Source organism: Curtobacterium sp. MCLR17_036, from assembly GCF_003234445.2.
Lineage (GTDB): Bacteria > Actinomycetota > Actinomycetes > Actinomycetales > Microbacteriaceae > Curtobacterium.
Genome location: NZ_CP126269.1, coordinates 110,751 through 166,462, shown reverse-complemented (window position 1 = coordinate 166,462; position 55,712 = coordinate 110,751). Strand labels below are relative to the sequence as shown.

55 protein-coding genes and 1 tRNA gene (2 of these 56 cut by a window edge) are annotated in these 55,712 nt (G+C 70.2%); 18 read left to right on the top strand and 38 right to left on the bottom strand.

Annotation, left to right across the window (positions count from 1 at the left end; all coding sequences use genetic code 11):
• Positions 1–337: the 5' portion of a VOC family protein gene (locus DEI99_RS00850; RefSeq protein WP_111041691.1), read on the bottom strand. Its footprint begins 20 nt before the window's first position; only the first 337 of its 357 coding nucleotides appear in the window; the start codon lies at positions 335–337; its stop codon lies beyond the left edge, outside the window.
• Between the two features lie 177 nt (positions 338–514).
• Between DEI99_RS00850 and DEI99_RS00845 the strand changes: the two genes are divergently transcribed.
• From DEI99_RS00845 to msrA, 3 genes are all read left to right on the top strand, one after another.
• Positions 515–976 carry a DUF4383 domain-containing protein gene (locus DEI99_RS00845; RefSeq protein WP_111041692.1) on the top strand — a complete coding sequence of 154 codons (462 nt, stop codon included), beginning with the start codon at positions 515–517 and terminating at the stop codon, positions 974–976.
• A 328-nt stretch (positions 977–1,304) separates the two neighbouring features.
• Complete coding sequence (locus tag DEI99_RS00840) at positions 1,305–2,126, top strand: aldo/keto reductase (RefSeq protein WP_111041693.1); 822 nt, start codon at positions 1,305–1,307, stop codon at positions 2,124–2,126.
• Between the two features lie 84 nt (positions 2,127–2,210).
• Complete coding sequence (msrA, locus tag DEI99_RS00835; protein WP_111041694.1) at positions 2,211–2,732, top strand: peptide-methionine (S)-S-oxide reductase MsrA; 522 nt, start codon at positions 2,211–2,213, stop codon at positions 2,730–2,732.
• A 69-nt stretch (positions 2,733–2,801) separates the two neighbouring features.
• Here msrA and DEI99_RS00830 read toward each other — a convergent pair whose 3' ends face one another.
• Positions 2,802–5,222, bottom strand: coding sequence for a fibronectin type III domain-containing protein (locus tag DEI99_RS00830; protein ID WP_111041695.1), 2,421 nt, complete (start codon positions 5,220–5,222; stop codon positions 2,802–2,804).
• Between the two features lie 220 nt (positions 5,223–5,442).
• On the opposite strand from DEI99_RS00830, the gene DEI99_RS00825 reads away from it, so the two are divergent.
• Both DEI99_RS00825 and DEI99_RS00820 read left to right on the top strand, forming a co-directional pair.
• Entirely contained in the window at positions 5,443–5,976 is a 534-nt protein-coding gene (locus tag DEI99_RS00825) for a hypothetical protein (protein ID WP_111041696.1), read from the top strand.
• Entirely contained in the window at positions 5,976–6,497 is a 522-nt protein-coding gene (locus DEI99_RS00820) for a DUF6611 family protein (protein WP_111041697.1), read from the top strand. The genes DEI99_RS00825 and DEI99_RS00820 overlap by 1 nt, the downstream gene beginning before the upstream one ends.
• 20 nt (positions 6,498–6,517) lie before the next feature.
• On the opposite strand, the gene DEI99_RS00815 is transcribed toward DEI99_RS00820, so the two are convergent.
• Positions 6,518–7,438: a phosphatase PAP2 family protein gene (locus tag DEI99_RS00815; RefSeq protein ID WP_111041698.1), complete on the bottom strand. Its 921-nt coding sequence runs from the start codon at positions 7,436–7,438 to the stop codon at positions 6,518–6,520.
• 157 nt (positions 7,439–7,595) lie between these two features.
• Between DEI99_RS00815 and DEI99_RS00810 the strand changes: the two genes are divergently transcribed.
• Positions 7,596–7,763, top strand: coding sequence for a hypothetical protein (locus DEI99_RS00810; protein ID WP_181434430.1), 168 nt, complete (start codon positions 7,596–7,598; stop codon positions 7,761–7,763).
• Positions 7,760–8,017: a hypothetical protein gene (locus DEI99_RS00805; protein WP_111041699.1), complete on the top strand. Its 258-nt coding sequence runs from the start codon at positions 7,760–7,762 to the stop codon at positions 8,015–8,017. Before DEI99_RS00810 ends, DEI99_RS00805 begins: the two co-directional genes overlap by 4 nt.
• Before the next feature lie 120 nt (positions 8,018–8,137).
• Here DEI99_RS00805 and DEI99_RS00800 read toward each other — a convergent pair whose 3' ends face one another.
• The 16 genes from DEI99_RS00800 to DEI99_RS00730 form a co-directional block, all read right to left on the bottom strand.
• A complete protein-coding gene (locus DEI99_RS00800) occupies positions 8,138–8,536 on the bottom strand; it encodes a hypothetical protein (protein WP_111041700.1) in 399 nt (132 codons plus the stop codon).
• A gap of 412 nt (positions 8,537–8,948) precedes the next feature.
• Positions 8,949–9,149, bottom strand: a complete 201-nt coding sequence (locus DEI99_RS00795) for a hypothetical protein (RefSeq protein ID WP_111041702.1) — start codon at positions 9,147–9,149, stop codon at positions 8,949–8,951.
• A gap of 17 nt (positions 9,150–9,166) precedes the next feature.
• Positions 9,167–9,952, bottom strand: coding sequence for an ABC transporter permease (locus DEI99_RS00790; RefSeq protein WP_111041703.1), 786 nt, complete (start codon positions 9,950–9,952; stop codon positions 9,167–9,169).
• Complete coding sequence (locus tag DEI99_RS00785) at positions 9,949–10,896, bottom strand: ATP-binding cassette domain-containing protein (RefSeq protein WP_111041704.1); 948 nt, start codon at positions 10,894–10,896, stop codon at positions 9,949–9,951. Before DEI99_RS00785 ends, DEI99_RS00790 begins: the two co-directional genes overlap by 4 nt.
• Positions 10,897–10,974: 78 nt before the next feature.
• Positions 10,975–13,095, bottom strand: coding sequence for a peptidase domain-containing ABC transporter (locus DEI99_RS00780; RefSeq protein ID WP_284180907.1), 2,121 nt, complete (start codon positions 13,093–13,095; stop codon positions 10,975–10,977).
• Between the two features lie 23 nt (positions 13,096–13,118).
• Complete coding sequence (locus DEI99_RS00775) at positions 13,119–15,866, bottom strand: DUF4135 domain-containing protein (protein ID WP_111041706.1); 2,748 nt, start codon at positions 15,864–15,866, stop codon at positions 13,119–13,121.
• A 155-nt stretch (positions 15,867–16,021) separates the two neighbouring features.
• A complete protein-coding gene (locus tag DEI99_RS00770) occupies positions 16,022–16,225 on the bottom strand; it encodes a class II lanthipeptide, LchA2/BrtA2 family (RefSeq protein WP_111041707.1) in 204 nt (67 codons plus the stop codon).
• Positions 16,226–16,337: 112 nt separating this feature from the next.
• Complete coding sequence (locus tag DEI99_RS00765; protein WP_146247108.1) at positions 16,338–19,331, bottom strand: type 2 lanthipeptide synthetase LanM family protein; 2,994 nt, start codon at positions 19,329–19,331, stop codon at positions 16,338–16,340.
• 56 nt (positions 19,332–19,387) lie between these two features.
• Positions 19,388–19,564 carry a lichenicidin alpha family lanthipeptide gene (locus DEI99_RS00760; RefSeq protein WP_181434431.1) on the bottom strand — a complete coding sequence of 59 codons (177 nt, stop codon included), beginning with the start codon at positions 19,562–19,564 and terminating at the stop codon, positions 19,388–19,390.
• Between the two features lie 250 nt (positions 19,565–19,814).
• The gene (locus DEI99_RS17225; RefSeq protein ID WP_220037144.1) at positions 19,815–20,177 is read right to left on the bottom strand and encodes a DUF6183 family protein; all 363 of its coding nucleotides are present in this window, start codon (positions 20,175–20,177) and stop codon (positions 19,815–19,817) included.
• A gap of 67 nt (positions 20,178–20,244) precedes the next feature.
• Positions 20,245–21,567, bottom strand: coding sequence for a family 1 glycosylhydrolase (locus tag DEI99_RS00755; protein ID WP_111041710.1), 1,323 nt, complete (start codon positions 21,565–21,567; stop codon positions 20,245–20,247).
• Positions 21,564–22,484, bottom strand: coding sequence for a carbohydrate ABC transporter permease (locus DEI99_RS00750; protein WP_220037145.1), 921 nt, complete (start codon positions 22,482–22,484; stop codon positions 21,564–21,566). Before DEI99_RS00750 ends, DEI99_RS00755 begins: the two co-directional genes overlap by 4 nt.
• Positions 22,474–23,307: a carbohydrate ABC transporter permease gene (locus DEI99_RS00745; RefSeq protein WP_111041711.1), complete on the bottom strand. Its 834-nt coding sequence runs from the start codon at positions 23,305–23,307 to the stop codon at positions 22,474–22,476. Before DEI99_RS00745 ends, DEI99_RS00750 begins: the two co-directional genes overlap by 11 nt.
• Positions 23,308–23,492: 185 nt before the next feature.
• On the bottom strand, positions 23,493–24,755 hold the full coding sequence (locus tag DEI99_RS00740) for a sugar ABC transporter substrate-binding protein (RefSeq protein WP_111041712.1): 1,263 nt from the start codon (positions 24,753–24,755) through the stop codon (positions 23,493–23,495).
• Positions 24,756–24,885: 130 nt separating this feature from the next.
• Positions 24,886–25,935, bottom strand: a complete 1,050-nt coding sequence (locus DEI99_RS00735; protein WP_111041713.1) for a LacI family DNA-binding transcriptional regulator — start codon at positions 25,933–25,935, stop codon at positions 24,886–24,888.
• Between the two features lie 135 nt (positions 25,936–26,070).
• A complete protein-coding gene (locus DEI99_RS00730) occupies positions 26,071–27,957 on the bottom strand; it encodes an arabinofuranosidase catalytic domain-containing protein (RefSeq protein WP_111041714.1) in 1,887 nt (628 codons plus the stop codon).
• 177 nt (positions 27,958–28,134) lie between these two features.
• Between DEI99_RS00730 and DEI99_RS00725 the strand changes: the two genes are divergently transcribed.
• Positions 28,135–28,554, top strand: a complete 420-nt coding sequence (locus DEI99_RS00725) for a BLUF domain-containing protein (protein WP_111041715.1) — start codon at positions 28,135–28,137, stop codon at positions 28,552–28,554.
• Between the two features lie 126 nt (positions 28,555–28,680).
• Here the strand turns inward: DEI99_RS00725 and DEI99_RS00720 are convergent, their stop codons facing one another.
• Both DEI99_RS00720 and DEI99_RS00715 read right to left on the bottom strand, forming a co-directional pair.
• Positions 28,681–29,667: a signal peptidase I gene (locus tag DEI99_RS00720; RefSeq protein ID WP_111041717.1), complete on the bottom strand. Its 987-nt coding sequence runs from the start codon at positions 29,665–29,667 to the stop codon at positions 28,681–28,683.
• A 23-nt stretch (positions 29,668–29,690) separates the two neighbouring features.
• Positions 29,691–30,293: a hypothetical protein gene (locus DEI99_RS00715; RefSeq protein ID WP_111041718.1), complete on the bottom strand. Its 603-nt coding sequence runs from the start codon at positions 30,291–30,293 to the stop codon at positions 29,691–29,693.
• 116 nt (positions 30,294–30,409) lie between these two features.
• Between DEI99_RS00715 and DEI99_RS00710 the strand changes: the two genes are divergently transcribed.
• Complete coding sequence (locus tag DEI99_RS00710; protein WP_111041719.1) at positions 30,410–30,883, top strand: MarR family winged helix-turn-helix transcriptional regulator; 474 nt, start codon at positions 30,410–30,412, stop codon at positions 30,881–30,883.
• Positions 30,884–30,997: 114 nt separating this feature from the next.
• A complete protein-coding gene (locus DEI99_RS00705; protein WP_111041720.1) occupies positions 30,998–31,567 on the top strand; it encodes a GNAT family N-acetyltransferase in 570 nt (189 codons plus the stop codon).
• Here the strand turns inward: DEI99_RS00705 and DEI99_RS00700 are convergent, their stop codons facing one another.
• Positions 31,568–31,969, bottom strand: coding sequence for a hypothetical protein (locus DEI99_RS00700; RefSeq protein WP_111041721.1), 402 nt, complete (start codon positions 31,967–31,969; stop codon positions 31,568–31,570).
• A 733-nt stretch (positions 31,970–32,702) separates the two neighbouring features.
• Here DEI99_RS00700 and DEI99_RS00695 point away from each other — a divergent pair.
• Together DEI99_RS00695 and DEI99_RS00690 are read left to right on the top strand one after the other, a co-directional pair.
• Positions 32,703–32,978 (top strand): hypothetical protein, encoded by a 276-nt coding sequence (locus DEI99_RS00695; protein ID WP_111041722.1) that lies wholly within the window; start codon positions 32,703–32,705, stop codon positions 32,976–32,978.
• A 14-nt stretch (positions 32,979–32,992) separates the two neighbouring features.
• Positions 32,993–33,634 carry a hypothetical protein gene (locus DEI99_RS00690; protein ID WP_146247109.1) on the top strand — a complete coding sequence of 214 codons (642 nt, stop codon included), beginning with the start codon at positions 32,993–32,995 and terminating at the stop codon, positions 33,632–33,634.
• Between the two features lie 753 nt (positions 33,635–34,387).
• Here the strand turns inward: DEI99_RS00690 and DEI99_RS00685 are convergent.
• The 3 genes from DEI99_RS00685 to DEI99_RS00675 all read right to left on the bottom strand — a co-directional run bounded on the left by DEI99_RS00685 (position 34,388) and on the right by DEI99_RS00675 (position 36,961).
• Entirely contained in the window at positions 34,388–35,302 is a 915-nt protein-coding gene (locus tag DEI99_RS00685) for a RelA/SpoT domain-containing protein (protein ID WP_258369386.1), read from the bottom strand.
• Between the two features lie 65 nt (positions 35,303–35,367).
• The gene (locus tag DEI99_RS00680; RefSeq protein ID WP_181434432.1) at positions 35,368–36,405 is read right to left on the bottom strand and encodes a nucleoid-associated protein; all 1,038 of its coding nucleotides are present in this window, start codon (positions 36,403–36,405) and stop codon (positions 35,368–35,370) included.
• 466 nt (positions 36,406–36,871) lie between these two features.
• A tRNA-Ser gene (locus tag DEI99_RS00675) sits at positions 36,872–36,961 on the bottom strand.
• A 142-nt stretch (positions 36,962–37,103) separates the two neighbouring features.
• Between DEI99_RS00675 and DEI99_RS00670 the strand changes: the two genes are divergently transcribed.
• The gene (locus DEI99_RS00670; protein WP_111041727.1) at positions 37,104–38,219 is read left to right on the top strand and encodes an SGNH/GDSL hydrolase family protein; all 1,116 of its coding nucleotides are present in this window, start codon (positions 37,104–37,106) and stop codon (positions 38,217–38,219) included.
• 10 nt (positions 38,220–38,229) lie between these two features.
• Positions 38,230–39,591, top strand: coding sequence for a DNA repair protein RadA (radA, locus tag DEI99_RS00665; RefSeq protein WP_111041728.1), 1,362 nt, complete (start codon positions 38,230–38,232; stop codon positions 39,589–39,591).
• A 119-nt stretch (positions 39,592–39,710) separates the two neighbouring features.
• Here radA and DEI99_RS00660 read toward each other — a convergent pair whose 3' ends face one another.
• Complete coding sequence (locus tag DEI99_RS00660) at positions 39,711–40,094, bottom strand: SseB family protein (protein ID WP_071258111.1); 384 nt, start codon at positions 40,092–40,094, stop codon at positions 39,711–39,713.
• A 292-nt stretch (positions 40,095–40,386) separates the two neighbouring features.
• Between DEI99_RS00660 and cspE the strand changes: the two genes are divergently transcribed.
• Positions 40,387–40,596: a transcription antiterminator/RNA stability regulator CspE gene (cspE, locus tag DEI99_RS00655; RefSeq protein WP_017887662.1), complete on the top strand. Its 210-nt coding sequence runs from the start codon at positions 40,387–40,389 to the stop codon at positions 40,594–40,596.
• 424 nt (positions 40,597–41,020) lie between these two features.
• Here the strand turns inward: cspE and DEI99_RS00650 are convergent, their stop codons facing one another.
• Both DEI99_RS00650 and DEI99_RS00645 read right to left on the bottom strand, forming a co-directional pair.
• A complete protein-coding gene (locus DEI99_RS00650) occupies positions 41,021–41,698 on the bottom strand; it encodes a hypothetical protein (RefSeq protein WP_111041729.1) in 678 nt (225 codons plus the stop codon).
• Positions 41,699–41,749: 51 nt separating this feature from the next.
• On the bottom strand, positions 41,750–42,292 hold the full coding sequence (locus tag DEI99_RS00645; protein WP_071258115.1) for an amino-acid N-acetyltransferase: 543 nt from the start codon (positions 42,290–42,292) through the stop codon (positions 41,750–41,752).
• Positions 42,293–42,390: 98 nt separating this feature from the next.
• On the opposite strand from DEI99_RS00645, the gene DEI99_RS00640 reads away from it, so the two are divergent.
• The gene (locus DEI99_RS00640) at positions 42,391–42,843 is read left to right on the top strand and encodes an SRPBCC family protein (protein ID WP_071258129.1); all 453 of its coding nucleotides are present in this window, start codon (positions 42,391–42,393) and stop codon (positions 42,841–42,843) included.
• 145 nt (positions 42,844–42,988) lie between these two features.
• Positions 42,989–44,002, top strand: coding sequence for a DUF8805 domain-containing protein (locus DEI99_RS00635; RefSeq protein ID WP_111041730.1), 1,014 nt, complete (start codon positions 42,989–42,991; stop codon positions 44,000–44,002).
• Positions 44,003–44,230: 228 nt separating this feature from the next.
• Here DEI99_RS00635 and DEI99_RS00630 read toward each other — a convergent pair whose 3' ends face one another.
• The gene (locus DEI99_RS00630) at positions 44,231–46,750 is read right to left on the bottom strand and encodes an ATP-dependent Clp protease ATP-binding subunit (RefSeq protein ID WP_111041731.1); all 2,520 of its coding nucleotides are present in this window, start codon (positions 46,748–46,750) and stop codon (positions 44,231–44,233) included.
• 160 nt (positions 46,751–46,910) lie between these two features.
• A complete protein-coding gene (locus tag DEI99_RS00625) occupies positions 46,911–47,387 on the bottom strand; it encodes a Clp protease N-terminal domain-containing protein (RefSeq protein WP_111041732.1) in 477 nt (158 codons plus the stop codon).
• A gap of 71 nt (positions 47,388–47,458) precedes the next feature.
• Between DEI99_RS00625 and DEI99_RS00620 the strand changes: the two genes are divergently transcribed.
• Positions 47,459–48,391, top strand: a complete 933-nt coding sequence (locus DEI99_RS00620) for an NAD(+)/NADH kinase (protein WP_071258144.1) — start codon at positions 47,459–47,461, stop codon at positions 48,389–48,391.
• 139 nt (positions 48,392–48,530) lie between these two features.
• Here DEI99_RS00620 and DEI99_RS00615 read toward each other — a convergent pair whose 3' ends face one another.
• The 8 genes from DEI99_RS00615 to DEI99_RS00580 form a co-directional block, all read right to left on the bottom strand.
• The gene (locus tag DEI99_RS00615) at positions 48,531–49,589 is read right to left on the bottom strand and encodes a sigma-70 family RNA polymerase sigma factor (RefSeq protein WP_071258146.1); all 1,059 of its coding nucleotides are present in this window, start codon (positions 49,587–49,589) and stop codon (positions 48,531–48,533) included.
• Positions 49,590–49,945: 356 nt separating this feature from the next.
• Positions 49,946–50,077: a hypothetical protein gene (locus tag DEI99_RS00610; protein ID WP_258369388.1), complete on the bottom strand. Its 132-nt coding sequence runs from the start codon at positions 50,075–50,077 to the stop codon at positions 49,946–49,948.
• A 207-nt stretch (positions 50,078–50,284) separates the two neighbouring features.
• Positions 50,285–50,488, bottom strand: coding sequence for a hypothetical protein (locus DEI99_RS00605; RefSeq protein ID WP_071258149.1), 204 nt, complete (start codon positions 50,486–50,488; stop codon positions 50,285–50,287).
• Between the two features lie 29 nt (positions 50,489–50,517).
• Positions 50,518–52,044: a lysine--tRNA ligase gene (gene lysS, locus DEI99_RS00600; RefSeq protein WP_111041733.1), complete on the bottom strand. Its 1,527-nt coding sequence runs from the start codon at positions 52,042–52,044 to the stop codon at positions 50,518–50,520.
• A gap of 88 nt (positions 52,045–52,132) precedes the next feature.
• The gene (locus tag DEI99_RS00595) at positions 52,133–52,825 is read right to left on the bottom strand and encodes a Rossmann-like and DUF2520 domain-containing protein (RefSeq protein ID WP_071260245.1); all 693 of its coding nucleotides are present in this window, start codon (positions 52,823–52,825) and stop codon (positions 52,133–52,135) included.
• Entirely contained in the window at positions 52,822–54,822 is a 2,001-nt protein-coding gene (locus DEI99_RS00590) for a PH domain-containing protein (RefSeq protein ID WP_111042509.1), read from the bottom strand. The genes DEI99_RS00595 and DEI99_RS00590 overlap by 4 nt, the downstream gene beginning before the upstream one ends.
• Positions 54,823–54,830: 8 nt before the next feature.
• Positions 54,831–55,352, bottom strand: coding sequence for a PH domain-containing protein (locus tag DEI99_RS00585; protein ID WP_111042510.1), 522 nt, complete (start codon positions 55,350–55,352; stop codon positions 54,831–54,833).
• 27 nt (positions 55,353–55,379) lie between these two features.
• Positions 55,380–55,712, bottom strand: the 3' portion of a protein-coding gene (locus tag DEI99_RS00580) for a DUF3180 domain-containing protein (RefSeq protein WP_111042511.1). Its footprint extends 159 nt past the window's final position; only the last 333 of its 492 coding nucleotides appear in the window; the start codon falls outside the window, past its right edge; the stop codon is at positions 55,380–55,382.

Sequence of the window (55,712 nt, the reverse complement as noted above, 5' to 3'; positions counted from 1 at the left end):
AGAGCTGCAGGTCGTTGCCCTCGCTGTCCTTGAAGGGGATGATCTTGCCCCACGGGTGCTCGCTGATCTCGCCCTGGATGTCCGCGCCGCGCTCCTTGAGCGAGGCGACCTCGTCCTCGATGCTGCCGTCCGGCTGGAACGTCACGACCGCTCCCCCGCCGCTCGACGAGGTGGCCGACTCGCGGCCGTTCAGCCCGATCATCAGGCCGTTCGCGTCGATCTCGCTCCAGTCGTCCGACTGGTCCTTCACCGTGAGACCGAGGGTGTCGCGGTAGAACGCGACCGCACGCTCCATGTCGCTGACCGGGACCCAGACTGCTGCCACTCCACTTGCCATGGTGGTTCCTTCCGTTGGTGGTGCCGTCCTGCGGAGCGTAGGCAGCGCGTCGTGCGCACCAGCACAGGATCATCGGCGGACGGGTACGTTCGGACCGGACCTCCAAACCGCCCGGGGGCTTGCTCCGAATGCCATGTGCGCCGCGCTCGGCGACGCGCTCGAAGAAAGAGATCGATCATGACCAGCAGCACAGTTCCCGCTCGCTCCGGCTACGGCTCGACGTGGACCCAGAAGGGTGCACTCGTCTTCGGTGTCGTCTTCCTCATCGTGGGCCTGGCCGGCTTCATCCCCGGCCTGACCATGGACATGGGTTCGATGTCGATGGCCGGCGACGGCTCGATGGCACTGCTCCTGGGCACGTTCCAGGTGTCCGTCCTGCACAACATCGTGCACCTGCTCTTCGGCATCGTCGGGCTCGTCGCAGCTCGCGGCGCTGCGTCCGCCCGCCTGTACCTGCTCGTCGGCGGCATCATCTACCTGGTGCTCTTCGTCTACGGCCTGTTCACCGCGGGCATGTCCACCGGCGCGAACTTCGTGCCGCTGAACGTCGCGGACAACGTGCTGCACGCCTTCCTCGCCGTCGCGATGATCGTGCTCGGCCTGGTCCTGCCGCGGATCGGTGCGCGCACCGCGCGCTGACCCACCAGCGCGACCGACAGACGGACGGGAGGCCCGTGGCTACACCGCCACGGGCCTCCCGTCCGTCGTCTGCGCGCGATCGCGCCCCGGCACGGGCATCGCGCCCGCGTGAGCCGGGGCGCACCGCCCGCACGGGGGCGCGGCGTCTGTCGCCGCTGCCGTGCGTCGGCTGCCCGCGTCCGCGCCCCGGCGCGGGCATCGCGCCCACGTGAGCCGGGGCGCAACGCCCGCACAGGGGTGCGGTGCGCCGACGCACCGCCCGGCCCACCCCGCCGCGCCGGCGGCGCCGCTCCACGCCCCGTCGCAGCCACGGCGTACTGTCCGCTGCATGCCCGCACTCACCGACACGTTCACCATGTCCAACGGTCTGCACATCCCGAAGATCGGTTTCGGCACCTGGCAGATCCCGTCCGGCTCCGAGGCGTACGACGCGACGAAGACCGCGCTCGACCTCGGCTACCGCCACATCGACACCGCCCTGGCGTACGGCAACGAGGCCAGCGTCGGCGAGGCCGTCCGCGACAGCGGCATCCCCCGCGACGAGGTCTTCATCACCACGAAGCTGCCGGCCGAGATCAAGACCGCCGACGGCGCCCGCGAGGCCTTCGAGACCTCGAGCCGCAACCTCGACCTCGGCGGGATCGACCTGTACCTCGTGCACGCGCCGTGGCCGTGGAGCGACATGGGCAGCGACCACCGCGACGGCAACGTCGAGGTGTGGAAGGTCCTGGAAGAGGTCTACGACGCCGGCCGCACGAAGAGCATCGGCGTCTCGAACTTCGCCGTCGCGGACCTCGAGGACCTGCTCGGCCGCACCGACGTCGTCCCGCACGCCAACCAGATCCGCTGGTTCATCGGCAACACCCAGGACGAGACGACCGCGTTCGACCGCGAGCACGACATCCTGACCGAGGGCTACTCCCCGCTCGCCACCGGCGGCCTGCTCGAGAACGGTCAGATCGCCGAGATCGCGGCGAAGTACGACAAGACCGTCGCGCAGGTCGCGATCCGCTACCTGCTCGAGAAGGACGTCCTGCCGCTGCCGAAGTCCACGACCCCGTCGCGCATCGCCGCGAACGCCGACGTCGACTTCGTGCTCGCCGCCGAGGACGTCGCCGCCCTCGACGCGCTCGAGGACACCGCGAACTGACCCGAGTCGGGAACACGACACCCCCGTCGCCGGTTGCAGCAGAGGATGCCGCAGCCAGTGGCACGACGACCTCAGGAGGCCACCATGACCACCACCGAAACCGCCATCCTCGCCGGCGGGTGCTTCTGGGGAGCGCAGCAGCTCCTCCGTCGCCGTCCCGGCGTCATCAGCACCCGCGTCGGCTACTCGGGCGGCGACACCCCGAACGCGACGTACCGCAACCACGGCGACCACGCCGAGTCGGTCGAGATCGTCTTCGACCCGTCGGTGATCTCGTACCGCGACCTGCTCGAGTTCTTCTTCCAGATCCACGACCCGTCGACGAAAGACCGCCAGGGCAACGACGTCGGCCGCAGCTACCGTTCGGCGATCTACTTCACCTCGCCCGAGCAGGAGCAGGTCGCGCGCGACACGATCGCGGACGTCGACGCGTCGGGCATCTGGCCCGGCAAGGTCGTCACCGAGGTCGAGCCCGCCGGCGACTTCTGGCAGGCAGAAGAGGAGCACCAGGACTACCTCGAGAAGTACCCCGCCGGGTACACGTGCCACTTCGTGCGCCCGGGTTGGAAGCTCCCGCACCGCGACGAGGCGACCGCGGCCGTCTGACGCGATCGGTTTCCGGACAGGAGGCACGGTGCCAGCTGGCACCGTGCCTTCCGTCCGTCTTCCCGCGTCTCAGACGCGGCGGCGGCGCACCAGTGCCAGGACGAAGGCGCCGAGCGCCATCGCGAGCACGGCACCGCTCACCGCCAGCGGTGAGATCGAGCCGCCGGTGAAGGCGAGCTCGCCGACGTGGCGGACGGCCTTGCCGACGGTGTCGCCGGTCTCGTGCGTGACCGCGGTGATGACCGTCGCGGGCGTGGGCTTCGCCACCGTCAGGGCGAACGACGCCGTGACGGGTGCAGCGCCCGTGTCGCTGAGCGTCACCGTGAGCTCGTGGTCGCCCGGGGCGGTCGCCGCGGGGATCGTCACCACCGTGTCCAGGACGCCGTCCGCGCCGATGCGCTCGGTGGCGAGCACCACCACCTTCGAGTGCAGCTCGACGGTGACGGACGATCCGGCCGGCAGGTCCGTGGCGTGCAGTCGCACGCGGTCACCGATGCGGACCGTGCGGCCGTCGAGCGCGCCGCCGTCGGTCACGGCCGAGGGGACGAAGACGAAGGGCGTGGCGCCGACGGAAGCGCTCGGCGCCCCGGTGCCGACGGCGTTCACGGCGGCGACGCGGAACGACAGCTCGGTGCCGTTCTCGAGCCCGTCGACGGTGAGCGAGGTGCCCTCGGTGCCGGCGGCGTCCTGCCAGGGGCCGGTCCCCTCACGGGTCTGCACCACGTAGCCGGTGACGGCGCTGCCGCCGTCGATGGTCGGAGCTGTCCACGACACGGCCGCGGAACGGTCGCCGGGGACGACCGCGACGTCCTGCGGCACACCAGGCAGGGCGACCGGGGTGGCACGCACGGGTCCGCTCCAGGCGCCGGTGCCCGCGGCGTTGACGGCCGCGACACGGAAGGCGACCTCGGTGCCGTTCGCCAGACCGGTGACCTCGGTGGCCGTGCCGGCGACGGACGCGTCGTCGGTCCAGGTGGTGCCGTCCGTGCTGTGCTGCACGGCGTAGCCGGTGACGGGCGAGCCGTTGGCGGTCTCCGGTGCGCTCCAGTCCAGGGCGACCGAGGAGTCACCGGGCGTCGCTGCGAGCCCGCGGGGCGACGAGGGCAGCCCGAACGGTGCGCTGCCGCCGCTCGAGGCGGCGGGGCCCGTGCCGGCGGCGTTCGTCGCGGCGACGGTGAAGACGTACGACGTGCCGTTCGTCAGCTCGGGGACGACGACGCGGGTGGCATCGGCGTCGGGGCGGGCGACGACCGTGGCCGGGCCGCCGTCGGCGCTCACGGTGACGACGTAGCCGGTGAGCGGCGACGAGCCGTCTGCGGGAGCGGTCCAGGACAGCGCGGCGGTGGTGTCACCGGGCACGACGCGCAGACGACCGGGGGCGTCCGGGGTCGTGAAGGGCACGACGGCCTCCGACTCGGCCGACGACGGGCTGGTGCCGGACGCGCTCTTCGCCGTGACCGTGAAGGTCGTCGGGGTGCCGGCCGTCAGACCGGTCACGGTCGCCTCGGTGGTGGTGCTCGTCGCGGTCGCGCCGCCCGGGTGCGCGGTGACGGTGTACCCGGCGACCGGGTCGTCGCCGGCGGCGGCCGGGGCGGTCCACCGGACCGACGCCGAGGTCGCACCGGGCGTCGCCTGCACCGCGGTGGGGGCCGACGGCGCCTGCGCGGGACGGACGACGATCGTCGAGGTCACGTCGGCGGTGGTGTCGCCGGACGTCGCGCGGACGGTGAAGGTCGACGTGCCGACCCTGGTCGGGGTGCCCGAGAGCACGCCGGCGGACGACAGGGTCAGACCGGCCGGCAGCGCGCCGGCGACGACGGTCGTGGTCGACGGGACGCCCCCGAGGTCGTAGGTGTACGAGTACGGGTGGTCGACCGCGACGTCGGTGGTCGGGGTCCCCGCGATGGCCGCGTCCGCGACGACGTACTCGCGGAACATGAGGTCGTAGTACCGGGTGTAGTCGCTGGCGACCCCGTCCCGGAAGAGCCGCAGGCCGCCGCCCGCGTACACCGGATCCGTGAACGACAGGTACATGCCCCGGTAGTCGACGGAGAGTGCGTACTGGGTGCCGGCGCGCAGGGGCTTGACCGACGTCATCGGGACCGAGAACCAGCCGGGTCCGCCGACCGTCGTCGAGCCGCTCGCGAAGACGTCGTCGGTGCCGATGCCGTCCGCGCCCATCGCGCGGACCGTGACCTGGATCGTGCCGTCGCCGTCACCGGACATGGAGTCGGCGTCGAGGTCGATCTGAGTGACCGGCCCGGACAGCGACGGGGTGATGCCCTGGTCCCACCGGCAGGAGCACGCGATGGTGGCCTGCGGCCCGTCGTTGACCTGGTCGGGCCGGCTCGCCCCGGCCGCCGTGGCGGCGCCCGCTCCGGCGAAGACCGAGGCGGCGACCACGACGGCCCCGAGCAGGGCGCCGAGGCGGTGGACGAGGCGCCGTCGGCGCGGGTGGGCAGGGGGCGGCGGCAGGAGCACACCAGGCATGGCAGGGTCCACTTCGGGTCAGGACGGAGCACGGGGTACAGGAGTCAGGAAGGACTCAGTTTCGGTCACAGTAGGGCCTGGGAGCCGCCGACCGGTACGGCTGGCGGACCCCCAGTTCGGGCGACGGCGGGGGTGTGCGTTCCGTCAGGAGTCGCGGGCCGGCCGTTCGGGTTCCGTCAGCGCCCTTCTCCGGCGTCGCTCCGCGCGCGAGCGTGTCCGTGTGACCCTGACAGCGATCCTGCCGACGCTCCGCGCGTCCGTCCCCGACCCGGTGGACCCCTTCCTGTGGCCCGCGCACACGGTGCCCACGACCGACGACGTCCTCGTCGCCGCGATCTCGATGGTCCGGCTCGCCGACCTCGCTGGCACCCCGTGCGTGCACACCGCCGAGCAGGCCCCGCCCCGGTACCGCCCGCGCGACTGGGCACCGCGCGACGTCAGCGTCGCGGTCGCGTCGGTCGCCCGCGTCCGGCGGCCCCGCCCCGGCGTGGTCCTGCTCGAGCTCGACGCCGTGCTGCCCCGCTGCGCCGTCCTCGAGCAGGTCCGGCTCATCGGCCGCACGAGCACCGCGCCGCTGTCGACCATGTACGTGGTGACCCGGTGCGACGGTGAGACCGACGGCCCCTTCCACCGCCTGCCGACGCCGCTGCCCGCGGACGTCCGGGCCGGCGACCTGGTGTGCTTCCCGTGCCTCGCCACGGTGCGGCACCGGGACGTCGTCGAGCCGGTCCGCGCCGAGGTCGCGGAGGCCTGATGTCGACGTCGGCGGTCCCCCTGCGCTCCCGGTCGCTGCCCGGCCCGCACCTGTGGGGCTGGTACTCGGTGCGACCGGTCAGCCGTGCGATGTGGAGCTCGCGGACGCTGACGGTGTTCCCGCCGGGGACGACCCCGGCCGAGTGCTGGCGGTTGCGCGCCTGGCACGTCTGGCCGGCCCTCGGCGCGCTGCTCGTCGTGGTGGTGCTCGCCGTGACCGTCGACCGACCGGGTCCGGGGATCATCATCGGGCTCGTGCTCTACGCCCTCGGGTTCGTCGTGCTCGACCGGGCGACCCGGACGCTGCGCCCCCGGGTGCGGACGCTCACCGTGACGACCTTCCACGGGGGCGACCGACCAGAGGTGCACGGCGACGAACGGCTGCTGGCCGGGTCCCTCGACGCGTTGTCGATCCTGGAGCGGGCACTGCGTGCGCACCGGATCGGCCCGGTCGACTTCGAGCTCGTCTGGGCCGACGTCTGGGACGCGCTCCCGGCTCCGGGGTCACCGGTCGGCCGCTGACCCGGGCCGGCAGCGCTCGGTCACTCGTCGACGGAGTCGTCGTCCTGGGTGCTGAGGTACAGGCGGTGGCTGGTGATGATCATCGACAGCCACCCCGCGCCGGTCACCCACCCGACGGCGACGTCGGTGAACCAGTGGGCCCCGAGCAGCACCCGCGACAGCCCCACCGTCGCCGCCGTCCCGGCCGCACCGCCGATGATCGCGACCTGCGGGGCGGTGCGCTCCTGCCGTAGGGCCAACAGGTACGCGAGCGTCCCGATGATCGTCGTCGTGTTGAGCGTGTGCCCGGACGGGAACGACGGCGACGTCTCGAACGGCGGGATCGCGTCGCGGCGCCGCGGGCGGTTGCGCTTGATGAGGTCCTTGCCGAGCAGGGTCATCGCGAGTGAACCGGCACCGGCCGCGAGCAGCACCGTGACCGGGCTCGCCCGACGGTCCCGGATCGCGAAGGCCGCCGCCGACCCGAGCGTCAGGGCCGGCATCGCGACCGGGCCGAACACGTGCGCGATGGTCGCGGCCACCCCGTTGGCCAGCGGGGAACGCAGGCGCTTCGCGCGCTCGAGCGCCGGACGGTCCAGGCTCTGGATCCCGTCCCGTCCGGTGACGCCGTCGTAGATGTACGCGGCACCCGCCGTCGCCGCGACCGCGATGCCGCCGCCGACCGTGAGGGTGGTGACGAGGGCGCGCCGGGCGCCGATCCGCCGGGCGACGGAGCGGTGCCGCTCCTCGAGGCGCTGCCCGGGGCGGCTGCGCCACTCGGTCAGGTCACGGCGGCCGATGCGTCGGTCGTGGGGTGTGGGCGCGGAGGCGGCAGGGGTCGAGGGGTCGGTCACCGGGCCAGTCTGGCCCTCAGTGGTCAGCAGTACCGGAGTGACGGTGGCCTCCGCGACGGTGGCGGTCGCGAGCACGGTGCCGCTCGCAGCGTCGAGCTCGGCGCTCACGACCGCTCGGACCAGTACCACTCCGGCCTGACGGCTTGTTCTGGTCTTGACTCAGTGAGCGGAACGATCACCGGAGCATCCGTGGGAGTAACCGAATCCCCATTTCTTCCTTTGCTGAAATACTTGTGCTAGAACTCTACACACTGACGATGAGGTCTTGGGCCTCACGGCAGTCATCGACAGCCTGGACATCGATCGAGCAGCGTTCGACCAGATCGGTGCCACTGACACCCCCGAGTTCGAGGCTTGGTTCGCATCGTTCGCACCCGCGATCAAGGGCTACTGCCGCACTCCACCCCAGATCACCAACGAGGACCTGCCATGAACACGCTCCTCACTGCTCGCCGGATCGCCGTGACCGGAGCGGTCATGTTCGGCATCGGCGTCGTCCTGATCCTCGTCATCGACCAACCGCTCTACCTGGGAACGCAAGCGATCGACGTGGGCTTGGGATGGGGTGTCAGCGTGGGCTTCATCGTGAAGTACACAGCGTTCGGTCTCGGCCTCGTCCTCATCGGCGTGAGTCCCATCGCCTGGATGATCGAGACACGGTTCCCGGCTGGCCTCCCAGAGGAGTGAGCGTGCCTGCACCCTGCCGGAGCAACAGCGGGACCAGGCTCGACGGTTGCGATGGTCTCCACGGGCACCTGCTCGGGAGACGGTGCCAGCACCCGACCGGGATCGCGCACACGGTCCCGGTCAGGTCGCCGGGCTGACCCACCACCGGATCGCGGTGGTCCTCGATGCCCCCGGCGCCAGCGGGCTCCGGCGTCCGAGCACCTCGAGCTCGGCCAGGTGTGCGTCGGGCCGCAGGTCCTCGAGCGCGGCGATCGGTGCGGCGACGGGGCGCTGCAGCCACACCTCGAACCGCGCACCGCCGTCGGGGTACTCAGCGCCGACGGGGTGTTCAGCGCCGTCGGGGTGTTCAGCGCCGTCGGGGTGTTCAGCGCAGTCGTCCGGTTCCTCGGCCGCGGCGAGCGCGATCACGGTGCCCGAGGCCCGGCGGTACCCGACCGAGCGCCCGGCGCGGTAGCCGCGCTTCGCGACCCCGGTGCCGACGGGCAGCACCACGCCGTCCGGGCCGCCGTGCCCCTGCACCGCGCCCTCCCACGTGCCGAGGTCGAACTCGTCCGCCGGACCCGCGCCGTCGACGACGACCGTGCCGCCGTCCTCGGTGCGGACCTGGCAGACCTCCCACGGCGACCAGTGCGTGGTCCGGTCGCCCTCCTGGCCCCGTCGGCATCCGCGTCACCGCGATCGTGCCTGGCAACGTCCGCCCCGTGACCGTCGCCGTCCGCCAGGACGTCGCCGCGGCCGTGGCCTCCCCCGCGTCCGACCGTGCGCAGTGGGTCACCGGCACGACCCTCGTCGTCGACGGAGGCGTCAGTCCTCTGTCGCGAGCCACTGAAGGACGGGAGGCACGGTGCGGATCCGCACCGCGCCTCCCGTCCGTCTCGGTCGCGCTCACGAGGCGTTGCCCCCTCGAGTGACAGCGCGCCCCTGGCGGCCGTCAGCCGTTGGAGCGGTCACTCCGTTGCGCGGCGGCGCGGCGCATCAGCAGCCACTGCCCGAGCAGGAGGAGACCGATGACGACAGGGATCCAGGTCGTGACGGGCACGTCTGACACGAGCGGTCCCACGACGGCGCCGAGCACGACGCAGACGAGGCCGCAGACGAGGACGATGTTCTGGTTGAGGGTCGAGGGCTTCACGAGACGGTCCTTCCGTTTCAGGCGGTGATCGGACGGCGGAACCGGACGGCTCCTGCCAGCACTGCGATGACGACGTACACGACGAGGACGCCGATCCCCAGCGTCTGGTCGGCAGACGACGCGCCCGTCGCGAGGGAGAGCAGCGTCCCACCGCTGGCACTGTCACTCGCCGAGCCCGGCAGGTACCGCAGGGCGTCCGTGAAGCCGACTGAACCGGCGAGGACACGGAGCATCGGCTCGACGAACTGCGTGAACGCGAGGACGACCACCACGGCGACCAGTTGGTTGCGCACGAGGGCCCCGACCCCGACCCCGATGAGGCCCCAGAGGGTCAGCGTGAGGACAGCACCCGCGAGCCGTGACGTCACCGCATCGGTCGTGGCGGCAGGGTCCGTTCCGGTGGCGGTCAGCGCGAGGGCCACGACCACCGCAGTCACGAGCATCGCGGAGACGGCGAGCGCCGCCGAGAACACGAAGCCGACCACGAGCTTGGCCGCGAAGACCACGAGTCGACGCGGCTCGGCCAGGAAGGTCTGCGAGATCGTCCGGGACTGGTACTCGGACGTGACGACCAGGACACCGAAGATCAGCGGCAGCACGTAGGCGATCGAAGCCGGCAGGTTGTACAGCACCCCGACGCCGTCAGGCCCGTCGAGGTCGAGACGTGCCTGCGGCGCAGCGTGGACGGCGAACACCAGGAACGCCGAGAACGACGGCGCGACCACCAGCAGGATCAGGCCGATCACCCACCACGTCCGACCACTCGCGGCCTTGATGAACTCTGACTGGACCTGCGCTCTCATCGGGCCGACACCTCCGGGGCGACCCGTGCGAGGAACGCCGCTTCGAGTCCGAGCCGTTCGATCGAGAACCCGCCACGCAACCACGGGTCGGCAGCGACGAGGTCGTCGACCACCGGCGAGACCGAGGCGACCGGCGCCGAGACGAGCAACCGTGTCCCCGCGATCGCCTCGACCGGGAAGCGCCTCGACAACTCGGCTTCGAGGAGGCGGTGCGCATCGGGCCCGTACGGCGTCACGACCGTCGTGTCCTCGTCGAGGAGGTCCGAGAGGCAGCCGGTGAAGACGGTCCGACCCCGGTCGATCAGGACGACGTCGTCCGCGATCAACTCCATCTCCGCGAGCATGTGGCTCGACAGGAGCACCGTCCGACCCGAGGCGGCGAAGTCGCGGAGGAACGTCCGGAGCCAGTAGACGCCGCTCGGGTCCAGGCCGTTGGCTGGCTCGTCGAGGACGAGGACGTCCGGGTCGCCGAGGAGCGCGGTGGCGAGCGCCAGTCGCTGCTGCATGCCGAGCGAGTAGTCGCCGACACGACGACGAGCGTGTTCTGCGAGCCCGACGACGTCGAGGAGCTCCTCGACCCGGGTCCGAGCAGCATGCGCGGGCGCGGCGTACGCGAGCAGGTGCGATCTCCCACGTCGCCCGCGCGCAACGGCGCTGCTCTCCAGCGAGGCTCCGACAACGGTGCTCGGACGGGCGAGGTCGCGGTACCGCACGCCGTCGAACGTGGCACGTCCCGCGGTCGGTTCCAGCAGGTCGAGCATCATGCGCAAGGTGGTCGTCTTCCCTGCTCCGTTCGGGCCGAGGAACCCGGTGACCCGTCCGGGACGGACGGAGAACGACACGTCGGACACCACCTCACGGTCACCGAACCTGCGGGAGAGACCGTCGACGTCGACGACCACCCCGTCGTGGTCGGTCCTGCCCAGGACGCTGCGATCAGGCATGTGTTCGGCCCCTTCCCCTGCCGGCGACGAGGTCCCCGACTCGTTCCACCTCACGGTAGCAGACCCCCCGAACGAGGGTCACTCGACGACTTCCATCTGCGCTCGGACCAGGTCGCGGTAGACGCCGTCGACCGCCAGCAACTGGGGATGTGTGCCCCGCTGCACGATCCGGCCGTCCTGCATGACCAGGATCTGGTCGGCGGCCATGATCGTCGACAGCCGATGAGCGATCACGACCTGGGTGCACCGCATCTCGCGGAGCGAGTTGGCGATCGCAGCCTCCGTCACCGCGTCCAGCGCACTGGTGGCCTCGTCGAGGACGAGCACCTTGGGCCGGCGTGCCAGCGCGCGTGCGAGGGCGATCCGCTGCCGCTGCCCCCCGGAGAGGCTCCCGCCCATCTCACGGACCTGGGTGTGGAAGCCGAGGGGCATCCGTTCGACGTCGGCGGTGAGCGATGCCAGACCCGCCGCGGCGTGGACCAGCGGCATGTCGGGCACCCCACCCGTGAAGTCGATGTTCTCCGCGATGGAGCGGTTGCTCAGCACGACGTCCTGCGGCACGTGCCCGACGGCGCGGTACAGCGAGTCGGGAGTCATCTCGTCCAGCCGCCGACCCGAGAACGCGATCGAACCCTCGGAGACCGGGTGCAACCCGAGCAACAACTTGCCGAGCGTGCTCTTCCCCGACCCCGTGCTCCCGACGATCGCGACCCGTTCTCCGGCGCGGACGGTGACGTCGATGTCGCGGAGCACGGGGCGGGTGGCCCCGGGGTAGGTGAAGTGCACGGCCGACACGTCGATGGACCCGTCGAGGTCGACGTCGTCCTCACCGAAGACCGGTTCGTCCTCGGGCTGGTTGACGATGTCTCCCAGCCTGGAGACCTGCGCGTTCGCGAGGACGAACTGGGAGAACGAGGACGACAGGCTGAGGACCGTGCCGAGCGCCGTCGCGGCGAGCGCTTGCGACGCCACTGCCGCTCCGAGGCCGAGGTCACCCGTCCGTACGAGTCCGAGTCCCACCAGCAGCACGACCAGCGGACCGAACATCTGCAGAGCGCTGGTCGCGCTCGAGATCCGTCCCTGCACGACGATCCGTCGAGCGGTGTGCCCGACCGCGCGTGCGTAGACCGTCCGCCATTCCTCGAGGAACCGCCCGGTCATGCCCGAGACCTTCAACGTCTCGATGGACGACAGCGCTTCGAGTTGCATCGACGACGCTCGCGTCGTCTCCGCGATCTCGTCGTCGATCACCGTGCGACTCGGCCGGTACCCGATGACGGCCACGGCCACCATGACGCCGAGGAGTCCGAGGGCAACGGATCCGAGCACGGCGGAGCGGAGGAACAGGTAGGTGAAGACCGCGAACAACGTACCGAGGTCGAGCACGACCATCGTGAGCTGTCCGCTGATCATGTCGCGGACCGACGTCACGCTCGCGAGGCGGTACATGAGCTCACCGGACGAACGGTTCGCGAAGTACTTGAAGGGCAGCTCGAGCAGACGACCGAAGGTGGTCGTCATCATCACCGAGCCGAGTCCGCTGACGATGCGGGCGATCACCCGGTTCCGCAGCGCGGACACCGCGTAGTAGCTGAGCATCGACAGGGCCAGCACGAGCGCGATCAGGAGCGCCGGGCTGTCGCCGACGAAGGAGCCGTACTCGTTCACGGCGTACTCCGTGGCGAGCGGGACCCCGAGCACGGCGAGGTAGAGCACGAGGCTGAGCGCACCCGCGACGCTGATCGGGTTCCGCAGACCCGAGGTCTGGCGGAGGAACGAGGCCCAGACGCTCCGTTCGCGCGGACGGCGTTGCACCCAGTCCTCGGCGGGCACGGCGTGGATCACCACGCCGGAGTAGTGCTCGAGGAACTCCGACATCGGGATCCGTCTGCGTCCCGTGGCCGGGTCGACGATGTCGACGTCGTCCTTCCGGATCCGCTCCACGACGACCAGGTGGCTGTCGTCCCAGTAGGCGATCAACGGACCGTCCAGCTGCCGCGCTGCAGCGATGCTCGCGCGGTAGGGCCGGACCTCCATCCCCTGCCGACGGAGCAGGACGACCACGTCGCGCAGCCCGAGACCGTCCCGACCCGTCTCGTACTCACGCCGGAGAGCCGCCACCGTGCCGTTCGCTCCGTACGCGGAGAGGACCATGGCACTGCAGCACAACCCGCACTCGGACTGGGTGAACTGCTGCACCACGCGCACCCGAACCGCGGCCTTCATCGCGTCCCTCCCAGCAGCGCCGGGAGCGGGAGCCCGTCCCGCACAGCGCGCCACCCTGCTGCACCGAGGAAGAAGGAGTCCAGCCGGGGTGCGCCGAGCAGTCCCGATCGGGGGACCCCGGACCGTGCCGCACGGACGAGGCGGTCAGCGTGGTCCGTGAGGTCGGGGAGGGCGAGGCGCTCCCCCAACCCGGCGAGCACCGCCGCCGTCCCCGCGACACCGTGGCAGAGACTGACGTCGACGTCCTCACCCGCGACGGTCGGAGAGACCGACCGGAGCAGCTCCAGTTCCGGTCCGAGTTCCGCCACGATCGCGTCGCGGTCGCGGTCGAGACTGCGCAGCACCTGTTCGTGGGCGAACGCCGTGCCGGCCACGCCCTTGCACCACGCTCGACGAGTACGACGATCACGCATGGCGGAGCCGTCCAGCACGACCTCGCGCCAGGAGGAGACCAGGGCCTCGACACGGGCCCGAGTCCCGTGCGGCCACCCCGCCAGGACCGCCGCGTCCGCCACGGCGAGGATCCGTCCCGCGATGCCGTGGGCGAGGCCGACGTCGCCCTCGGGGTGCTCGAGCAACGACGACCCCCAAGCCGCGAGCCGATCGGACAGGACACGTCCGAGCGCGTCCCGGTCGAGTCCGTCGACGTGGTCGGCGTGGACACGCAGCGCACGGAGGTACCCGCCCAGGCCGTTGAGGTGGTCGAGGTCCGGTGGGGAGGCCGACCGCAGGGCCTCGGGTGCCAGCGACGCAGGGAGCACGGGCACCGACGGCACCCGTCTGCCCCGCTGCTGGAGTTCGATGAGCGTCACGGTGTCGGCGAGGATCCCCGTGTAGACCGACAGGTGCCAGGGCTCGATGACGTCGGGATCCGGCAGGACGTGGACCACGGCCCCGCCGACGAGTGCATCGATCTCCTCACCCGGCGCCGTCGCTGCTTCGACGAGCAACTCTCCTCCACCCTCGAACAGGCTGAGACCGATCGGCGTCAGACGCAGACCGTCACCCAGGGCCGTCACGGTCAACCTCGTCGCGGTGCGCCCGTCCGACGAGCAGATCGTCGCCGGCGGCACGAGCGACGGCTCACCCCGCGGAGGGGCCGTCGGGACGTCCCAGACGTCGTCGGCCGCCGAGACCAGTGCGAGCTCGATGAGCCGCACGGCGTCGTCCGGGTCGGCGGACAGGAACCCGTCGAACCACTCCTGCACCGTCGACACGAGGTCCGTCCAGGCCGCACCGCTCACCCGTCGACCGGTTCCGCGGACCTGCATGCCCGTGGATCGCGCCTCGATGTCGAAGGCGGGGACGTCGAGGTCGACCAAGGCGTCGACCTCGGCGCGGTGGAGTTCCGGTGCGGCCGTGTCGGTGGCGGACCGGAAGCGGACCGGAAGCCGCTCGAAGAGCGCGCGTCGCTGGTCGGTTCCGCGGAGGTAGTTCGGGTGCGTCGACGCCTCGAGGAACCGCACGTACACGTACGTCGGTCGCAAGACCTGTCGCACCGTCGACGGCACGAGGTCCTCCAACGCCGCGGCGATCGCCGGCGCTGCAGCGACGAGTGCGGCGCGACCGCGGCGGTACCCTCGCTGGATCGCCGCCGTGTGGTCACGAGCGTCGACCTCACGACCCTGGGAGGTGACGCGGTTCGCAGCGAGCGGGACGGAGCTGGTGGTGTCGTCGAAGCGGATGTGGTCCGTGCCGGCGTCGACGACGTCGAAACCGGTCATCGCGGTCCGCGCCGTCGCAGCGCTGCGCAGACCGGAGATGTCCGAGCCCAGACGCGAACCGGCGAACCGCGTCGGCAGGAGCATGGAGTGCAGTACCGACCGGTCGATGTGGTCGCGGAGCGCCTCGTGCGCGGATACGTCGGTTGCTGCCGGGGCGAGCATGCTCGACACGGTCTCGACGTCGACGACCACCGGGCCGTCGGCAGTCGCGATCAGGTTCTCGAAGTGGAGGTCGGTGCTCCCCAGCGCGTGCGCGAGGCTGACGAGCGCTCCGTAGCGGGTGAACCACCGATCGACAGCATCCGGGTCCGGCAGGTCGTCGTGGGACACGAATCGCTGCCAGGTGTGCGGGCGTCCCGTCCGGTGCAGAGTCGCGGGTGCGACGACGGGTCCGAAGACGACACCGTCCGGATCTGCCAGCTCGAGGACACCGCGGAGGAGCCGGTCCTGGTCGGCGACGGCCGGCTTGTGGACGACGCGATTGCCCGAGGTGTCGGTGACGATGCTCACGGACCGGCCTCCGGCATGCTTGTCCGCGCTCCCGAAGCGGATGGACCGCACGGAGCCGACCACACCCAGTCCCCGCAACGCGTCCTGGTCCTGACGAACGGCGTCGACCACCTCGAGCGCGGCGCGGACGTCGCGTTCGACCGTGAGGTCGAGCAGTCGCGCGAGTTCCGGTGCGCGCTCTTCCACCGCTCGGACCGCCGACGTCTGCTTGAGCGAGGCGGCGAAGTCCGAGAAGGTGCCTCCGTGCTCGCGGAACTCCGTGATCAAGGTGCGTACCGCTATCCCGTCGAGGTCGCGAGCGATGTCGGCGAGCAGTCCCTCGAGGACCGATCTGACATCGATGTCGGCGCCTGAAGCGCGCAACCCGACCAGGAGCTGGGCCCCCACGGCACGGAGGCGGCGGCGGTGGAACTCTCCGAACCGGTCTGCTCCGGCGGAGACGACTTCGTCGACCATCCGGTCGACATCCGGGTCGTCGACGTGGGTCACGGGGATCAGGAGGACCGTCATGAGCTGCTCCGGGAAGGGGTCGGTCGGGTGTGGTGTCCGAACCGGGTCGCGGTGGCTTCCCGGTGACGGATTGCAGCGCTCGACCGTCCAGGTGACGCACGGGCGCGGCGGAGCGAGCGCGGCGGGGTGCCGTGGAGCGACACCCCGCCGACTGCTCAGCACTTCGAGGTGCAGGCTCCCGTCGGGCAGAAACCGGGGAGGGCGGCGCTGGCGGCGATGATCGTGCCTGCGACACCGCAGGGCACGGTCGTCGTCCCTGCGACGCCTGCGTCGACGCCGTCGTCGGCGAGCAGGACGAGCTCGTCCTCGGCGACGTAGCCGGTGCTGCGGTCGGCGGAACGGAGGTTCGAGATGGTCATGATCGTTCTCCTGTCGTTGTTGTCAGGGCGGCACCGGACGGTGCTGCCCGGCTCGCGACGGAGATCGTCGCGAGCGTCTGCTACCCCGCGGGCGGGGACGTTCGGAGCCGCCTCAACTGAGGGAGAGCACGCTCGGCAGGTGGCGGTCGGCTGCATGGCGCAGCAGCGTCCAACCGATGCCGGCGGTCCCCACCATGAGGCTGTCGGTGTGGTCGTACTTCGAGTCGCGCCGTCGTCCGACGAGGAGTCCGTCGTCGAGGAGGGTCGCGAACGCGTCGTCGACGGTGCTCGCCAGCACGTCGTCCCCGAGCACCTCTGCCGCCTCGGCGAGGATGTCGAGGGTCCCGGCGTCCCCGTGGCAGAGCGTCGGGTTGTTCCCGAGCGCTCGCTCCACGCTGCTGGTGACGAGGGGGCGGAGGAGTGAGTCCGGCACGTGCTCCGGCAGGGACGCGCGCGCTCCGAGCAGCCCGAGCAGGATCCCCGGAGCCCCGTGACACCACGCCCACGATCGCTCTGCGGGGTCGCCGTCGAACTGACGCGGGTACTCACCGTCGTCGTGCCGGGCGGAGACCAGTTCCGCGAGCAGTCGGCCGCCGAGGTCCCGGGCTCGCTCGTCGTCGCGCGAGTCCGCCCAAGCGAGCAGGGGTCGCAGGATCCCTGCCGTCCCGTGCGCGTAGCCGGTGTAGCGAGGGCGACCGTCCGCCGGGATCCGGAGCACCGAGCAGAGCCGTTCAGCGATGACGTCCGTGGAGGGTGACTGCGAGCCCCCCTCGATGTCGAGCGCGGCCGCGAGTGTCCCGGCGAGTCCGCTCGTGAAGTCGGCGGACGTGTCGGTCTGCACCGACTCGGCCAGGCGCTGCAGCAGGACGCCGTCCGCGCCCGGGTCCTGCCGTTCGGGTCGCAGCCCGGTGCCGGCGAGGAGCCGTCTCGAACGGGACAGCGCCCAGACCGTGCCCCCCATGCCGGTCATGCCGCCGCCGGACACCGCTGTCGGGTCCACCTGACGATCGACGAGCTGCCGTTCGATCGGCGCGAAGACCCGCTCGGCGACTGCCGCGACCCGCTCGTCGCCGTTCACCGCTGCCGAGGCGGCGAGGAAGAGGGCGACACCGGTGCTCCCGCCGTACAGGTCGTACCCGAGGGTGCCGGGCAGCCACTGCGCCTGGTCGGACGTCGTCACCTGCGGACCGATCCAGGTGGCCGGGTGAGCGGGATCGGGACTGGAGACGACCGAGTCGGCGATCCTGCTCGCGGCACGGTGCGCTCTCGCCGACGCCTCGCGCCCTCGTCGACGGTTCGGTCGCGCGGCGTCGTGCCGAGTGCCCGTGGCCAGCACGGTGCGCTCGGCCTCGCGGGGCAGGCGGTTCACGAACGCGAGGTCCAACAGTGTGCTCTGTTCCTCGATCGCGTCCAGCTCGAGTCCTGCGATCCGCTGCCGGACGCGCTCCAGGGGACTCTCCACGAAGAACGACGGGACCGGAGCGCCCTTCGCGTTGTGGAGGTCCCGGCCGTCTGCGTCGCACCAGAAGTAGGGGACGTCGCCGTCCAGGAGCTCCGCGAACTCGAGGTCGGCCAGGCTCGTTGCCGCGGCGCCTTCCCGGAGCGCGACCCGGTACATGACCGCGGCACGAGCGCGCTCGTCCTCGAGGAGGTCAGGGTGGGTGGCCATCCGGAGGAGCTGCGCGTAGAACATCGTGGGGGCGTGCACGTAGCGGACCTCGGTGCCCTCGAACCGTTCGACGAAGGCGCGCTGCACGTCGGCTCGACGGGCGGCCGCGCGCTCGAGGGTACGGCGGAAGGCATCGCGGATCGGCTCTCGCACCGCACGGACGTCACCGTCTCGGTCGAGGACGGGGTTGGCGCTGGCGACTGTGGTCGACGCGTGCGCGAGGGTCGTCCGCATGTCGTCACGTCCGGCATCGACGAGGAGGAGGCTCCGGTACGGGCCCGTCTGGCCGGGCGCGTACCCGACCGCGCCGATGTCGAGCGCTTGTTCGCGTCCGGGGACCTTCACCAGGTTCGGCAGGATGCCGATCCCGAGGACGGAGTCGGTGATGCGCGTCTTCGCGACCTTCGACGCGGCGCCGTCGTCGTACGACTCCGCGACCACCGGTCGCGGAGTGAGGACCGTCTCCGTGTCGACCACGACCGCTCGACCGCCCGACGTGATCACGTTCTCGTGGTGCATGTCCGACCCGTTCGCCAGGTGCAACACAGCGGTGAGGGTCCCGATGTCGTCGAGGTACGCGACGTCCGGTGCCCCTGGCGGGTCGGCCTGTACGAACTCCGTGTAGCCGTACCGGCCACGATCGAGGCACCGCAGGGGACGGAGATCGGCGACTCCGAGGTTGCGGAGGTCCCCCAACAAGCCGTTCCACGCGGTGTCCGTACCGACGCTGCGCGGCTTGTACACGACGCGCTGTCCGTCGACGAACTCGACCACACCGACGGACCGACCCCCTCGATGCGTGTCGCCTCCGCCGATGCCGAGCAGGCGGACGGGCGATTCCGGGTCCAGACCAGGGAACTCCCGAGCCAGCGCTCCGCGGTCGGCTTCGATCCGGCGGAACGCTTCCTCGGCTACCCGCCCCGCGCTGGTGACCGCGCGGTGCGCAGCTGCGAGAGCGCCGTCGTGACGGTTCGCGAAGACGGTCACGCCTGCTTCGGAGGTGATCCAGGCCGAGAACTCGTCGAAGCGGGCTTCCGACGTCGCCGCGGAGAGGAACCCGGCATCGCGGCGGTGGTGCAACTCGTCGAGCAACGACCGGAGCAGCGCACTGAACGCCAGACTTCGCTGTCGAGCGACGAGTTCCGACCGCACCGATTCCGGGAGGACAGGGATTCCCCCGTTCGGCGCCCAGACGTCGACGACGGCCTCGATGAATGTCGAGAAGTAGAGGTCGCGTTCGTCGGCGACAATGTCGAGACGCTTTTCTCGGAATGCGGGCGCGAGCCCTCTCCGAGCCGCATCCCGATCGGTACCGGCATTTCCGTCCCGACTCTCCATCAGCTCAGCCAGGCGCTCACCGACCCGGGCCGCCCTGGTCGACTCGGTGATCTCCGGGATGTACACCGAGATCAGTTCGTCCGTCGCTGCGATCGTCATGATCGTCCCCCTCGTGGTGGTCGGGCGCGTGCCGACGTCGGCACGCGCCCGACTGGTCACTTACAGTTCGACTGGCACTCGACCGTGGCGGTGCAGAAGTTGCCGTCGTTGCCGAGTGCCCAGCTCACGCCGTAGCAGCTCAGCGTGGTGACGGTCGTCCCGATCCCCTGGCCGGCCTGCAGGTCGCTCATGCCCTGCTCGTCGATCTCTTCCAGAACGCTGACGTTGCGCATTCGGTGCTCCTCAATTGTCGATTGACAGCTGAGGATGCTGTTCTCCGCCCCCCAGCCGTCGCTTCTTTGCGAACATCCGAGGCGTGCTGCGACGTACAGAAGATGATTCATCCCCCATTGCCGTTCCCACCCCCGGCACCACCGATAATTGCATTCCGGTACCGGACGCGCAAGACGTTGCCACCGGTTGCCAAATCAATGCATCTGCATGGGGCATGCAATGCACACCCATCACCGCACGCGTGCGTATTTATTCAGCGCCCTGCCAGCCGTCAAGTCGGGCAGCATCGGTCCCAGCGGATTCACCGCTCGCGGTGGGCTGAACGGCGGACCCCCTGTACCCCGTTCGGGGGGCGTTGCCGCGGCTACGGTCTGAGATCACGATCGTGTAACGGCACCGTCCGCGCACAGTCGACGCGGGTCGACAGCTGCCCGGGGCCACGACGACGGCGAGTTCCCGTCCGACGTTGGACAGTGACGCCACTCCGGACTCCCACCCGTCGCCGTGATGCCACACCGTGTCCGCTGCGACCGCCCACCAGCGGCGGCGGAGGACGTGGTCCTCGATGGTCTCGAAGTCGGCACTGCTCGGGGCGCCCGCGAGTGCGCCCATCGCCCGCGCGGCAACGGGCGACGGGCGGCCGCAGGGCGGTGCACGTCGGACTCGACCACGACAGCGCTCAGGACCCCGCGGCCCGCTGCACGTCCTCGTCGCCGGCCGCGCACCGCGAGAACGCCGCCGCGGCACCGGTGCGGACCCGTGCGAGCGTGCCGTCGGCCTGTTCCTCGAGCCGGAGCAGGCCCATCCGCCGCAGGTACGGGGTCTTCCGCACGCTCTCGGCGCGTTCCGCGATGAGTTCGGCGGGGAGCTCGAACTCCTCGACGTTCCTGCCGCCGGCCGCGTACGACCAGTCCACGAAGTCGAACATCGGCCACCACGTGAAGCCCCGGACGTCGACGCCCTGCGCCACGAGTCCCTGCACCGCACCGGCTGCGTCCCGCACCCAGGCGGACCGCACCGCGTCGTCGCCCTCGATGGAGGTCTCGGTGACGAGCATCGGCAGCCCGTACCGCTGGTCGAAGCGCCGGACGGTCTCCTCGAGGCCGTCCGTCCACCGGTCGTGTGCGTGCTGCACGACCCGGCCCGCTTCGTGCACGAGCCGTCGGGGTGACAGGTCCGGGTAGTAGTTGACGCCGAGCAGGTCGATCGACACCGCGCCGTCGACCAGTGCGCGCAGCACCGGTGTCGTGGCGCCGTGGGACCGCAGCCAGCCGTGGGCGGGGTGGTCGGCCGTGACGCGACCGAGGACGAGGTCGGTCGGCACGGTGCCGAGCGTCTCGAGCAGCTCGGCCTCCGCCCGGGTCTCGGCCGTGTCGTCCGCGGCTTCGACGAGGGTGCTGGCCTCGACGTGGACGACGACCGCCGCGGGGTTCGCGGCACGGACGGCCCGGACGGTGCGCTGGATGCCCGCGGCGATGCCGAGCACGACGCACGTCCACCCGTCCCAGCCGGTCAGGCCCGGGGGCCACACCCCGCGCAGCCCGGCGAACGAGGCCGTGGTGATGGGTTCGTTGAGCGGCGTGACGTGGTCGACGACGCCGGCGTACCGCGCGGCGAAGGCGCCGGCGAACTCGGCGATCGCATCGGGGTACCGCGGGTCGGCGAACGAGTCGTCGAGCCAGGTGGGTGTGCCGTAGTGCACCAGGTCGGCGATCACGGTGACCCCGTCGGCCGCGGCGTGCGGGAGCCGTTCGTCGAGCACGGACCAGTCGAACTCCCCCGGTGCCGTGTGCACCCGGGGCCAGTCGACCCCGTAGCGCAGCGCTCCCGCGCCGAGTTCGCGCACGGTGTCCAGGTCCGCCCGCCAGGACGCGTCGTGGTCGGTGAGCGCGTGCTCGTCGAGCGGCGCCATCGCGAACCGGGCGGGTGGGTAGACGCAGGTGTCCTCGATGCCGAGCGCCCACGTGAACGTGCCGGGGGCGAAGGCGGACGGGCCGGTCACTTCAGCCCGGACGTCGCGACGCCGGCGACGAAGTACTTCTGCGCGAAGAAGAACCCGACGGCGATCGGCAGCAGCGAGATCACGGCCCCGGCGAGCAGGACGGCGTGGTCCGTCACGTGGGCTCCGCCGAAGAGCGTCAGCCCGGCCGGCAGGGTGAGCATGTCGTTCGAGGTGCTGATGACGAGCGGCCAGAGCAGGTCGTTCCACAGCGCCATGCCGTTGAGGACCGCCACGGTCGCGATCGCGGGCTTCGCCAGCGGCAGGATGACCTGCCAGTAGATCCGCCAGTGCCCGGCACCGTCGATGCGCGCGGCCTCGTCGAGCTCCGGGGGGATGTCGATGAAGAACTGCCGGAACAGGAAGATGCCGAAGGCCGAGGTGGCCCGCGGGATGATGAGCCCCTGGTAGGTGTTCAGCCAGCCGAGGTGGAACAGCTCCACGAAGACCGGGATGAGCGTCACCTGGAACGGCACCATGAGCGTCGCGATGACGAGCACGAACGCGACGTTCCGGCCGACGAACCGCATCCGCGCGAGCGCGTAGGCGCACATCGAGTCGAAGAGCAGCGTCAGCACGGTGGTCACGACCGTGAAGACGAACGAGTTGAGCAGGAGCCGCAGGAACGGCAGCTGCGACCACACCCCCTGGTACCCGTGCAGCGTGACGCTGGTCGGGAACAGCGAGGCGGGGTGGCCGAACAGGTCCGCCTCGGAGCGGAACGACCCGCTCACCATCCAGACGAACGGCACGAGCGCGAACACGAGTCCGATGCCGAGGTACACCCACTTCAGGACGGAGCCGGTGACGACGAGGCCGCTCTGGCGACCGTGTCGCCGCCGTCGGTGGTCGGTGGTCGGCCGGGAGGCACGGGTCGGCTCCGTCTCGGACGGTCGCCGGGTGAGCGCGTCAGTCGACATCGTCGTACCGGAAGAGTCGGAGCTGCAGGACGGAGATGAGCATGATGATCACGAAGAGGACCCAGGAGATCGCCGACGCGTAGCCGGTCTGGTAGTCGACGAACCCGTCGCGGTAGAGCAGGTTCACGAGGGAGTCGGTGGCGAACACGGGGCCGCCGCCGGTCATGACGTAGACGAGGTCGAACACCTGGAACGACTGGATCGTCAGGATCATCGACGTGAAGAGCAGCGTCGGCCGGATGCTCGGCAGCGTGATCCGCCAGGTGGTCTGCCAGCGGTTCGCGCCGTCGAGCTCGGCGGCCTCGTAGCGTTCCGCCGGCACGCCCTTGAGCCCGGCGATGAACAGGATCATCGCGAAGCCGATGCTCTTCCACACCGAGACCAGGATCACGGTCGGCAGGGCGAGCGAGGTCGACTGCAGCCAGGCGACGCTCGGCAGCCCGAGCAGGGCGGTGATGCCCCCGACGAGCCCGATGTCGGGGTCGAGCAGGAACTTCCAGACCAGGCCGATGGTGACGAGCGACACGATCGTCGGGAAGAAGAACACCGACCGGACGATCCGGTTGAGCAGCGTGTCCCACTGCAGCAGGAGCGCGGCGACGAAGCCGAGCACCACGAGCAGGACGACGGAGACGACCGTGTACTCGAGCGTGACGCGCAGGGCGTTCCAGAACTGCGGGTCGTGGGCGAGCTGCACGTAGTTGCCGAAGCCGACGAACTGCTGCGAGACCGCACCGACCGTCCAGTCGAAGAACGAGTAGTACAGCGAGCGCAGGATCGGGAAGACGACGAACACGCCGAGGATGAGCAGCGACGGGGCCATGAAGAGCCAGGCCGGCTGGAAGCGGCGCGCTCGGCGGCGGGTGGGGCGCGCCTCTCCCCACCGTCTCGGCCGGCCCGCCGCTGGCGCGTCGCGCCGGAACCGGCGGCGTGGGCCCAGACCCCGGTCGGAGGCGGGGGCCCCGGCACGCGCCGTGCGTGCCGGGGCCGACCCAGTGGTCTGGTCGGTCACTTGCTGCAACCGGTCAGGCCGTCGATGGTCTGCGCGGCTTCCTTCGTCGCGTCCGCGACGGAGGTGCCGCGGGTGATCTTGCCGATCATCGGGACGTAGGCGTCGGAGTCGACCTTGGTGGCGTCCGGCACGTGCGGCAGGTACAGGCGGGCGTCCCCGACCTGGCTGGCGAAGACCGACACCGTCGGGTCGGCCTGCAGCTTCGCGTCGTCCGACAGATCGGTGCGGAGCGGCGGGAATCCGGTCTGCAGCGAGAACTTCTGCTGCGCGGTCTTCGACGTCCAGTACGCCAGGAACTGCTGCGCCTGCTCCGGGTACTTCGTCTTCGCCGAGATCGACAGCGGCGCGATCGAGCCGAGCGTCGACGACTTGCCGTCGACGCCGACCGGCACCTTCACGATGCCGAGGTCGATGCCGGCCGACTTGTACCCGGAGGCCGCCCACGGCCCGTTGATCTCCATCGCGGCCTTGCCGGCCGAGAACAGCGAGTCGGCCTCGGCGCCGGTGAGGCCGACCGGGCTGACCTTGTCCTTCGCGACCAGGTCGCCCCAGGTCTCGAGGCCCTGGCGCGAGGCGCTCGTCTGCACCGCGCTGCAGCCCTTGCTCGTGACGACGTCGCCGCCCTCGAGCCACTGCAGGACCGGCCACATCTGGATCGTCTGGTTGTCCGCGAGCGCGATGCCGTACTTGCCATCGGTGGTGAGCTGCTTCGCGTCGGCCGCCAGCTCCTGCACGGTCGTCGGCGGCTTCGCGATGCCGGCGTCCTCGAAGAGCTTCTTGTTGTAGTACAGGCTGAGCGTCGCGAAGTTGGCCGGGACGCCGTAGAGCTTGCCGTCGTAGGTGAACTCCTCGACGGTCCCCGGCGCGAAGTCGGACGTGTTGATCTTGCCGTCGCCGCTGCCCGTCATCGTGATCGGCAGCACCGAGTTCGTCTTCACGTACTGCGCGACGGCGTTCGGGTCGCTCGACACCGCCGCGACGTCGGGGCCCTGCCCGGTGAGCCAGGCCGACGGCAGCTTCTGCTGGATCGTGTCCCACGGCTGGACGGTCATGTCGACCTTGATCTTCGGGTGGGTCTTCTCGAAGTCCTTGACGATCGTGGCGTAGCCGGGGCGGTCGCCACCGGTGAACCCGGTCCAGACCTTGAGGGTGACGGGTCCGTCGGTGTCCGCGGACCCGCCGGCCGAGCAGCCGGACAGGACGAGGGCGATGGCGGCGGCACCGGAGACGACCGCGAGGGTCGTGCGTGCGTGCTTCATGGTCGAACGCTCCTTTGCGTTGCAGGTGGGTGCGCGGGTCGGTGTTCGGTGTCGATCGGCGCTGTGGTGGTGCGGGTCGGGTGGTGTGGGATCGGGTCGTGCTGGTTCGGGTGGTGCTGTCGGGAGCGGCTCAGCCGGTCGGCTGCTCGCGGTCGTCGTCGCACCCGCAGGATCCGCGGAGGACGACCTCGACGGGCAGCTCGGTGTGCTGCCCGGTCGTGCTGGGGGTCCGACGGTCGACGAGGTCGAAGAGGCGCTCGGTGGCGATGCGTCCCATCTCCTCGGCGGGCACGCGGACGGTGGTGATGCCGGGGGTCGTCACGCGGGCGAGGCCGAAGTCGTCGAAGCCGACGACCGAGACGTCCTCGGGGACGCGGACACCCGCGCGACGCAGGACCCGGAGGCCCCCGACGGCCATGTCGTCGTTGGCGAAGACGATGCCGTCGTGGTCGGCCCCGCTCGCGAGGGCCTGTTCGACCGCCGCGGCACCGGAGGCCTCGGACAGGTCGCCCTCGACCACCGTGACGTCGGTCAGACCGTGCTCGTCCGCCGCGCGGAGGAACCCGTCGCGACGGTCGATGCCGGTCTGGTGGTCGAGCGTGCCGGTGACGTGCAGCAGCCGGCGGCGGCCGTGCACGGTGACCAGGTGCTCGACGAGTCGCTCGGTCGCCGCGACGTCGTCGATGCCGACGGAGACCGCCCGGTCGAGGTGCGGGTAGTTGCCGATGAGCACCACGGGCAGCCCGCTCGCGACGAGCGTCTGCACGTGGTCGTCGTCGATCGCGGCGCTCGTGACGATCGCGCCGTCGGCCGTCCGCGACCGCATGACGCGCTCGTAGGCGACGCTGCCCGAGGACGTGTCGGCGTTCGTCGAGACGATCACCTGGGCGTCGTGCGCGTTCGCCGCGGTCGACATGCCGGTCAGGACGTGCATGAAGTACAGGTGGCCGAACACGTGGGTCGACGAGTTCGGCACGATGAGCGCCACGGCGTCGGCGCGCTGGCTGCGGAGCGCCCGACCGGCGGAGCTCGGCACGTACCCGAGCTCGTCGGCCGCCTGCTTGACGGCGGCCCGGGTCCGTTCGCTGATCCGCTCGTGGCCGGACAGCGCCATGCTCGCGGCGGCCGAGGTGACGCCGACCGCAGCGGCCACGTCCTTCAGGGTCACGGACTTCGGCACGAGCGCCTCCTCGGGTTGTTTTATCGATTAACCGGTCTGCACAGCATGCACCTGCTGAATCGATTGAGCAAGCGGTGCGTGTGGATCGGACAGGAGGCGCGTGGCGGGGCCGCCCCGTGCCTCCTGTCCGGTGGATCAGTTGAAGCGGAACACCTGCGGCGCCTGCCCGTTGCAGTCGTACAGCTGCAGGGCGGTGCCGTTCGCGGTGTTGCCCGACGGCACGTCGAGGCACCGGCCGGACTGCGGGTTCAGCACGGACCCGTTCGCCTGCGGCACCCACTGCTGTCCGCCGACGCCGTTGCACGTGTACAGCTCCAGGTGCGTGCCGTTCGCCGTCGCGTTGCCGTCGAGGTCCAGGCACCGGCCGAGCGTGCGGATGGTGTGGTCACCGGCGTCGTACGCCCACTGCTGGTCGGTCGTCTGCTCGTCGGTCAACAGGGTCTGGCAGTCGTACACCTGCACCTGCTGGCCGTTCTGCTGCAGGTCGTTGCCCGCCACGTCGACGCACTTGCCGCCGATGGTGCCGATGGGGACCGCGGCGACGAACCTCTGCGCGGCGTTGCCGTTGCAGTCGTAGAGCTGCAGCGCCGTGCCGTTCGCGGTGTTGCCCGACGGCACGTCGAGGCACCGGCCGGACTGCGGGTTCTTGATCGACCCGTCCGGCTGCACGATCCACTGCTGCCCGCCGACGCCGTTGCAGTCGTAGAGCTCGACGTGGGTGCCGTTCGCGGTCCCGTTGCCGTTCGCGTCGAGGCAGCGCCCCAACGTGCTCAACGTGTGGGTGCCGTAGACGTTGCCGAGCCAGTGCTGGTCCGCCGCCAGGGCCCGGCAGTCGTACAGCTGCACGACCGCGGTGTTGCCACCGGTGTCGTCACCGGCGACGTCGACGCACTTGCCGCCGGGGCCGGTGATGGACGCGCCGGGTCCCCCGCCGGTCGACACGCCCTGGTAGTTCTGCGCGACGATGTTCGCCTGCACCGCGCTGTCCGCGGCGTCGGTCGAGTACCCCGTGGTCATGACGCCCTCGAAGAACGACTGCGTGCCGCGGTTCGAGTTGTCGCCGCCGGCACCGAGCACGATCGAGCCCTCGAGCTTCATCGGCGTGTAGCCCTGGCCGTCGCCGTCCCGGTCCGTGGGCAGCGCGCCCTCGTACCACTTCGACAACGAGCCGCCCTGCGCGTCCCCGCCCTTCAGCGCGAAGTTCGCGACGCCGTCGTTCTTGAGCAGCGCGGTGACGAACTTGCTCGAGTTGCCGGTGTTCGCCGTGTTGATCGCCGTCTTCCCCTCGTAGACGCCGTTCTCCAGGTCGGCCTGCACCCACGGACCGCGGCCCGCACTGCCCTTGCCGTTCAGCATCGACAGGTTCAGGGCGTCCATGTGCCCCTTGCCGGTGTCCTGCGGCAGGGTCTCGACGTTGCCGAAGTCCGAGCAGCAGCCGTGGTTGACGTTGGTGCCGCTGGCGACCTCGTACATCGACTCCGGGCTGGCGCCGCGGGCGGTGCCCTTCGCGACCGTGCTCGAGATGCGGTAGGCGACCTGCTGCGGCATGAAGACGCCGTAGGCCTTGTGCCCGGCGACCGTGATCGGCAGCGCCGCGGCGTCGGCGGCGTGGTTCGCCGGGCCCGCGTCCCCCGCCCCGGCGACCGTCAGGTCGTTGTGGTTGCTCGTCTGGTCGTAGATCTTCGGGATGGTGCAGGTGGTGCCGGAGCAGAACGCTTCCTGCATCGCGGCGTTCGCGTACCCGCCCGCGGCGAGCAGCCCGACGTTCGTGGTCGCGCCGTCCGAGGCGCGCTGCACCTGGTAGAGCGGGCCGTTGTACGCGGCGAAGAGGGCGCGCGTCGAGCTGTAGGCGGCGACGCACGACGTGCCGGCACTGCCGTACGTGTCGCACGGGCCGTTCGTGGCTGCCGAGGCAGCGCCGGCACCGAACGTCGTGGCGAACAGGCCGCCGGTGACGAGGGCGAGGGCGCCGAGCGCGGCGGCGATGGGACGCCGCCTTCGCGTGAGTGGTCTGGTGTGCATGGTGAGCGGTTCCTTCCGAGCGTCGTTGCTTGCGGATGCGGTCGATCGCGAGGATGCTTAATCGATTAACCGCGACCAGGATAGCGCAGGCCGGGTCGGCGCAACAGTCCGATCGGGCACACGGCACCCACGGAGTTGACTGACCGTCCCGGCACGACCCCCGACAAGGAGCCTCCGATGCTGTCCCTCATCTACTCGAGCCTCGCCACCCGACACCTCGAGGACGACGACCTCGCCGCCCTGCTCGCACAGAGCCGACGCGCGAACGCCGAGAACGACATCACCGGCGTCCTGCTGTTCCGCAACGGCTACTTCCTGCAGCTGCTCGAGGGGCCGGACCAGGCCGTCCGCGACAAGATGGCGACCATCAAGCACGACGACCGGCACACCAAGGTCTCCGTCCTGGTCGAGGAACTCGTCGAGGAACGACAGTTCCCGGAGTGGACGATGGGCTTCCCCGCCGAGGACTCCGACGTCGAGCAGGCCCCGGGCTACCGGACCACCTTCGACGACCTCGACGCCGCCGGCGGCGCCCAGGTGAGCTCCCTGCCGGCGCTGCGCGAACTCATCCGGTGGTTCCGGCCGGCGGCGGGCTGACCGAGCGCCTGCCGTCAGCGCGCTCTGCGGCGGCCGACACGTCGCCGGGGCCCGCTGCTCCTCCGTCCCCGGTCCGGATGCTCGGGCGCACACGGGTGCGGCGGGGCACGGCCGCTGGTCGCGTCGTCAGCCGCAGCTGCTGCGGCCGAAGCCGAGGAACTTGACGGTGACGATCCGGACGGTGCTGTCCGAGGTGGCGGTCCAGGCGGGGGTGAGATCGGTCCGGACACTCACCGTCGAGGTACGCCAGGTGAAGAGGTCCCGGGAGCTGAGCGTGGTGGATCGTGTCGCGGGGGCAGCCGTCGCGGTGGCCTGTCCGTCGACGAGCGTGGTGAAGCGTTCGGGAGCGGCTCCGGCGTAGGCCCAGCCGATGGTGACGGACCCGTCCGGGTTCGAGGTGCACGTCAGCGCACTGACGGGTGTCGCCGTCGCTGCGGTGAGGCTGCCCGTGGGTGCGGCGGTGCTCGCGGCGAAGCTCGCTGCGGCCGCCGGAGCGGGCAGCGCCAGCGCTCCGACCGCAGCGGCGATCGCGAACGCCACGGCGACCGTCGTCCGCGGTCGTCGCGGTGCCGCGCGGTGTCGGGCACGTCCGGCCGTGGGCCCGGTGGGCGTCCGCCCGTCGGCGACGGCGGGGGTGACCGCGAGGGCGGCCAGGGCGAGGAGTGCTGCACCGAGGGCGACGAGCGCGCCGGCGTCACCGTCGGCGGCCCAGCGGACCGGCGTCCCGATCAGCGGCACGCGCAGGTACCCCACACCGAGCACGGCGGAGCGAGTGACGGGGGTGGAGTCGGCGGCGGGGTTCGCGTCGCCCTTGGTCGTGAGCGTGCCATCGTCGTTCAGGGTGTCGAAGCGGTGCATCCGCAGGGTGCCGACGTGGTCGGGGTCGGCGAACAGGAGCACCTGGCCCTTGCGGAGCTCGTGCGGGGTGACCGTCTTGCTGACGACGACGTCGCCGACGTGCAGGGAGGGTTCCATCGACCCGGTCATCACCGTCGTGCTGTGCCAACCGAGCAGCATCGGCGCCACCGCCCAGAACAGCAGCCCGAGCAGGGCCGCGATGACGCCGCGCGCGGTGAGCACCGCCGCGAAGCGGATCCAGGACGACGATCGCATGGTCGGTTCCTCCCGACGAGGGATCAGGAGTTCTGTGCTTCCCAGGTGAAGCCGAGGCTCGCGGTCGCGCCCATCAGTGACGCCGGAGCGTCCGGGGAGACCGTGTACGTGATCTGGAAGGTCTTCGACTCCGCCTTGTCACCAGCCGGCTTCCACGTGCCGATCCCGGTCGCGTAGTTGGTCCGGGTGGAAGCGAAGGTGGCGAGCGAGTCGTTGTACAGGGTGCCGTCCGCACCGGACGCCGCGGTGAAGCCGTTGCACGTGCCGTAGCCGCCACCGGAGCCCTGCTTCACCTGCAGGGTCACGTACGACGCGAGCGCCTTCGTCTGCTGCACGTTCGTCGCGTAGAGCTTCACGGCACTCGGCAGGGAGCCGCTCGAGGTGACCGCGATGCAGTTCGTCCCCGTCGAGCCCGGCTTGAGGTTGGCGGCGGAGAACAGCGCGCCGTTCGAGGCGTCGTTGCTGAGTGCGACCGATCCCATCGACCAGTTGTTGGCGTCGTCCGACGACGTCGCCGAGAACGCCGAGTACGACGCCGTGGACACGGCGACACCGCCGGCGATGAGCGCCGCAGGGATGACGGCGAGGGTGGCGAGACGAGCAAGGGTGCGGTTCGGGCGACGCATGGGGTTCCGTTCAGAGCAGGTTCAGATGGCTCGTTTTTCGAGCCATCTGAACCATACGCCTCAATTTTCGATCATGTCAATCTTCGTGCCAAACGATTCTCGTCTAGACTCGCCGCATGCCTGCCGCCCCGTCCGGGACATCCCGCGATGACGACCGCCTGCTCGACGACGCCGTGGCTGCCTTCTACGCAGCCCAGGTGGAGCACGCCCACCTCATCCAGCACCTGGCGGTCGCGCACGGCTTGAACCCGGTCGACCTGCGAGCGCTGAAGTTCCTGGGTGCGCTCGACGAGGACCGCACCCCGAAGGAGCTCGGCACCTACCTCGAGATGGGGACCGGTGCCGTCACCGCCCTGCTGGACCGGCTGACGCGACGAGGCTTCCTCGACCGGGTCCGCAACCCCGACGACCGGCGCAGCGTCCGGATCGAGCTGTCCGCGAACGGCTTCGCGATCGTGGGCGCCCTGCGCTCGGCGTACCGCGAGGCACTGCAGCGCTCACTGCCGCGGGAGAGCACGGAGATGTTCATCGACTTCTCCGGCCGGGTCGCCACCGCGTTCGCCGACATCGCCGTCGAGGACCAGCAGTAACCGACGGCGGCCGGCAGTCGGACCGTGCCCGCGTCCGAGGAGCAGCCGTGACGCACGGTCGCTCCTGCCGACCGTTGCGCGGTCGGCGCGCACGGCTCCTGGCAGGGTGACGGCGTGCGCACCACTCCTTGGCCCGCTCGGAGCGGGGCTCTCGTCCTCCGCGAGCCTCGCCCCGGTGACGCAGCCCAGCTCGTCGCCCTGCGGAACGACCCGGTCGCCAACCGCTTCATGCTCCGCACGCACGTCGACCCGGACGCGTACGCCAGGGAGTGGGCGAGCATCCCCGACAGCGACACCGACTACTCGTGCACCGCCGAGCTGGACGGTCGGCTCGCCGGCCTGGGGTTCCTCGACGTCACCGACGGACTCGGGCAACCAGGGATGCCGCAGCACACGCAGGGCGTCATCGGCTACATGCTGCGACCCGACCTCGTCGGACGAGGACTGGGAACCGCCCTGGCGCGCGGTCTGCTGACCGCAGCGTTCGACGTGCTCCGGCTCCGGCGCGTCACAGCGAGCTGCAACGCAGACAACATCGCCTCAGTCCGGGTCCTCGAGAAGATCGGCATGCGACGCGAGCACCACGGCATCGAGGACTCCTGGCACGCCGACCTCGGCTGGGTCGACGGCTACCAGTACGCCGTCCTCGACCGCGAGTGGGCCGCCGCGCGACCTGTCCGCTGATCAGCCGTCGGGATGCCGCCGGCGAGGTCGCGTCGCTCCGGCAGACCTCCAGAGCGGCCGGGCGGTGAGCAGGAGGAACAGCAGGAACGCCGGCTGCGTGACGAGCCCGGGCCCGGCGAGTGCAGGATGTGCGAACGCCGCCGACCAGTTGACCAGGACGTCCGCGACCATCGTGGTCACTCCACTGAGGACACCGGCTCGGCGCCTGACGAGGAGCAGCACGACGATGACGGGATCGACGACGGTGAGTGCGACCCAGAACCACCGGACCGGCTCAGGTGCGTCGGCGTAGACGCCCATGCCCGCGGTGATCAGCTCGAACAGGTGCGTCGCGGCCCCGATGCCGAAGCCGAGCACCCAGACCGCGGTGACGAGCGCGAGGCGTCGTCTGTATCGTCCCATGTCCGCCGCCCCCACTCGTGCAGCGTACGAACGACTGCTGGTGTTCGACAGCCCGTTTACTGCCGGTCGTGGCTCCGCGTCCCGCGGCACCGCCCTCGCAACGGGGTCCCCTCGGGCCCACCCGAAAACAACTGCGAGCAGCAGGACCGACACGGCCCCGCGGTCGCAACCGCCGGACTTGCGCGCGGGTCGAAGCTCGGGTCGGCGACTGACTTATTCGGTCCAACGCTTGCTGAACGTCCCGTTCACCTGTCGGCCGTCGGCCGTCGGCCATCGGCCATCGACCATCGACCATCGAGACAATCGCTGGATGCATCGGCTCGTGTGCTCGATCGCGATTTTGAACCTTGCAGGGTGGCGGCACGCAAACCAAAAGCAAGTCGGCATCCAGCGAACGCCGGTGACGGCCGAGGCTGGTCAACAGACCGTTAGGTTGAGCCCGTGAGGGGTCCGGCCGGCGGCGGCCTCGGATAGTGGGCGGCGATAGTTCGTCGGTGTTACGCATCTGACGGCTAGTCGCTGTCCGCGGCCCGGTACCGTGAAGCCGAGAACCGAGGAGGGGTCCGTGAGCGCGGTGGGGTACCTGTGGATGGCGGCGTCGCCAGCGCCGAGTTCGGCTCTGACACCGCCCGCCGCTTCGTGCCCGTGCGTTACCTCGACGCCCAACCCCGCGCCTGGCATCGGGGACACCGTCGCGATGGCTGCCCCGTGGCAGTGGACGTTGCCGTTACTCGTGACAGTCCTGCTCGGTGCCGCGACCGCTGCCGGCATCATCTGGACGATCGTGCAGCGGCACCGCTCCGACCGTCGGCAGCAGCTGTGGAACCGGATGCAGTGGGCGCTCGAGGCGGCGACGAGCGAGGTCGAACCGCGCGCTTTCGTCGGGGCACTCGCGATCGAGCACCTGCTTGAAGCTGACGAGCACTCCGCCAAATCGGGCGGTCCACCGATCAAGATGACGACGTACGATGTCGAACTACTGAACCGGACCTTCAAGGGCCTGGACTAGGAGGCGGTGACCCGATGGCGACGAGACTTCAGATCGCACGTGCGCGCGCTCGGGTGGCACTCGCGCGCCGCACTGGTGAATCGGTCAGCGACGAAGTGCTCGAGCTCTCCAGGATAGATCTTGCCGACGCCGAGAAGCCGGCCAAGGACCGGGACCAAGCTGGACTGTCCGAGCCGTCACGGGACCCGAGAATCGACCAGCCTGTCGTGAACCCTGCTTCCGATGGACCGGCACAACGGAAGCACGTGAACGTCTGGACTGGCTCATTGCACGAGCGGCTCGTAGACGGCATAGGAATTGAGAACGACGCGACAATCCGAACCGTCGAGGACATCGTCAGCGGCCCGGCAAATGGCATCGACGAATTCGCCGTGTTGCCTTATCACCTCCGCTCGAGCCGGATTGACCGGCACGAGCACGAGGCCCTTGGAATGAATGCGTCGTGGCTGCGTCAGGGCAACCCGTTCGTCTTCACACCCGGCGAGCTCGGACACGAGCCTCGGATCGGCGCAGGGCTGTTCCGACGGCACCCGTCGGAGACAGTGCGGCATTTGAATCTCGGTCTGAGCATCATCGTCGTCCACGAGGGCCGTGTCACGCCAATCGGTGACGTCGACGGCATTCCGCCGGCGGGATCGCAGCAGAGCAAGACCTAGCCTTAGAAGAACAGAAAGCCCGCAGCTCCGAAGAGCGCGGGGTTCTGTCATCTCAGGTCCGCGGCCGACCATGCCGCTGAGCTCAGGAGCTGGCGCTACCTTGCTGTGATGCGTTCTCGGTGGTGCGGTACGAGTCGTACGGGGTGGGTGTGAGCTCGCCGCGAGATACCCCGCCTCAAATGATTAATATCGGACTGATTACGGCAAAGTTGCTATAAAAAACAAACCGCCGCGCGCGACCATTCAGAGCTCGGAACGAACAAGCCTGCAGCCAGTGGCCGCGGCCAGTGTCTGAAGCCAGCGCTACAGCTGCTCCGCTCGTTGCCGACTCAACGCAGAGGTAACATTATCGAGGTCATCGGGGGACGACGCGGCGTAGATGACGAGCGTCACCTTGGTCGACTTGTGACCCAGCATCCGCTGGATCACCTTGACGTTGGAATCGGCACTGATCGCGAACGCCGCCGCGTCATCGTGATCCGTCGGAAGTCGACCCAACAAGCATCGCCCCACCGTGGGCTGACAAGATCGATATACATGGCACCGACCATGAAGGAGTCGCAGCGGTCCGAGCTACACAAGACGATCTCGCGGATCGCGAACCATCTCCGCGGCTCCGTGGAAGGGCGGAACTTCAAGTCCTACATCCACGGCGACATGGTTCATCTCGGGTCCTCGAGCCTGAAAGGTCTAAACTGCGGGCCGCCAAGTTAGCGCTCTAATGGCAGCCCAGTGCGAGCGGCCACTTGAGGGTCACGCGTCTCGAGGCAGAACGACACCCGCGCTTACGCACGATTTTCTGATCACATCTTCAAAGTCGGTGTTGGCGATTGCATTGGCAAGCAAATATGGCTTCGATTCCGCTCGTTCAAGGACAGCAAGAATCTCGGGCTGCGAGTAAAGCCAGTCGCGCGAGTCCACATAATCCGCAGCCTCGGGGGCATGCTGCTTCAGCAACCGACTGATCCTGGATCTATTCAACTCACAAAATATGTGCACCAGATCTTCGACACGGTCGGCGTCCGATGGATATGCGCTCAACAGGAGATTCATCAATACTACGTCCACGGAAGGGGTTGTGATCTCCCCACTCAGAACCTCGTACTCCTGTTCCAGCGCTTCGAGAGCGAGCGCCGGCCTGTACATAGGCAGCTTCCTCCTCTTGCGAATCATCCGCTGAACCTCGTCGTCAAACAGTTCGACAAGAACGGTAAGCCTGTCAATCACTCGCCGCATCCCGCTGGGAGGTTTCACAAGCCCTTTGTACAGCAGCTTATGCGACACCACTGACCATGCATCCTGAGCACGAGTTCGTAGCTGCACCTCAGCCAGGATCAGCTCCTCCTTGTCATCGACAACAGTCCCTGCCGACAAGATAAAGTGGATACCGGGATAAAACAGCTGGTCGTGCTTGCCTCGCTTGACGGTACGTTCAAGGATGCGCCATGGACCTCGCTCTATGAGCCGATCTGCGGAGCGAACGTCCTCCTTCGTCGAGCAGATAATTCTTAGACCAATTTTATCCTGGATAGAGGTCCAAGAACGGGGGTTCGACGGGTCCGCACGTGCCTTCCGGATGAGGCTGCGGGCTGTCTTCACTCTCCCTGATATCACGTAGTCGCTCAGGAGTGGAGACACGACCTCCTTGAGGTCCCGCTCGTAGGTCACGAGCGCCTCATCGAGCGACGGCCGCGCATCTCGGTAGCGCGACCCTAGGTCTTCGGCGTCCGCCATCACGCTGGCGGACGTGACAGGCGGTAGGAGTCCGCCTCGCCCTTCACGATGATTCGGGGACCGTCCTCCGAAGTCGGGTCAACGATCACAGTTCCGTTCTGCATGGCCTCGCTGGAAGCAGTGATCGTCACACCTGACGAAGTCTTCACTTTCAAGCCCCCAATCTGGCTCCTCACCAATCGAGTATCTTTTGTGAAGGTCGACGAACGAATCTGACTCGGAAGACTCTGGGAGAAAGTATCCCGGTCTTCGGCATCCATGAATTCTGAAATGAAGGAACTCGGGGTTAGTTGACCAGAAGGGCTTTCGAGCACGGCGACGGCCGCCGTTGCATACCGCGCACGCTTCTCCTCCGGCATTCCGGGCGTGTTGATGAAATTGGTAACGGCCTTCACAAACTCTTCTGTCTGCACTTCTGCTCGATGCTTTAGTTCACAGCCAAGAAATTGCTGCAGAAAGTAGTCCGCAAAAGAAACGCCATTTTGCTTATCTACCATCAGACCAACAAGCTGATCCTGAGCATCAACCCAAAACAACCCGATCTTATAGACGCGAGAGTTCTGCCCCATAATGAGTTCAGTGAGATGTTCAACCTCGAAAACAACATTCTCGCCGTTCGTCTCATGGTTCAAGCGAACGCCTTCCTGGTGTTCGGCCTTCAGAATGACGAAACGATCACCAGCGCTAGCTTTAGCGAGAGCTGCCAGAAATACGCCAGCAGAGCTACCATTCGTCTGCTTGCGATGCATCCAATCGGCAATTTGCTTCGAGTTGTCCGCAAGGAGGTCAGGATTTTGAAGTGCAGCTCGCACCAGAGCTGGTACCGGGCTGCCGTACGTGTCGGTTGCGACAATCTCTCGTGCGAACGCGAATGCTGGCTGCAGCATCTCCTCCCGGATGAAGCGATCCGTCGCGGGGTTCAGCGGCGTCGGAGCGGAGGAATACAACGGCTCAGCCCCGCCCTTGTCCTGCCGGCGACCGCGAGGGATCTCATGCAGCATTGTCTGCTGAAGAGTTAGTGGTTCTACAGTCGGCACGATGGTCCTCTCCCGCCTCATCCGTGAGGCATGCTCGATGCAACTGTATCGAGTGCGCTGAGCGCGAGCGTCTCCAGCGTCACGCGCGCCGCCTCCGCACCGCGTCATGATTTCGACGCGATCCGCTTGTCAGCCATGCGCATGCTGTCTTACGGTCCCTCTCGGCAGCTTGCCGCACATCTGAGCCCTGGTCTAGATGTTGTGCAACGCCAGTCGGCGGCGGCGCTCGACTCGCCACGAAGCGGGAGAGACGCAAGCGAGCACCTCCGCTTCGACATGCAAGCTCGTGTAACAAGCGAGTGGATGTGAGCATCAGCCCGGGAGGAACCCCGACAAGCAGCCCTGCCGAGGAGATGGCGGCCACGAGAGGGGCGGTCTGAAGCGGTGGATGGAGAGCGTGCACCAGAACAGCACCACGGGCACCCCCCAGAGATAAGAAAACCCCCGCGTCAACGGGGGTTTTCTGTGGCGGTACCGGTGGGATTTGAACCCACGGTGGAGTTGCCCCCACACATGTTTTCGAGACATGATCCTTCGGCCGCTCGGACACGGTACCGGGAAAGATCATACACGATCAGGAGGCCCCTCCCGCCACCCGCGGTCGGCCGTCCCTCCACAAGCGGTTGCATCCAGGGCACTCTCCACATCCGCGCAGCACCTCCGCCGAGGACGAAGCGTTGCGGCGTACCGTCCTCGGCATGAAGTCCCGCACGCTCATCGCCCTGGTGTCCTCGATCGGCGGGGGCCTGCTCGTCGCCGGCAGCGCCGCCCTCGGTACCCGCGCCGGTGTGAAGGGTCAGCGTGCCGCCGCCCAACGCGTGGTGGACATGCTCCCCGTGCACGCCGACTGGTGGCGCGAACGCCAGCAGCACGAGGGGCAGCTCCTCTACCTGGCGATCGGTGATTCGGCCGCACAGGGCGTGGGCGCGACCGCTCCGTCCCGCGGGTACGTGGGCCTGCTCGCCCGGCGCATCCGGCACCGCTCCCGCATGTCGGTGCGGGTGGTGAACCTCAGCGTCTCGGGCTCGACGACCTGGGGTGCGAAGCGTGACCAGCTCCCGAAGCTGCAGCAGTACTCCCCCGACGTCTGCACGGTGTCGATCGGTGCGAACGACATCGCCGACTTCGACCCGGGCAAGTTCGAGCGGAACATCCGGGCGATCTACGGTGCCGTGCCGTCGCACACGGTGGTCGCCGAACTGCCGTGCATGTTCGTGCCGGACCGGGAGCGCAAGGTGGCGGTGGCGAACGAGATCGTGCACCGGGTGGCCGCCGAGTTCGGGTTGACGGTGGCACCGCTGCACACCATCACGAAGCGGGTCGGGCTGCGGCGCACGTTCTTCAACAGCTACGGGGACCTGTTCCACCCGAACGACCGCGGGTACGAGATCTGGGCGAGTGCGTTCGAGCCGTCGGTCGACGCCCGGGTGGACACCGTCGCGGCGATCCGGCACTACCTCTCTGCTCGCGAGGCCGAGACCCTCGGGCGTGAGGCAGGCGCCGTCGCCAACGCCCGCGCCGAGCAGGACACGGAGGGCGCCGAGGCCCTCGACCACGCGGGGCGGCAGAGCCCCGGCCCGGTCGAACGACTCCGCCAGCGGATGACGGCATCGGCGACACACGACGAGCACGAGCACGAGCACGAGCGCGCCACCGACGCGAACCCGGACCAACACCGAGACCGACAGTCAGACGAGCAAGCCGCCCCCGCCCAGCACGACGAGCAAGCCGAGCCCGACCAGCACGACAACCGAGCGCAATCCGCTCGACAGCAGCCCGCCGGCCCGTCGGGTGATGTCGGCGGCACCCCCTAACCTCGACGTCATGGCGCGCCCGCAGTCCCTCTACCGATGCACCGAGTGCGGCTGGACCAGCGTGAAGTGGGTCGGCCGCTGCGGCGAGTGCCAGACCTGGGGAACGGTCGAGGACTCCTCCGCCGCCTCGGCGAGCTCCCGCGGCACCGCTGCGGTCGCCGTCACGGGCACGCGCGTCGCCCGACCGATCACCGAGGCCCGTGGCACGTCGGTGCAGCGGTGGCAGACCGGCATCGGCGAGTTCGACCGGGTGCTCGGCGGCGGCGTCGTTCCCGGAGCGGCAGTGCTGCTGTCCGGTGAACCCGGCGTCGGCAAGTCGACGCTCCTGCTCGAGGTCGCTTCGCGTGCGGCGTCGGCCGGCAAGCGTGTCCTCTACGTCAGCGCCGAGGAGTCCGTCGACCAGGTCCGCCTGCGTGCCGAGCGCACCGGCGCCATGCACGACCAGCTCTTCCTGGCGAGCGAGGTCGACCTCGGCGTCATCATCGGGCAGATCGACCAGGTGCAGCCCGACCTGCTCATCGCCGACTCGGTGCAGACGATCTCGTCGGGCGCGATCGACGGCATCGCCGGTGGGACGTCACAGGTGCGCGAGGTCGCCTCGACCCTGATCCGGATCGCGAAGGACCGCGCACTGCCGGTCCTCATCGTCGGGCACGTGACGAAGGACGGCACGATCGCCGGCCCCAGGCTGCTCGAGCACCTGGTCGACGTCGTCTGCCACTTCGAGGGCGATCGCCAGACCGCGCTCCGGTTCGTCCGGGCGCTGAAGAACCGCTTCGGCCCCACTGACGAGGTCGGGTGCTTCGACATGGCCGGCGACGGCATCCACGAGGTCCCCGACCCGAGCGGCCTGTTCATGTCGAAGAACGCCACCCCGGTGTCGGGCACGTGCGTGACCGTCGCGCTCGAAGGGCGTCGGGCGCTGCCGGTCGAGGTCCAGGCCCTCATCGTGCCGAGTTCCGCCCCGCAGCCGCGCCGCGTGGTGAACGGTGTCGACTCGTCACGCGTGGCGATGCTGCTCGCCGTCCTCGAACGGCGCGCGGGGCTGAAGCTCTCCGATGCCGACGTCTACGTCTCGACGGTCGGCGGCATGAAGCTCACCGAGCCGGGTGCCGACCTCGCCATCGCACTGGCGCTCGCGAGCGCCGCACGAGACCGCCCGTACCCGCACACGTTGGCGGCGGTGGGTGAGATCAGCCTCGCCGGCGAGATCCGCCCGGCCACGGGGACGAAGCAGCGGGTGGCCGAGGCGAAGCGGCTCGGCTTCACGACGGTGCTCGGCGCGGACTCCGGTCACCTGCGCGAGGCACTCCGGGTCGCGTTCTCGATGACCCAGTCCGCTCGCGAGCGCGAACTCGACCGCGCCTTCTGACCGGCACGTACGAGCACCGGCACGTGCGAGTACCGGCACGTGCGAGCACCGGCACGCACGAGCACACGCCGGGGCAGGTGCACCGACGCGGGCACCTGCACGAGCCGCCCCGCCGCCCCTCAGGCGCGCAATGCGGCCAGCAGGTCCTCGGGCGTCGCCTGCATGGTGTGCGGGCCGGCGATGTCGAAGAACACGCCCTCGAGCAGGTCGAGGTGCGCCGCGAGGAACTCCTCGAGCCGCGGTCCGTCGTAGACCATGACCTGTCGGATCTTCTCGTCGGGCACCATCGCCGTGTAGGCGTCTGCCGACGAGAACAGCAGCAGGATGCGCTTGTCCGAGCCCTCACGGCCGAACACCCGCACCTGCATGTCCTTCTTGCCGGTGACGAGTCGGGGGACGATCACGATGTCGTTGCGCAGCGCGAACGCCACCGCAGCGACGTCCTGCTTCGCGAGGGCTTCCTCGAGTTGTTCACTCCGGAAGCGCTGTTCCTTGTCTGCCATCGGAACGATTCCACCAGATTTCGCTGTGCCGTGGAGAACGCGTCGCGAGAACGGGTAGCCAGCGGAGCCGGAGCACGCTAGCCTGGTGAAACCGCTTCGGCGGCGCTCAACGTCCTGGTCAGGTGGTTTGCCCCTGACTCGGACTACCAGGATCACCGGTCGTCAGACCTGATCCCGAACCCGTCCCGCCGGCACCTGCCCGCGTGGCGCATCACCCCCGTCGACGTACGTCGGGGCTCCGCAGGTGCGATCGCACCATGGCGGAACGCAAGAAAGCTAAGGAAACGCCATCATGGCATCTACCGGTACCGTCAAGTGGTTCAACAACGAAAAGGGCTTCGGCTTCATCGCCCCGGACGACGGCAGCGCTGACGTCTTCGCGCACTTCTCCGCGATCGCCGGCAACGGCTACAAGTCGCTGGAGGAGAACCAGAAGGTGGAGTTCGACATCACCGAGGGCCGCAAGGGCCCGCAGGCGGAGAACATCACCGTCCTCGGCTGATCACATCAGCTTCGAACGGCCCCGTCGTCTTCGGACGACGGGGCCGTTTGCTGTCCCCGGGCAGGGAACGCCGCACAACCACAGTGCACCGGAACCGGCACACGACCCGGCGTGGACGCACTCCGGTTGTGCGAAGCGTCCCCGAACCACCCGACCGAGCAACGGGACCCCGCCCGTCGCCACCCTGCCCTGGTCGCGACCACCGCCGGACGGGAGGCGCGGCACCAGCTGGCACCGCGCCTCCCGTCCGTCCGTGCGCACGTCGAGCGCCGCATCACCGCAGCGACGGACCCGCGAAAGCGACAGTGTGCCGCGAACCATCCGCGGAGATCAGTCGCTTACGCGACACACTCAACAGCCCCGAGCGCCCAGCCCCGCCCGGCGCCCCGCCGAACGCCAAGCCCCGCCCGGCGCCCCGCCAGCCTCAGTTCAGCACCAACTGCGCCGAGCGCTTCGACTCGACCTTCCCCACCCCGACCTGCAGGTGGTAGCTCGCTCCCCCGCCGGTGACGGCCGGCCGCGACGAGTCGCAGGTCGTCGTCGAGGACCGGGTGCGGTCCCACTCGATCGCCGGCGTGGTGAGGGTCTGACCGGCCTTGATGGTGACGTCCTGGTGGGTGCCGCCGGTCTGGCAGTCCTTCGATGACCAGTACTGCTCCTCACCGGAGCTGATCGTCAGGACCTGCTGCGCCGAGCCGAGGTCCCAGTGGCAGCTGTTCGAGCCGGAGTTGGTGATCGACATGGCGATCTTCGGGTCCTCGGTGGGGCCGTAGGCCTCCTTGTCGAGGACGGGCTCGAGCTCGATCTGGTCTGCCGTGCACTCGGCGCCGTCGGCGGCGGTCGGCGCCGCGGAACGCGAGGGCGCGGGCGTGCGCGACGTCGCCGTCGACGACGAACCGGAGCTCGCACCCGATCCCGACCCCGCGGCCGGCTCCGCGGAACCGGAGGCCCCGGGAGCAGCCGACTCGGCTGCCCCGCCGCGGCCCACCACGATGAGCACGACCACGATCACGACGACGAGGACCGCGCCGAGCGCGATGGCCCGGCGGCGCCAGTACACGCTGGGGCGCTCGGGGCCGACGGGGTGGCGGAACGACGACATGCGCACAGGGTAGGGCGGCAGGTCGGACGAGCGCGGATGCCGCGCGACGCGTCAGAGGATCTTCAGCATGCGGGTGTTGCCGAGGGTGTTCGGCTTGACCCGGGCGAGGTCGAGGAACTCCGCGACCCCCTCGTCCGACGAGCGGACGAGTTCGGCGTAGACGTCCGGCGAGACGACGCTCTCGCCGATCTCCAGGTAGCCGTGCTTCGCGAAGAAGTCGACCTCGAACGTCAGGCAGAAGATGCGGGCGACGGCGAGCTCGCGGGCGTCGTGCTCGAGCGCCTCGAGCATGCGGTGCCCGACGCGCTTGTGGATCCAGTCGGCGTCGAGGGCGAGCGTGCGGACCTCGGCGATGTCGTCCCAGAACACGGCGAGGGCGCCGCAGCCGATCGGCACGCCGTCGGGGCCCTCGGCGATCCGGAACTGCTGGATCGAGCCGTAGAGCTGGACGTTCTCCTTGCCGAGCAGGATGCGGCGGTCGACGTACGGGGCGATGAGCCGCTGGATGTGCGGGACGTCCGACGCCAGCGCCGGACGCACGAGGATCCCGTGCTCGTCGCGCTCGTCGAACGCGTGCCTGCCGTGCTCTGTCATCCGGCCCACACTAGTGCGAGCCGACCGTCGACGTGCACGGCGCCGAGGGGGACACCCGTCTGGGTTCCGCTCAGGACGACCGGCCTACCGTGCAACCCATGCCCCAGATCATCGAAACCGTCGACGTGAACGTGCCCGTCTCCGCTGCCTACAACCAGTGGACCCGCTTCGAGGAGTTCCCCACCTTCCTCGACGAGGTCGAGAAGATCGTCCAGGTGGACGACAAGACCACCGACTGGACCGTGAAGGTCGCCGGCCAGGAGCGCGAGTTCCGGGCGATCATCACCGAGCAGCACCCCGACGAGCGCGTCGCCTGGACCGTCAAGGACGGCGAGACCGACCACGCCGGAGTCGTCACCTTCCACAAGCTGTCCGACAACGAGACGCGTGTGACCGCTCAGATCGACTGGCAGCCCTCCGGCTTCCTCGAGAAGCTCGGCTCGGCCGTCGGCATCGGTGGCCACGCCATCAAGAAGGACCTGCAGAACTTCAAGGAGCGCGTCGAGTCCGCTCCGACCGACTCCGGCTGGCGCGGGGACGTCCAGGCCTGAGACCGGCTGCGGTCGTCCGTGGTGACGGACGGCCAGACTGGAGGCGCGGTGCCGGACGGCACCGCGCCTCCCGTCCGTCCGGGGGTCGGGTCCACCCCCGCACCCGCGCCGACGCACGCCGGGAGGCTCCGCGAGGGGAGACCACATGACCGGCACACGCACCACCGTCCTCGGCACGACGATCGGCACCGCGGTGGGGACGGCCGGCAGCGTCGCCCTCGCCGCGCTCGTCGCCCGCCGACTGCTCGCCCCCGCCCCGTACCGGGCGACGGCCACCGTCCGGAGCTCCACGCGGACCGAGGCCCTCCTCGACGCGACCCGTGACACCCGGCTGCCGGGCACGTACGGCCTGCAGCGCTCGGGCCGGCGCGAGCGGATCGGCACCGTGCTCGGCGTCGACGGCGACGCCGTCCGCCGCGCGGTCACCGACCCCGTCGACCCCGGCGTCTGGGAGTGGGACGCGCTCATGGCCGACTCCCCCGACGACGTGCCGGGCGAGGAACCGGCCACGACCGCCCGCACCCACGTCGTGCACGTGCACGGGCAGTCGTTCGGGCCGCGCCAGGTGCTCCGCGGGCTCGCCGTCTGGCGGTCGCTCGGGGCGTCGAACACGATCGTCGACACCACCGACCTGCCGCTGCGCTCGCTCGACCCCGCAGCCGCGGACCGCGTCGTCGCCGCCGTCCGGGCCGCCCGCGCGAACGGGGCCGAGCGCGTCGTCCTGCAGGGCTGGTCGGCCGGGGCCCTCGCGTGCGCGGTGGCGGCCGACCGCGAGCACGTCGACGGCATCGTCGGTGTCGCGCCGCTGCTCTCCGTTGCCTCCGCGCTGCGCGGGGCCGTCCGGGCAGCGCACCTGCCCGCGGCCGTCGGCTCCCTGGCCGCGCGCATCGCGTCGACGCCGCTCGTCTGCCGGCTCGCCGGCACGCACGACCCCGTGGCCGTGACCGCCTGGCCGGACCGGTCCACCCCGACCCTGCTCCTGCACTCGACGGCCGACGCGCTCGTGAGCGCCGACGACGTCGCCGCACAGGCTGCCCGGCCGGGTGTCACGGCGGTCGCGTTCCACACCGCACCGCACACGCTCGAGTGGAACGAGGACCCGGCCCGCTGGGACGACGCCGTCCGCCGGTTCGCCGCCGAGGTCCTGCCGACCCCCTGACGTGCAACGGCCCCGGTCTGCGAACAGACCGGGGCCGGCAGCGCCTCGATCCGTTGGGGGGAACCGATCGAGTGCTCCGCGCGAGGAGTTGGGGGGAACGTCTCGCGCGTACTGGCAACACTACCCCCGGACGAGGGCCGATGGCCGCGACGCGCGCAGAACGGACGGGAGGCCCGTTGCCAGCTGGCAACGGGCCTCCCGTACCGACACGTGTCGGTTATCCCTGGATCAGGACTCGATCTCGCCCTGCGGCGCCTCGGGCGCCTTGTCGAGCGACGGCGCACCGGCGAGGACCTCTTCGCGGCCCGGCTGACGCCCGGTCTCGAACTGGAACTTCCCGTCGGCGAAGTCGACCTTCACGTGGTCGCCCGCGTTGAGCTCACCCTGCAGGATGTGCTCGGACAGCTGGTCCTCGACCTCGTGCTGCATCGCGCGGCGCAGGGGGCGAGCACCGAGGGACGGGTCGAACCCGACCTTGATGAGCTGCTCCTTGGCGGCGAGCGTGAGCTCCACCGTCATGTCGCGGTCGAGCAGGCGGTCGGCCAGACGCTTCACGAACAGGTCCACGATCTGCAGCAGCTCGGGCTGCGACAGCTGCGGGAACACGATCGTGTCGTCGACACGGTTCAGGAACTCGGGCTTGAAGTGCTTCTTCAGCTCCTCGTTCACCTTGCCGCGCATGCGGTCGTAGCCGACGGCCGAGTCACCCTCGACCTGGAAGCCCACCGGGCCACCGGCGATGCCCTGCGAACCGAGGTTCGTGGTCATGATGATGACGGTGTTCTTGAAGTCGACCACACGGCCCTGACCGTCGGTGAGACGGCCTTCCTCGAGCACCTGCAGCAGCGAGTTGAAGATGTCCGGGTGGGCCTTCTCGATCTCGTCGAACAGGACCACGGAGAACGGCTTGCGGCGCACCTTCTCGGTGAGCTGGCCACCCTCCTCGAACCCGACGAACCCGGGAGGGGCACCGAACAGGCGGGACACGGTGTGCTTCTCACCGAACTCCGACATGTCGAGGGAGATCAGCGCGCCCTCGTCGTCGAACAGGAACTCGGCGAGGGCCTTGGCGAGCTCGGTCTTCCCGACGCCCGTGGGGCCGGCGAAGATGAACGAGCCGGAGGGACGGTTCGGGTCCTTCAGGCCGGCACGGGTGCGGCGGATCGTCTTGGACAGGGCCGAGATGGCCTCTTCCTGACCGATGACGCGCTCGTGCAGTGCCTTCTCCATGAAGACGAGACGCGAGGTCTCCTCTTCGGTGAGCTTGAACACCGGGATGCCCGTGGCCTGGGCCAGGACCTCGGCGATGATGCCCTCGTCGACGGTGCCGGACGCGGCGACGTCACCCGCACGCCACTGCTTCTCGAGGCGGAGACGCTCGCCGAGGAGCTTCTTCTCCTCGTCGCGCAAGCTCGCAGCCTTCTCGAAGTCCTGCTCCTCGATGGCGGCTTCCTTCGACCCGCGGACCGTCGAGATCTTCTCGTCGAACTCGCGGAGCTCCGGCGGTGCCGACAGGATCGACAGACGCAGGCGAGCGCCGGCCTCGTCGATCAGGTCGATGGCCTTGTCCGGCAGGAAGCGGTCCTGCACGTAACGGTCCGCCAGGTTCGCCGCGGCGACGATCGCACCGTCGGTGATGGACACCTTGTGGAACGCCTCGTACTTGTCGCGCAGCCCCTTGAGGATGTTGATCGCGTGGGGCAGCGACGGCTCGTTGACCTGCACCGGCTGGAAGCGACGCTCGAGTGCGGCGTCCTTCTCGAAGTGCTTGCGGTACTCGTCGAGCGTGGTGGCACCGATGGTCTGGAGCTCACCGCGGGCCAGGAGCGGCTTGAGGATCGAGGCCGCGTCGATCGCGCCCTCGGCTGCACCGGCACCGACGAGCGTGTGGATCTCGTCGATGAAGACGATGATGTCACCGCGGGTGCGGATCTCCTTCGTGACCTTCTTCAGGCGCTCCTCGAAGTCACCGCGGTAGCGGGACCCGGCGATGAGCGACCCGAGGTCGAGCGAGTAGAGCTGCTTGTCCTTCAGCGTCTCGGGCACGTCGCCCTTGACGATCGCCTGCGCGAGGCCCTCGACGACGGCGGTCTTGCCGACGCCGGGCTCACCGATCAGGACGGGGTTGTTCTTGGAGCGGCGGGAGAGGATCTGCATGACCCGCTCCATCTCCTTCTCGCGCCCGATGACGGGGTCGAGCTTGCCGTCGCGCGCGGCCTGGGTGAGGTTCCGACCGAACTGGTCGAGGACCTGCGAACCCTGCTGCGCGTTCTGCTGCTGCTCGCCACCGACGGCGACGGCTTCCTTGCCCTGGTAGCCGGACAGGAGCTGGATGACCTGCTGGCGGACCCGGTTGAGGTCGGCGCCGAGCTTCACGAGGACCTGGGCTGCGACGCCCTCGCCCTCGCGGATCAGGCCGAGCAGGATGTGCTCGGTGCCGATGTAGTTGTGGCCGAGCTGCAGCGCCTCGCGCAGGGACAGCTCGAGCACCTTCTTGGCGCGCGGCGTGAACGGGATGTGCCCGGTCGGCTGCTGCTGGCCCTGCCCGATGATGTCCTGGACCTGCTCGCGGACGGCATCGAGCGAGATGCCGAGCGACTCCAGCGCCTTGGCGGCGACGCCCTCGCCCTCGTGGATGAGGCCGAGGAGGATGTGCTCGGTGCCGATGTAGTTGTGGTTGAGCATCTTCGCTTCTTCTTGAGCGAGGACGACAACCCGACGGGCTCGGTCGGTGAATCTCTCGAACATGTGCTCTCCCTTGCCGGAATCGTGGGAGTCCGGTGACGTACATCGAGACTAACCAGCGCTCCCCCGACGGGCTCCCCCTGTTCGCCGTGGGCGTGACCTGGAGTGCGCGATGTGCGCGATGAGCGAACGCCGGTCGACTCCTCGGCGTCCGGGAGCCGGTTCAGCCGCGCCGGACCGCTCGCCGCAGGGCCCGTCGGAAGCGCCGCGGGTCGACGCCGAGCGTCTCGAGGACGTCGTGTGCCGAGCCCATGAACGGGTCGTCGACGCCGTCGAGCACCGCGAGCACGACGTGCGCGGGGCGGACCCGGTCGAACGGGCCGGCGAGGACGGCCGCGCGGGCGAGCACCCGGGCGGCGGCAGGCGTGCAGGCGACCCGGTCGTGCTCGCCGGGGCACGGCGTCCGGGCACCGACGAAGGCCGTGATGCCACGGCGGACGGTCTCCGGCGTGACACCGTGTGCCGCCAGGACGGGACGGAACCGGGGCATGCCGCTGCACAGGGTCACGGCGGCGAGCAGGAGGTGTTCGGCGTCGACGAAGCCGAAGCCGGTCTCGTGGGCCTCGAGGTCGGCGAGCAGGACGATCTCGCGGCCGTGCCGTGCAGCGGGGAGGGCGACGAACAGGTGAGCGATCTGCATGTATGCAGAATATCGGACGCGCTTCTGGACGGCCAGCCCCCGATCGAGGTCCGGTCGGTAGCATCCGCAGCATGGATCAGCCCGTCGTCGGCCTCGTCGTCCACCCGACCAAGAACGTCCAGGAGTCCGTCGCGACCCTGCAGCGCTGGAACGCGTCCGGTCTCGGGGAGCTCGTGGCCCGTCGGGCGGACGCCCAGCGCGTCGGCCGCGGGGTCGCCGTCGTCGACGACGACGACTTCACCGACCGGGTCGACCTCGTCGTCGCGCTCGGCGGGGACGGCACCATGCTCGGGGCGATGCGCCTCGTCGCGAAGCGCCCGGTGCCGGTGCTCGGCGTCAACTACGGCAACGTCGGGTTCCTGGTCGAGATCGAACCGCCGGAGCTCGAGGCCGCGCTCGAACGGCTGTCCGCCGGCGAGTACCAGCTCGAGCCGCACCACGCGCTCGAGGCCCGGCTGTCGTGGGGCGGCGCCCGCACCGACTACCTGGCGTTCAACGACCTGACGGTCGTGCGACGACCGGGAGCGGGTCAGGTCTCGGCCGACCTCAGCGTCGGCGGGCTCGGCTACGGCTACTACCGCGCGGACGCCGTCGTCGCGTCGACGCCCGCCGGGTCGACCGCCTACAACTACGCCGCCGGCGGCCCGGTGCTCTCCCCCGCCCTGTCCGGCTCCGTCGTGACCCCGGTCGCGCCGATGGCCGGCATCGACCGGTCCGTGGTGCTCGCTGCCCGGGAGCGCTACCGCCTCGACATCGCCGAGGGCACGAGGAGCGCCGCGCTCGAGGTCGACGGCCTAGTCGTCGGCGAGGTGGCGACCGGGGCGCAGATCGACATCCGCCTGCGGAAGGACGCCGGCAGCGTGGTCCGGCTCGACGCCGAGCGCCACGGGCGGACCGGCCGCGTGAAGCTGAGCCTGCTCGACCTGCCGCTCCGGCCGGACCAGCTCATCGAGCTCATCCCGAACGACCTGCGGCAGAAGCTCGACCGCGAGATCGACGAGTGACGGTCCGGCCCGGGAACGAGAGTGGCCCGCTCGAGCAGTGCTCGAGCGGACCGTCCCATCACCCCACCGGATCGCCTTCCCACAGGACGCTCCGGGCTCCCCGCGCCGGCACGAGAGGTGCCGGCCGAAGCCTGCTGACCTAGTCGGTCAGGTACAGCTGCATGTCCTGCGACACGGCCTTCGCGAAGAGGCGCAGCTTGGCGCGCGACTCGACACGGCTGACGGCCTGACGCGTGGTGTGCACGATCTTCGAGATCTCGTCGAGGGTCATCGGCTTGTCGTCGTCCAGGCCGTAGCGCATGCGGATGACGTTGGCCTCGTCGCTCGGCAGCTCGGCGACGATGGAGCGGATGTCGCGGTGCAGCAGCGTCGTCTCGGTGAGCTCGTTGGGGCTCGCGGCGTCCTCGTCCTCGATGAAGTCACCGAGCTCGCTGTCGTCGGAGTCACCGACGACGGTGTGGATCGAGACCGGCTCGTGCGAGCGGCCCTTGAGGTCGACGAGTTCCTCGACGCTCATGCTCAGCTCGGCGGCCACTTCCTCCGGCATCGGCGCACGGCCGAGGTCGACGGTCAGGTCGCGCTCGGTGCGCGAGATCTTGTTGATCAGCTCGACGGTGTGCACCGGGATGCGGATCGTGCGGGCCTTGTCGGCGAGACCGCGCGAGATCGCCTGGCGGATCCACCAGGTGGCGTAGGTCGAGAACTTGTAGCCCTGCGTGAAGTCGAACTTCTCGACGGCGCGGACCAGGCCGAGGTTGCCCTCCTGGATGACGTCCATGAACGGCAGGCCGCGCTGCGAGTAGCGCTTCGCGATGCTCACGACCAGGCGGAGGTTCGAGGTGATCATGCGCTCCTTCGCGCGCTCACCGTCGCGGACGAGCCAGCGCAGTTCGCGCTGCAGGGACTTGGCGAGCCCCTTCTCGGTGGTCAGCTTCTCCTCGGCGAACAGGCCGACCTCGATGCGGCGGGCGATCTGCGCTTCTTCCTCGGCGGTGAGGAGCGAGAGGCGGCCGATGTGGCGGAGGTAGTCGCCGACCTGGTCGACGGAGGCGCCACGGACGCCGGCGAGCTGCTCGTCGGCCTCGACCTCGGTGTCGAGGGAGGTGGTCGCGGACTCGGCGGTCGCGGTCTTCGACGCTGCGGTCTTCTTGGTGGTGGAGCGGCGGGTGGTGCTGGGTGCAGCCGTTGCGATCGTCATGGTGTTTCTCCCTGCGTTCGACGTGGTGGCCATCTGGGGGTGGTGCTCACCGGGGGGTGGTCATGAGTAAAGCGGTCGGGGGGTGTACCCCACAAACCCGCTGGATCGATTCCCAGGCTTCTCCGTGGTTCGCCCCCGGAACGGCCCGGAACGGGGTACGGGTGCCCCCCGATCTGTCCCCCTGACCGGGCGCGCAGAGCGGCCATGACGTGATGTTTCCGCCGTTGCCGCCGTGTTTCGGCCGCGTTTCCGCACCCGGCCCCCGGGGCACACCGCCCCCAGGACGAACGAAAGGGGTACGCCCGGCCTGATCGGTTCGATCTGGTCGGCGTACCCCGATTGACGTGCGGTGGGGGTCACCAGGACGGTTCGAGCCAGCCGTCCCGGCGCTTCGAGGCCTCGAGGTCGGCGTCGCGGTCGAACTCGTCGTACTCGCTCTCGATGTCGCCGACGAGGCTGCGACCGGTGAAGGGGTGTGCGGTTGCCATGCCGACGATGGTCACCCCGGCGCGCGACGACGGGGTGAACGGGTCGTGACGGGACGCCGGCGCGCAGGCGTCGCGGCGGGGCCGCTGCGCCCGGAGGAGCGCAGCGCACAGCAGAGCGCTCCGCGCTGAGGGGCACTGCGTGCGGAGGGGTGCAGCCGGCAGCGGGCGCGCGGGTCCGCGGATGGGCGCCGTCGGGCGGCGGGCGCGCTACTCGGCGGAGGTGGTGCTCGGCGCGGGGTAGCCGTGCTCACGCTCGAAGCGGGCACGCTCCTCGGCCTCGACCTTGGCGTAGGCGGCGCGCTCGGTGCGGTCCGCCCGCATGATGGCGCGCATGACGAACCAGAAGATGAGGCCGACGATGATCGTCGGCGTCAGGGCGAAGATGATCCCGGTCACGACTCCATGCGGCACCCGAGCATGGTACCCCGCGAACCCCGGGCTTACTTGACCAGGGGGAACAGGATGGTCTCGCGGATGCCGAGGCCCGTGATGGCCATGAGCAGCCGGTCGATCCCCATGCCCATGCCTCCCGACGGCGGCATCGCGTGCTCGAGCGCGCGGAGGAACTCCTCGTCGACGCGCATCGCCTCGGGGTCCCCGCCGGCAGCGAGCTTCGCCTGCTCGACGAAGCGCTCCCGCTGCACCACCGGGTCGACGAGCTCCGAGTACGCCGTGGCGAGCTCGAACCCCCGGACGTACAGGTCCCACTTCTCGACGATGCCGGGCCGGGTGCGGTGCTGCCGGGTGAGCGGCGAGGTGTCGACCGGGAAGTTCATCACGAACGTCGGGGCGTACAGGCGGTCCTCGTTGAAGTGCTCCCAGAGCTCCTCGACGTACTTGCCGTGGGTGGCGTGGGCGACCTCGACGCCCTCGGCCGCGGCGAGCGCCTGGAGCTCGGCCAGCGGCGTCTCCGGCGTGATCTCGCGCCCGGCCGCCTCGGACAGCGACCCGTACATGTCCATCCGGGCCCACTCGCCGCCGAGGTCGTACTCGGTGCCGTCGGGCAGGGTGACGACGAGCGAGCCGCCGGTCACCGCGCGGGCGGCGTTCTGCACGAGCTCCTGGGTCAGGTCGGCCATCTGCTCGTAGTTGCCGTACGCCTGGTAGGCCTCGACCATCGCGAACTCGGGCGAGTGCGACGAGTCGGCGCCCTCGTTTCGGAAGTTCCGGTTGATCTCGAACACGCGGTCGATGCCGCCGACGACGGCGCGCTTGAGGAACAGCTCGGGCGCGATGCGCAGGAACAGCTCGGTGTCGAAGGCGTTCGAGTGCGTCACGAAGGGTCGTGCCGAGGCACCGCCGTGCTGGGTCTGCAGCATCGGCGTTTCGACCTCGAGGTACTCGTGGCCGGTGAAGGTCTGGCGCAGCGAGGCCATCACGGCGGCACGGGCGCGGACGGTGGCGCGCGCCTCGTCGCGGACGATGAGGTCCAGGTAGCGCTGCCGGACCCGGGTCTCCTCGTTCAGCTCGTTGTGCAGGTTCGGCAGCGGCAGGATCGCCTTCGCCGCGATCGCCCAGTCGTCGACCATGATCGACAGCTCGCCGCGGCGCGACGAGATGACGCGGCCGTGCACGAACACGTGGTCGCCGAGGTCGACGAACTCCTTCCAGCGGGCGAGCGACTCGTCGCCCACCTCGGCCAGGGACACCATCGCCTGGATCCGGGAACCGTCGCCGGACTGCAGCGACGCGAAGCAGAGCTTGCCGGTGTTGCGCGAGAACACGATGCGGCCGGCGACGCCGACGACGTCCTGCGTCTCCTCGCCGGTCTCGAGGTGCGCGTACTGCTCGCGGACCGCCGGGATCGTCGTGGTGATCGGGAGCTCGGCAGGGTACGCCTCGATGCCCGACTCCAGCAGCTTCGCCCGCTTGTCGAGCCGGACCTGTCGCTGCTCGCTCGTCTCCTGCTCGGCCTGTGCGGCGGCGTCGGCGGTCGCGGTGTCGGGGGTGACGGTCTCGTCGGTCATGCGGGTGCGGCTCCGGGGGTCGTGGGGGTCGGGGGAAATGCTACCCGCGACCGGCGCCGAGCCGGACCCCGCGCGACGTCGCCGCCCGCTACAGCGTCGACTGCCCGTCGGCCGCGGTGAGCGCGTTGTCGACGGCGGACCGCACGAGCGCCCCGAGCACCCGGCCGGGGTGTTCCACCCCGATGCCGGACAGCGTGCCCGCCGACTGGTCGACGATGGCCGTCGAGAACGCCACGGCAGCGCGCACGGCGTCGGCGTAGGCGGGCCGGTCGCCCTCGGCCACCACGAACGGCTCCGCGCCCATCTCGACGACGAGCGCCTGCGCGATCGGCAGCACCGGTGACGGGGCGGTCACCGCGCAGTAGGCGTCGCGCAGCCGGGACAGGTCGACGCTCGTGCCGGTGAACGCCATCGCCGGGTGGATCGCGAGCGGGATCGCCCCGGCCGCCATCGCCGGGGCGAGGATGCCGACGCCGTGGTCGGGGCTCGTGTGCACGACGAGTTGCCCGGGCTGCCAGACGCCGGCGTCGGCCAGGCCCTGGACGAGCGAGGGCAGCTGGTCGTCCGGCACCGCGAGGAGCACGAGTTCGCTGCGCTCGACGAGTTCCGGTGTGGTGAGCACCGGGGCGCCGGGCAGCATCGCCTCGGCGCGGTCGCGTCCTTCGTCCGAGACCGCGGTGACGCCGACGACCGCGTGCTCCGCGTTCGCCAGGGCGGCGCCGAGCACCGGGCCGACGCGTCCGGCACCGACGATGCCGACGCCGAGCCGTCCCGCCCTCATCGGGCGGCCTCCGTCGACGGCACGTCCGTCCACCCCGCGGGCAGCGGCCCGGGAGGCACGGCTCCGATCCGGCGGTCGGCGTCCGGCCCGGCGGACGCACCGGCGAGGGCTCCCCGTCCGCCCGGCGCGCCCGCGTCCGGCACGCCCGCGTCCGGCACGGCGGACGCACCAGCGAGGGCCCCCGGTCCGCCCGGCACTCGCGCGCCCGGCTCGGCAGACGCACCCGCCGGTGCTCCCGGTCCACCCGGCACGCCCGCTCCCGGCCCGGCAGACGCACCGGCCGGTGCTCCTGGTCCGCCCGGCACACCCGTGCCGGACCCGTCAGGGGCGCCGGAGGTGACCCACGACCCGTCCGCAGCGTGCGTGCCGGGCGCGGGGCGGGCCTCCCGTGCGCGCCACCGGTGGGTGGTGTCCACGGCGGCCGCCTCGACGGCGCGGTGGGCGGTCTCGGACCACAGCCGCTGCGCGTCGCGGGCGTCGAGCGCACCGACGCGGGGCGAGACCGGGCCGGCGACGGTGTGCACGTGCACGGAGGCGAGCCGCAGGGCGCGCTCGAGCGGACCCTGCTCGACCTTGACGCTCTGCACCCGGGGCAGGGGCACGACGACGAGCGACCGCCACACCGCGCCGAGGCGGAGCAGCACGGCACCCTGCACGAAGCGGTAGCCGTTGCGGCGCGAGGACAGCGGGCGCAGCCAGGCGCCGCGGCGCGGGGAGTGCACGAAGCCGCCACGGTCGCCGGTGGTGGTCAGGCTGTCGTCGACGACGTCGACGGCCTCGGCCGAGCCCTCGCGCAGGGCCTCCTGCGAGGCGGCGGGACCGGCGACGACGGTGCCGACGAGGCCGGGCAGGATGATGTCGAGGACCTCGCGGACGTCGGCGGCCGTGCCGACCGGCAGCACGATCGACGACACCTGCTGGTTGTTCGACGCCCCGTTGCCGGCGTTCGTCGCGCGGTTGATCCGGACGTCCCACCAGCCGAACGGCCGCCAGAACAGGGGCTGGGCGACGCTGACGGCGTGGATCCGCCCCGGCGGCAGGGTCTCGTTCGAGGTCGAGACGAGGCCGAAGCCGATGCGGATGCCGTCGCGGGTCTCGGCGATCGTGTACTGCAGCGACCGCGAGAACTTGCGGACGTAGTACCCGCCGGCACCGATGACGGCGGGGAACAGCCCGAACAGGAACCCGTACTCGCCGGTGAGCGCGACGCTGACGACCATCGCCGCGACGACCAGCAGGATGAAGAACGTCGTGCCGGACAGCAGCATCGAGGCGATGAGCCGGCCGGGGTGCACCTTCACGATGCGGGTGGCGTGCACGGCGGCGGGGTCGAGCTCGGGCGAGAAGACCTCGCCGAGGCGGTCCTGCAGCACGCCGTGCGACACCCGGGTCGGCCCGCCGGCGGGGTCGTCGTCCTTCGCCCCGGAGGCGAGCACGAGGATCCGCTGCCGCAGGTCGTCGGCGGCCTTCACCCCGAGGTAGGCGAGCTGCACGTTCGCGTCGTTGCCGGCCTGCGCGATCTCGAGCTTCGCGGTACCGAACAGCCGGGGCACGAGCGGCCGCTGGATGTTGATGCCCTGGATGCGGTCGAGTCGCGCCTTCCGGTGGTTCCGGAAGAGCACGCCGGAGCGCACCTCGACGATCTCGCCGGTGACCCGGAACTCGTGCATCCGCCAGGACAGGTAGAAGAGCCCGATGAGGACGACGAGCAGGCCGGCGACACCGAGCAGCACCCAGCCGACCGCGCCGTGCTCGTAGACGTACTGCACGGGGTCGCCGTCCTCGCGCGGGCCGCCCGGGATGAACACGTCGACGAGCCGGTCGCGCAGGCTGTTGAGCACGTAGCCGAGGACGACGATGAGCACGATGCCGCCCTTGAGCAGCGGTGTCAGCGGGTGCAGGCGGTGCCAGTCGCCGTCGGTCAGGGGCGCGGCGGCCGCGGCGTCACCCCGGCGGGGCGGGGCCGGCGGCAGCGGCGGGCCGGGTCGGAAGGTCACGGGTCCCCCTAGAGCCCGGCGCGGCGGGACTCGGCGAGTTCGACCAGCCGGTCGCGCAACGCGTCGGCGTCGGACGCGGGGACCCCGGGGATCCGGACGTTCGTGGCGGCCGCGGCGGTGACGAACTTCAGCTCGCTCATGCCGAGCGCGCGGTCGAGCGGACCGCGGGCGACGTCGACGAGCTGCATGCGGCCGTACGGCACCGCCGTGAAGCGCTGCCACATGAGCCCGCGCCGGACCACCAGGTCGTCGTCCCGCAGGGCGTAGCCGATCGCGCGGACCCGGCGCGGGGTGAGCGACGCCGTGACGATGGTGACGACGGCGGCGGCGAGGCCGATCAGGGTAAAGACCGTGCCGGCCGGCGAGCCGAAGCCGTCGTTGACGACGCCGATGAGCACGAAGCCGGCGGTGAACACCGCGCCGATCACCAGGGCGATGACGAGTTCGGTCCAGACGAGCTTGGCGGACACCCGCGTCCACGCGATGCCCTGCAGGCCGAGGCCGTCCTCGTCGAGTCGTTCACGCGGCATCGCGGGGCCTCCTGGGGTGGTGCTCGGTCAGTCGAGCGTCGTCGAGCCGGTGCCGGGACCGTGACGGTCGTCGTCGTCCTCCGGGGGTGCGACGCACATCCGCTCGGCCACCAGGGCGCAGACCGTCAGGACGACACCGCCGCCGACGGCGACCACGTTCGGCAGGGTCGAGCCTAGCGAAGGCACCACCGCGCGCGTCAGCAGGTAGACGACGAGCCCGGCGCCGAAGCCGGTGAAGAGCGCGCCGCACAGACTGGCGGCCTTCGCGAGCACGACGACGCGGGTCGCGTACAGCGGGTCGACCGGGTGCCGGCGCCCGGCGCCGTCCCGTGCGTGCTGCCGGATCGGGCGCGCCATGGC

What these genes read in the sequence shown, in the direction of transcription:
- DEI99_RS00765 (WP_146247108.1), bottom strand. Translation starts at nt 19,331, where the DNA reads ATGACGATCGCAGCGACGGACGAACTGATCTCGGTGTACATCCCGGAG.
- DEI99_RS00715 (WP_111041718.1), bottom strand. Translation starts at nt 30,293, where the DNA reads ATGCGTCGCCCGAACCGCACCCTTGCTCGTCTCGCCACCCTCGCCGTC.
- DEI99_RS00645 (WP_071258115.1), bottom strand. Translation starts at nt 42,292, where the DNA reads ATGACAGAGCACGGCAGGCACGCGTTCGACGAGCGCGACGAGCACGGG.
- DEI99_RS00630 (WP_111041731.1), bottom strand. Translation starts at nt 46,750, where the DNA reads ATGTTCGAGAGATTCACCGACCGAGCCCGTCGGGTTGTCGTCCTCGCT.
- DEI99_RS00640 (WP_071258129.1), top strand. Translation starts at nt 42,391, where the DNA reads ATGCCCCAGATCATCGAAACCGTCGACGTGAACGTGCCCGTCTCCGCT.
- DEI99_RS00745 (WP_111041711.1), bottom strand. Translation starts at nt 23,307, where the DNA reads ATGGCCCCGTCGCTGCTCATCCTCGGCGTGTTCGTCGTCTTCCCGATC.
- DEI99_RS00710 (WP_111041719.1), top strand. Translation starts at nt 30,410, where the DNA reads ATGCCTGCCGCCCCGTCCGGGACATCCCGCGATGACGACCGCCTGCTC.
- DEI99_RS00670 (WP_111041727.1), top strand. Translation starts at nt 37,104, where the DNA reads ATGAAGTCCCGCACGCTCATCGCCCTGGTGTCCTCGATCGGCGGGGGC.
- DEI99_RS00650 (WP_111041729.1), bottom strand. Translation starts at nt 41,698, where the DNA reads ATGTCGTCGTTCCGCCACCCCGTCGGCCCCGAGCGCCCCAGCGTGTAC.
- DEI99_RS00615 (WP_071258146.1), bottom strand. Translation starts at nt 49,589, where the DNA reads ATGACGATCGCAACGGCTGCACCCAGCACCACCCGCCGCTCCACCACC.
- DEI99_RS00620 (WP_071258144.1), top strand. Translation starts at nt 47,459, where the DNA reads ATGGATCAGCCCGTCGTCGGCCTCGTCGTCCACCCGACCAAGAACGTC.
- DEI99_RS00740 (WP_111041712.1), bottom strand. Translation starts at nt 24,755, where the DNA reads ATGAAGCACGCACGCACGACCCTCGCGGTCGTCTCCGGTGCCGCCGCC.
- DEI99_RS00725 (WP_111041715.1), top strand. Translation starts at nt 28,135, where the DNA reads ATGCTGTCCCTCATCTACTCGAGCCTCGCCACCCGACACCTCGAGGAC.
- DEI99_RS00585 (WP_111042510.1), bottom strand. Translation starts at nt 55,352, where the DNA reads ATGCCGCGTGAACGACTCGACGAGGACGGCCTCGGCCTGCAGGGCATC.
- DEI99_RS00625 (WP_111041732.1), bottom strand. Translation starts at nt 47,387, where the DNA reads ATGCAGATCGCTCACCTGTTCGTCGCCCTCCCCGCTGCACGGCACGGC.
- DEI99_RS00820 (WP_111041697.1), top strand. Translation starts at nt 5,976, where the DNA reads ATGTCGACGTCGGCGGTCCCCCTGCGCTCCCGGTCGCTGCCCGGCCCG.
- msrA (WP_111041694.1), top strand. Translation starts at nt 2,211, where the DNA reads ATGACCACCACCGAAACCGCCATCCTCGCCGGCGGGTGCTTCTGGGGA.
- DEI99_RS00760 (WP_181434431.1), bottom strand. Translation starts at nt 19,564, where the DNA reads ATGCGCAACGTCAGCGTTCTGGAAGAGATCGACGAGCAGGGCATGAGC.
- DEI99_RS00720 (WP_111041717.1), bottom strand. Translation starts at nt 29,667, where the DNA reads ATGCGATCGTCGTCCTGGATCCGCTTCGCGGCGGTGCTCACCGCGCGC.
- DEI99_RS00700 (WP_111041721.1), bottom strand. Translation starts at nt 31,969, where the DNA reads ATGGGACGATACAGACGACGCCTCGCGCTCGTCACCGCGGTCTGGGTG.
- DEI99_RS00790 (WP_111041703.1), bottom strand. Translation starts at nt 9,952, where the DNA reads ATGAGAGCGCAGGTCCAGTCAGAGTTCATCAAGGCCGCGAGTGGTCGG.
- DEI99_RS00595 (WP_071260245.1), bottom strand. Translation starts at nt 52,825, where the DNA reads ATGAGGGCGGGACGGCTCGGCGTCGGCATCGTCGGTGCCGGACGCGTC.
- DEI99_RS00730 (WP_111041714.1), bottom strand. Translation starts at nt 27,957, where the DNA reads ATGCACACCAGACCACTCACGCGAAGGCGGCGTCCCATCGCCGCCGCG.
- DEI99_RS00830 (WP_111041695.1), bottom strand. Translation starts at nt 5,222, where the DNA reads ATGCCTGGTGTGCTCCTGCCGCCGCCCCCTGCCCACCCGCGCCGACGG.
- DEI99_RS00610 (WP_258369388.1), bottom strand. Translation starts at nt 50,077, where the DNA reads ATGGCAACCGCACACCCCTTCACCGGTCGCAGCCTCGTCGGCGACATC.
- DEI99_RS00840 (WP_111041693.1), top strand. Translation starts at nt 1,305, where the DNA reads ATGCCCGCACTCACCGACACGTTCACCATGTCCAACGGTCTGCACATC.
- lysS (WP_111041733.1), bottom strand. Translation starts at nt 52,044, where the DNA reads ATGACCGACGAGACCGTCACCCCCGACACCGCGACCGCCGACGCCGCC.
- DEI99_RS00845 (WP_111041692.1), top strand. Translation starts at nt 515, where the DNA reads ATGACCAGCAGCACAGTTCCCGCTCGCTCCGGCTACGGCTCGACGTGG.
- cspE (WP_017887662.1), top strand. Translation starts at nt 40,387, where the DNA reads ATGGCATCTACCGGTACCGTCAAGTGGTTCAACAACGAAAAGGGCTTC.
- DEI99_RS00770 (WP_111041707.1), bottom strand. Translation starts at nt 16,225, where the DNA reads ATGACCATCTCGAACCTCCGTTCCGCCGACCGCAGCACCGGCTACGTC.
- DEI99_RS00660 (WP_071258111.1), bottom strand. Translation starts at nt 40,094, where the DNA reads ATGGCAGACAAGGAACAGCGCTTCCGGAGTGAACAACTCGAGGAAGCC.
- DEI99_RS00690 (WP_146247109.1), top strand. Translation starts at nt 32,993, where the DNA reads ATGGCGACGAGACTTCAGATCGCACGTGCGCGCGCTCGGGTGGCACTC.
- DEI99_RS00635 (WP_111041730.1), top strand. Translation starts at nt 42,989, where the DNA reads ATGACCGGCACACGCACCACCGTCCTCGGCACGACGATCGGCACCGCG.
- DEI99_RS00775 (WP_111041706.1), bottom strand. Translation starts at nt 15,866, where the DNA reads ATGACGGTCCTCCTGATCCCCGTGACCCACGTCGACGACCCGGATGTC.
- DEI99_RS17225 (WP_220037144.1), bottom strand. Translation starts at nt 20,177, where the DNA reads ATGGGCGCACTCGCGGGCGCCCCGAGCAGTGCCGACTTCGAGACCATC.
- DEI99_RS00805 (WP_111041699.1), top strand. Translation starts at nt 7,760, where the DNA reads ATGAACACGCTCCTCACTGCTCGCCGGATCGCCGTGACCGGAGCGGTC.
- DEI99_RS00750 (WP_220037145.1), bottom strand. Translation starts at nt 22,484, where the DNA reads ATGTCGACTGACGCGCTCACCCGGCGACCGTCCGAGACGGAGCCGACC.
- DEI99_RS00785 (WP_111041704.1), bottom strand. Translation starts at nt 10,896, where the DNA reads ATGCCTGATCGCAGCGTCCTGGGCAGGACCGACCACGACGGGGTGGTC.
- radA (WP_111041728.1), top strand. Translation starts at nt 38,230, where the DNA reads ATGGCGCGCCCGCAGTCCCTCTACCGATGCACCGAGTGCGGCTGGACC.